Annotated in this window: 48 protein-coding genes and 1 pseudogene (2 of these 49 running past the window's edge); 18 read left to right on the forward strand and 31 right to left on the reverse strand. The window is 60.1% G+C overall.

What is annotated here, in order from left to right:
* Both cydB and cydA read right to left on the reverse strand, forming a co-directional pair.
* On the reverse strand, window positions 1-248 hold the 5' end (the start) of the coding sequence (cydB, locus tag WCL58_RS06535; protein ID WP_197780181.1) for a cytochrome d ubiquinol oxidase subunit II. 892 nt of this gene lie to the left of the window's left edge; 248 of the gene's 1,140 nt are visible here — the first part of the coding sequence; it begins with the start codon at window positions 246-248; the stop codon falls past the left edge of the window.
* A 14-nt stretch (window positions 249-262) separates the two neighbouring features.
* Window positions 263-1,831: a cytochrome ubiquinol oxidase subunit I gene (gene cydA, locus WCL58_RS06540; protein ID WP_019454034.1), complete on the reverse strand. Its 1,569-nt coding sequence runs from the start codon at window positions 1,829-1,831 to the stop codon at window positions 263-265.
* 683 nt (window positions 1,832-2,514) lie between these two features.
* On the opposite strand from cydA, the gene WCL58_RS06545 reads away from it, so the two are divergent.
* Entirely contained in the window at window positions 2,515-4,413 is a 1,899-nt protein-coding gene (locus WCL58_RS06545) for a bifunctional metallophosphatase/5'-nucleotidase (protein ID WP_336850758.1), read from the forward strand.
* Between the two features lie 72 nt (window positions 4,414-4,485).
* Here WCL58_RS06545 and sucD read toward each other — a convergent pair whose 3' ends face one another.
* The 8 genes from sucD to sdhC all read right to left on the reverse strand — a co-directional run bounded on the left by sucD (window position 4,486) and on the right by sdhC (window position 14,242).
* Window positions 4,486-5,358, reverse strand: a complete 873-nt coding sequence (gene sucD / locus WCL58_RS06550) for a succinate--CoA ligase subunit alpha (protein ID WP_004939878.1) — start codon at window positions 5,356-5,358, stop codon at window positions 4,486-4,488.
* Complete coding sequence (gene sucC / locus WCL58_RS06555) at window positions 5,358-6,524, reverse strand: ADP-forming succinate--CoA ligase subunit beta (RefSeq protein ID WP_025301883.1); 1,167 nt, start codon at window positions 6,522-6,524, stop codon at window positions 5,358-5,360. The genes sucD and sucC overlap by 1 nt, the downstream gene beginning before the upstream one ends.
* A gap of 122 nt (window positions 6,525-6,646) precedes the next feature.
* Window positions 6,647-7,864: a 2-oxoglutarate dehydrogenase complex dihydrolipoyllysine-residue succinyltransferase gene (gene odhB, locus WCL58_RS06560; RefSeq protein ID WP_033637469.1), complete on the reverse strand. Its 1,218-nt coding sequence runs from the start codon at window positions 7,862-7,864 to the stop codon at window positions 6,647-6,649.
* Between the two features lie 64 nt (window positions 7,865-7,928).
* Window positions 7,929-10,736: a 2-oxoglutarate dehydrogenase E1 component gene (gene sucA, locus WCL58_RS06565; protein WP_004939884.1), complete on the reverse strand. Its 2,808-nt coding sequence runs from the start codon at window positions 10,734-10,736 to the stop codon at window positions 7,929-7,931.
* A gap of 275 nt (window positions 10,737-11,011) precedes the next feature.
* Window positions 11,012-11,728: a succinate dehydrogenase iron-sulfur subunit gene (locus WCL58_RS06570; protein WP_004939885.1), complete on the reverse strand. Its 717-nt coding sequence runs from the start codon at window positions 11,726-11,728 to the stop codon at window positions 11,012-11,014.
* Window positions 11,729-11,744: 16 nt separating this feature from the next.
* On the reverse strand, window positions 11,745-13,511 hold the full coding sequence (gene sdhA / locus WCL58_RS06575) for a succinate dehydrogenase flavoprotein subunit (protein ID WP_060423638.1): 1,767 nt from the start codon (window positions 13,509-13,511) through the stop codon (window positions 11,745-11,747).
* On the reverse strand, window positions 13,512-13,859 hold the full coding sequence (sdhD, locus tag WCL58_RS06580) for a succinate dehydrogenase membrane anchor subunit (protein ID WP_004939891.1): 348 nt from the start codon (window positions 13,857-13,859) through the stop codon (window positions 13,512-13,514). It abuts the gene before it with no gap.
* Entirely contained in the window at window positions 13,853-14,242 is a 390-nt protein-coding gene (gene sdhC / locus WCL58_RS06585; protein WP_004939893.1) for a succinate dehydrogenase cytochrome b556 subunit, read from the reverse strand. Before sdhC ends, sdhD begins: the two co-directional genes overlap by 7 nt.
* A 730-nt stretch (window positions 14,243-14,972) precedes the next feature.
* Between sdhC and WCL58_RS06590 the strand changes: the two genes are divergently transcribed.
* Window positions 14,973-16,265: a citrate synthase gene (locus WCL58_RS06590; protein WP_016928730.1), complete on the forward strand. Its 1,293-nt coding sequence runs from the start codon at window positions 14,973-14,975 to the stop codon at window positions 16,263-16,265.
* Between the two features lie 57 nt (window positions 16,266-16,322).
* Here WCL58_RS06590 and nei read toward each other — a convergent pair whose 3' ends face one another.
* The 12 genes and pseudogenes from nei to WCL58_RS06650 all read right to left on the reverse strand — a co-directional run bounded on the left by nei (window position 16,323) and on the right by WCL58_RS06650 (window position 26,623).
* Window positions 16,323-17,114, reverse strand: coding sequence for an endonuclease VIII (gene nei / locus WCL58_RS06595; RefSeq protein WP_060440508.1), 792 nt, complete (start codon window positions 17,112-17,114; stop codon window positions 16,323-16,325).
* A gap of 53 nt (window positions 17,115-17,167) precedes the next feature.
* A pseudogene (gene pcp / locus WCL58_RS06600) lies at window positions 17,168-17,747 on the reverse strand (pyroglutamyl-peptidase I).
* A gap of 74 nt (window positions 17,748-17,821) precedes the next feature.
* The gene (locus WCL58_RS06605; protein ID WP_016928733.1) at window positions 17,822-18,841 is read right to left on the reverse strand and encodes a DUF979 domain-containing protein; all 1,020 of its coding nucleotides are present in this window, start codon (window positions 18,839-18,841) and stop codon (window positions 17,822-17,824) included.
* A complete protein-coding gene (locus tag WCL58_RS06610) occupies window positions 18,838-19,569 on the reverse strand; it encodes a DUF969 domain-containing protein (RefSeq protein ID WP_016928734.1) in 732 nt (243 codons plus the stop codon). The genes WCL58_RS06605 and WCL58_RS06610 overlap by 4 nt, the downstream gene beginning before the upstream one ends.
* Window positions 19,570-19,631: 62 nt before the next feature.
* On the reverse strand, window positions 19,632-20,372 hold the full coding sequence (pxpA, locus tag WCL58_RS06615) for a 5-oxoprolinase subunit PxpA (RefSeq protein WP_060423628.1): 741 nt from the start codon (window positions 20,370-20,372) through the stop codon (window positions 19,632-19,634).
* Window positions 20,362-21,294, reverse strand: a complete 933-nt coding sequence (pxpC, locus tag WCL58_RS06620; RefSeq protein ID WP_060440510.1) for a 5-oxoprolinase subunit PxpC — start codon at window positions 21,292-21,294, stop codon at window positions 20,362-20,364. Before pxpC ends, pxpA begins: the two co-directional genes overlap by 11 nt.
* Window positions 21,288-21,944 (reverse strand): 5-oxoprolinase subunit PxpB, encoded by a 657-nt coding sequence (gene pxpB / locus WCL58_RS06625; RefSeq protein WP_004939909.1) that lies wholly within the window; start codon window positions 21,942-21,944, stop codon window positions 21,288-21,290. Before pxpB ends, pxpC begins: the two co-directional genes overlap by 7 nt.
* A gap of 159 nt (window positions 21,945-22,103) precedes the next feature.
* On the reverse strand, window positions 22,104-22,847 hold the full coding sequence (locus WCL58_RS06630; RefSeq protein ID WP_025301873.1) for a type 2 GTP cyclohydrolase I: 744 nt from the start codon (window positions 22,845-22,847) through the stop codon (window positions 22,104-22,106).
* A gap of 18 nt (window positions 22,848-22,865) precedes the next feature.
* Window positions 22,866-23,846 carry an MBL fold metallo-hydrolase gene (locus WCL58_RS06635; RefSeq protein ID WP_048232933.1) on the reverse strand — a complete coding sequence of 327 codons (981 nt, stop codon included), beginning with the start codon at window positions 23,844-23,846 and terminating at the stop codon, window positions 22,866-22,868.
* A gap of 22 nt (window positions 23,847-23,868) precedes the next feature.
* On the reverse strand, window positions 23,869-25,299 hold the full coding sequence (phrB, locus tag WCL58_RS06640) for a deoxyribodipyrimidine photo-lyase (protein WP_336850759.1): 1,431 nt from the start codon (window positions 25,297-25,299) through the stop codon (window positions 23,869-23,871).
* 15 nt (window positions 25,300-25,314) lie between these two features.
* Complete coding sequence (locus tag WCL58_RS06645) at window positions 25,315-26,271, reverse strand: YbgA family protein (protein WP_100396174.1); 957 nt, start codon at window positions 26,269-26,271, stop codon at window positions 25,315-25,317.
* A gap of 142 nt (window positions 26,272-26,413) precedes the next feature.
* Entirely contained in the window at window positions 26,414-26,623 is a 210-nt protein-coding gene (locus WCL58_RS06650; protein WP_004939916.1) for a YbfA family protein, read from the reverse strand.
* Window positions 26,624-27,064: 441 nt separating this feature from the next.
* Between WCL58_RS06650 and WCL58_RS06655 the strand changes: the two genes are divergently transcribed.
* The 6 genes from WCL58_RS06655 to kdpE all read left to right on the forward strand — a co-directional run bounded on the left by WCL58_RS06655 (window position 27,065) and on the right by kdpE (window position 35,002).
* Window positions 27,065-27,154 (forward strand): K(+)-transporting ATPase subunit F, encoded by a 90-nt coding sequence (locus WCL58_RS06655; RefSeq protein WP_016928742.1) that lies wholly within the window; start codon window positions 27,065-27,067, stop codon window positions 27,152-27,154.
* A complete protein-coding gene (gene kdpA, locus WCL58_RS06660) occupies window positions 27,154-28,842 on the forward strand; it encodes a potassium-transporting ATPase subunit KdpA (protein ID WP_336850760.1) in 1,689 nt (562 codons plus the stop codon). Before WCL58_RS06655 ends, kdpA begins: the two co-directional genes overlap by 1 nt.
* Before the next feature lie 26 nt (window positions 28,843-28,868).
* Window positions 28,869-30,938, forward strand: a complete 2,070-nt coding sequence (gene kdpB, locus WCL58_RS06665) for a potassium-transporting ATPase subunit KdpB (RefSeq protein WP_060440513.1) — start codon at window positions 28,869-28,871, stop codon at window positions 30,936-30,938.
* A gap of 18 nt (window positions 30,939-30,956) precedes the next feature.
* The gene (kdpC, locus tag WCL58_RS06670; RefSeq protein ID WP_084827872.1) at window positions 30,957-31,526 is read left to right on the forward strand and encodes a potassium-transporting ATPase subunit KdpC; all 570 of its coding nucleotides are present in this window, start codon (window positions 30,957-30,959) and stop codon (window positions 31,524-31,526) included.
* Window positions 31,527-31,599: 73 nt separating this feature from the next.
* The gene (gene kdpD, locus WCL58_RS06675; protein WP_087763325.1) at window positions 31,600-34,296 is read left to right on the forward strand and encodes a two-component system sensor histidine kinase KdpD; all 2,697 of its coding nucleotides are present in this window, start codon (window positions 31,600-31,602) and stop codon (window positions 34,294-34,296) included.
* A gap of 16 nt (window positions 34,297-34,312) precedes the next feature.
* Window positions 34,313-35,002 (forward strand): two-component system response regulator KdpE, encoded by a 690-nt coding sequence (gene kdpE, locus WCL58_RS06680; RefSeq protein WP_038877506.1) that lies wholly within the window; start codon window positions 34,313-34,315, stop codon window positions 35,000-35,002.
* Between the two features lie 27 nt (window positions 35,003-35,029).
* On the opposite strand, the gene WCL58_RS06685 is transcribed toward kdpE, so the two are convergent.
* The 4 genes from WCL58_RS06685 to seqA form a co-directional block, all read right to left on the reverse strand.
* On the reverse strand, window positions 35,030-35,329 hold the full coding sequence (locus WCL58_RS06685; RefSeq protein ID WP_038877504.1) for a DUF3861 domain-containing protein: 300 nt from the start codon (window positions 35,327-35,329) through the stop codon (window positions 35,030-35,032).
* Window positions 35,329-35,967, reverse strand: a complete 639-nt coding sequence (locus WCL58_RS06690; RefSeq protein ID WP_060423604.1) for a PadR family transcriptional regulator — start codon at window positions 35,965-35,967, stop codon at window positions 35,329-35,331. The genes WCL58_RS06685 and WCL58_RS06690 overlap by 1 nt, the downstream gene beginning before the upstream one ends.
* A 191-nt stretch (window positions 35,968-36,158) precedes the next feature.
* A complete protein-coding gene (gene pgm, locus WCL58_RS06695) occupies window positions 36,159-37,802 on the reverse strand; it encodes a phosphoglucomutase (alpha-D-glucose-1,6-bisphosphate-dependent) (protein WP_187322101.1) in 1,644 nt (547 codons plus the stop codon).
* Between the two features lie 77 nt (window positions 37,803-37,879).
* Window positions 37,880-38,422 (reverse strand): replication initiation negative regulator SeqA, encoded by a 543-nt coding sequence (seqA, locus tag WCL58_RS06700; protein WP_049201976.1) that lies wholly within the window; start codon window positions 38,420-38,422, stop codon window positions 37,880-37,882.
* 224 nt (window positions 38,423-38,646) lie between these two features.
* Here seqA and ybfF point away from each other — a divergent pair, with 224 nt between their 5' ends.
* The 4 genes from ybfF to fur all read left to right on the forward strand — a co-directional run bounded on the left by ybfF (window position 38,647) and on the right by fur (window position 41,544).
* Entirely contained in the window at window positions 38,647-39,420 is a 774-nt protein-coding gene (gene ybfF, locus WCL58_RS06705; RefSeq protein ID WP_197808171.1) for an esterase, read from the forward strand.
* A gap of 256 nt (window positions 39,421-39,676) precedes the next feature.
* The gene (ybfE, locus tag WCL58_RS06710; RefSeq protein WP_004939936.1) at window positions 39,677-39,964 is read left to right on the forward strand and encodes a LexA regulated protein; all 288 of its coding nucleotides are present in this window, start codon (window positions 39,677-39,679) and stop codon (window positions 39,962-39,964) included.
* Window positions 39,965-40,228: 264 nt separating this feature from the next.
* On the forward strand, window positions 40,229-40,768 hold the full coding sequence (fldA, locus tag WCL58_RS06715) for a flavodoxin FldA (protein WP_004939938.1): 540 nt from the start codon (window positions 40,229-40,231) through the stop codon (window positions 40,766-40,768).
* A 329-nt stretch (window positions 40,769-41,097) separates the two neighbouring features.
* Entirely contained in the window at window positions 41,098-41,544 is a 447-nt protein-coding gene (fur, locus tag WCL58_RS06720; protein WP_019454058.1) for a ferric iron uptake transcriptional regulator, read from the forward strand.
* A gap of 245 nt (window positions 41,545-41,789) precedes the next feature.
* Here fur and WCL58_RS06725 read toward each other — a convergent pair whose 3' ends face one another.
* The 5 genes from WCL58_RS06725 to nagE all read right to left on the reverse strand — a co-directional run bounded on the left by WCL58_RS06725 (window position 41,790) and on the right by nagE (window position 50,757).
* Window positions 41,790-44,447 carry a beta-N-acetylhexosaminidase gene (locus WCL58_RS06725; RefSeq protein ID WP_060423601.1) on the reverse strand — a complete coding sequence of 886 codons (2,658 nt, stop codon included), beginning with the start codon at window positions 44,445-44,447 and terminating at the stop codon, window positions 41,790-41,792.
* 13 nt (window positions 44,448-44,460) lie between these two features.
* On the reverse strand, window positions 44,461-44,787 hold the full coding sequence (gene chiQ, locus WCL58_RS06730) for a ChiQ/YbfN family lipoprotein (protein WP_004939944.1): 327 nt from the start codon (window positions 44,785-44,787) through the stop codon (window positions 44,461-44,463).
* 46 nt (window positions 44,788-44,833) lie between these two features.
* Window positions 44,834-46,237 (reverse strand): chitoporin ChiP, encoded by a 1,404-nt coding sequence (chiP, locus tag WCL58_RS06735; protein ID WP_019454060.1) that lies wholly within the window; start codon window positions 46,235-46,237, stop codon window positions 44,834-44,836.
* A gap of 578 nt (window positions 46,238-46,815) precedes the next feature.
* The gene (glnS, locus tag WCL58_RS06740; RefSeq protein WP_060440515.1) at window positions 46,816-48,480 is read right to left on the reverse strand and encodes a glutamine--tRNA ligase; all 1,665 of its coding nucleotides are present in this window, start codon (window positions 48,478-48,480) and stop codon (window positions 46,816-46,818) included.
* A gap of 240 nt (window positions 48,481-48,720) precedes the next feature.
* A complete protein-coding gene (nagE, locus tag WCL58_RS06745; protein ID WP_060423598.1) occupies window positions 48,721-50,757 on the reverse strand; it encodes an N-acetylglucosamine-specific PTS transporter subunit IIBC in 2,037 nt (678 codons plus the stop codon).
* Between the two features lie 334 nt (window positions 50,758-51,091).
* Between nagE and nagB the strand changes: the two genes are divergently transcribed.
* From nagB to asnB, 6 genes are all read left to right on the forward strand, one after another.
* Window positions 51,092-51,892: a glucosamine-6-phosphate deaminase gene (gene nagB / locus WCL58_RS06750; RefSeq protein WP_004939952.1), complete on the forward strand. Its 801-nt coding sequence runs from the start codon at window positions 51,092-51,094 to the stop codon at window positions 51,890-51,892.
* A gap of 18 nt (window positions 51,893-51,910) precedes the next feature.
* A complete protein-coding gene (gene nagA / locus WCL58_RS06755; RefSeq protein WP_060440516.1) occupies window positions 51,911-53,050 on the forward strand; it encodes an N-acetylglucosamine-6-phosphate deacetylase in 1,140 nt (379 codons plus the stop codon).
* A 27-nt stretch (window positions 53,051-53,077) separates the two neighbouring features.
* The gene (gene nagC, locus WCL58_RS06760) at window positions 53,078-54,298 is read left to right on the forward strand and encodes a DNA-binding transcriptional regulator NagC (protein ID WP_004939956.1); all 1,221 of its coding nucleotides are present in this window, start codon (window positions 53,078-53,080) and stop codon (window positions 54,296-54,298) included.
* A gap of 67 nt (window positions 54,299-54,365) precedes the next feature.
* Window positions 54,366-55,118 (forward strand): HAD-IIA family hydrolase, encoded by a 753-nt coding sequence (locus WCL58_RS06765; RefSeq protein ID WP_004939957.1) that lies wholly within the window; start codon window positions 54,366-54,368, stop codon window positions 55,116-55,118.
* Between the two features lie 189 nt (window positions 55,119-55,307).
* A complete protein-coding gene (locus tag WCL58_RS06770) occupies window positions 55,308-56,747 on the forward strand; it encodes a carbohydrate-binding protein (protein WP_336850762.1) in 1,440 nt (479 codons plus the stop codon).
* 284 nt (window positions 56,748-57,031) lie between these two features.
* A protein-coding gene (gene asnB / locus WCL58_RS06775) for an asparagine synthase B (RefSeq protein WP_336850763.1) crosses the window boundary here: on the forward strand, window positions 57,032-57,671 show its start. 1,025 nt of this gene lie beyond the right edge of the window; 640 of the gene's 1,665 nt are visible here — the first part of the coding sequence; it begins with the start codon at window positions 57,032-57,034; its stop codon lies beyond the right edge, outside the window.

Below are 57,671 nucleotides of genomic sequence, written 5' to 3' on the forward strand. Positions count from 1 at the left end.
AAGGCCGCTGCGTAGACCATCGGCCAGGCGGCGAACAGCGCGCCGCCGGCGGTGATCAGCCACACCTGGTTACCGTCCCAGTGCGGGGCGATGGAGTTGATCATCACTCGGCGCTCGGTATCGGTTTTCCCGATGATGCGCACCAGAATGCCGACGCCCATGTCGAAACCGTCGGTGACGGCGAAGCCGATCAGCAGTACGCCAACCAGGACCCACCAAATAAATCGCAGTACTTCATAGTCAAACATACGTGGACTCCTGTTTAGCGCGCTTCCTGCACGGCGGCAGTCGGTTGTTCAAAGTGATAGCGGCCGGTTTTCAGGCTGCTTGGACCCAGACGCGCAAACTTGAACATCAGGTACAATTCAGCCACCAGGAACAGGGTGTACAAGCCGCAGATCAGCCCCATCGAGAACAGAATGTCGCCCGCGGTCAGCGAAGAGTTGGCGACCGCCGTCGGCAGCACCTCACCAATCGCCCACGGTTGACGGCCGTATTCCGCCACGAACCAGCCGGACTCGATCGCGATCCAAGGCAGCGGCAAACCGTACAGCGCCGCGCGGTGCAGCCATTTTTTCTGGCCGATGCGGCCGCGGATCACGTTCCAGAACGACAGGCCGATGATCAACAGCATGATCACGCCACAGGCCACCATGATGCGGAAGGCGAAGTACAGCGGCGCCACGCGCGGAATGGAGTCCTTGGTCGCCAGCTGGATCTGCGCTTCCGTCGCGTCGGTGACGTTCGGGGTATAGCGCTTCAGCAGCATGCCGTAGCCCAGGTCTTGCTTGGTTTTGTTGAATTCGGCGCGCACCGCAGGATCGGTGTTGCCGCCGCGCAGCTCTTCCAGCAGCTGGTAGGCTTTCATCCCGTTGCGGATACGCACTTCATGCTGCGCCATCAGATCTTTCAGGCCGGTGACCTGAGTGTCCGTGGAGCGGGTGGCGATCAGGCCAAGCGCATACGGGATCTGAATAGAGAAGGAGTTTTCCATCTTGTCCTGATCGGGAATGCCGAACAGGGTGAAGGACGCCGGCGCCGGCTGGGTGTCCCATTCCGCTTCGATAGCGGCCAGTTTGGTTTTCTGCACGTCGCCCATTTCGTAGCCGGATTCATCACCCAGAACGATAACGGACAGAATGGCAGCCATACCGAAGCTGGCAGCGATGGCGAAGGAGCGCTTGGCGAAGGCGATGTCGCGGCCTTTCAGCAGGTAGTAGGAGCTGATGCCCAGAACGAACATCGCGCCACAGGTGTAGCCGGAAGCCACGGTGTGAACGAATTTCACCTGCGCAACCGGGTTAAGCACCAGTTCGGAGAAGCTGACCATCTCCATGCGCATGGTTTCGAAGTTGAAATCCGAAGCGATCGGGTTCTGCATCCAGCCGTTGGCGACCAGGATCCACAGCGCGGACAGGTTGGAGCCGAGGGCCACGAACCAGGTTACCGCCATGTGCTGCACCTTGCTCAGACGATCCCAGCCGAAGAAGAACAGGCCGACCAGCGTCGATTCAAGGAAGAACGCCATCAGACCTTCGATAGCCAGAGGGGCCCCGAAGATATCGCCGACGTAGTGAGAGAAATACGACCAGTTAGTCCCGAACTGGAACTCCATGGTCAAACCGGTGGCCACACCCAGAGCAAAGTTAATCGCAAATAACTTTCCCCAGAATTTGGTCATGTCTTTATAGATTTGTTTGCCAGACAGGACATATACCGTTTCCATAATTGCCAGCAAGAACGCCATACCGAGCGTTAATGGGACAAATAAGAAATGGTACATCGCCGTTAAAGCAAACTGTAAGCGCGACAGTTCGACAATATCAAACATCTTGACTCCTTGCTCCTCGCAGGAAGACTCCGACACGCGGTTATCGGCACGCTTCTTTCAAAGCCGCCAGTAACGCCCCGCAGTGAATGCCCTTAAACACAACAAATTTGATCCAGCTTCTCCGCTTTCAACCGCACACTCGGCCAATAGCCCCTCGGGCCGCCGACAAGCACGCCACTGAAAACCGACAACGGGTAACAAATGCAACAAGATCAACCATCCATAATCACAACATGGATGATACTCGCCCAATCCCACACAATAAATAGGTTTTTACGTGACGTGGGTTAGACTTTTGGTTACAGGTCAAATCTTAGCCGAAAGAGGTACTTCGGGCTAATTTGATCTGAGACAATTTAAGCCTATCCGCATCTTATTTCCATATTCATCAGCACATTTCGCATAATTTTCTTAGGGTCATGTTGCGCAATGGTTTAATTGTTTTTTAATGATATTTTTGTGTTAAATAAATGTAATTTAAAAGGGCCGCCATTGTATTATTACGCGCTTATTATGCGACATAATTAACCTTTTATTTCCAATAAGCCGTGACAGTGATAGCAGTCACAAAACAACAAATCTCTCTCCAATATTAGTCTATTTCTCGCGATGGGATCGTAAAGGTTGCGATTTTGTAGCAAAATGACCACTTATGTTAAAATTGCATTGAGTGACAATAACTTATGAAAAAAATCATCTTTGCCTCTGTCTTGGGACTCTCGGGAAACGCCATGGCCGCCGAAACGGTAAATATCACCCTGCTGGGCACCTCCGATCTGCACGGCACCTTCGTGCCCTGGGACTACGCCAGCGACACGGAAAATCTGGCGGGCAGCCTGAGCCAGATAGCCACCCAGGTCAAAAAAGTGCGGGCCGAGCAGCCCAACCTGATCCTGGTGGACGCCGGCGACACCATTCAGGGCAACTTCGTCGAAACCTTCAAGCATGAGGCCGTCAGCCCGATGATGCTGGGCCTCAACGCGCTCAATTACGATGTCTGGGTGATGGGCAACCACGAGTTCGACTTCGGCCTGCCGGTGCTGGCCACCCCGCTCAAGCAGTTCAAGGGCGCGGCGCTGGCGGGCAATATCGTCTGGGACAACGGCAAGCCCTATCTGCCCGCCTACACCATCGTCGAACGCCAGGGCGTGAAGATCGGCATTATCGGCATGGACACGCCGATGACCGCGGAATTCGCCAAGGGCACCGATCGCATCAAAGGGCTGAACTTCACCGATCCGGTGCAGGCGGTGAAACAGGTCATCAGGCAAATCGACGGCCAGGTCGACGCCATCGTGCTGGTGGCGCATATGGGCATCGACAACGAAAATCAGCGTCCCGGCACCGGCGTAGCCGACATCGCCAACGCCAACCCGGAGCTGGCGGCGATCGTCGCCGGCCATATGCATGTGAAGATCGACAAAGCGGTGGTTAACGGCGTCATCATCACCGAGCCGGATAAATACGGCCGCGCGCTGTCGCGCATCGACCTGCAATTTGAACGCCGCGACGGCAAGTTCACGCTGATCGACAAAAACAGCTACACCTACTCCATCAAGGGGATGACGCCGGACAGCGCCATGCAAGCGCTCTACCAGCCGTACCATGACATTCTGCGCGCCAACGCCAACCGGGTCGTGGCGAAGCTGAGCGGCAGCGACCTGGTGCCCGCCGACGAATTCCTCGGCATTCCCCAGGTACACGTGCAGGATACCGGCATCAGCGCGCTGTTCCAGCAGGCCGCCCGCCACTATGCGCCGCTGGCGCAGGTGATCGCCCTGCAGATCGACAACGATCGCGCCAAGCTGGACGTCGGCGACATCAAGGCCAAGGACATCGCCTTTAACTACCAATACGCCGGCGGCGAGATCACCGTGTATCAGCTCAACGGCAAAGCGCTTAAACGCTACATGGAGTGGTCCGCCGACTATTTCAATCAGCTGCAGCCGGGCGATGTCACCTACAGCTTTAACCCGGCGCGGCGATCATCCAAATATTCCACCAATGATTTCTTCGACGGCGTCACTTACACCATCGACCTGCGCCAACCTGCCGGCTCGCGCATCGTCGACCTGCGCCTGGCGGACGGCACGCCGGTCACCGACGATATGCCGATCCGCCTGGGCATGAACAGTTACCGTATGGGCCACCTGACGCAAAAGGGTGGTGCGCTGGAGGGGCAATCCTTCCCGGTGCTGTTCGACAGCAAAGCGCAATACGGTGAAGAAGAAGGCACTATTCGCCACCTGACTCTGCGCTACCTGACGGAGGTGAAACACGGCCACTATCAGGGCGTGCCGCCGCAGCGCTGGAAGCTGATCGGCATGGAGGGGTACGAACCGCAGCGGGCGATCGTCAAACGGCTGCTCAATGAAGGCGTTATCCAGGTACCGACCACCGACGACGGCCGCTACACCAACGTCGCCTCGATCAACGTCAAAGACGCGCTGTTCAGCAACGCCGATGATTACCGCGCCACCCTCACCTCGCTGGAGCAACAGCGCCAAGCCGCTACGGATCCGGTGCAACAGCGCCGCCTGCAGGATCGGATCGCGCTGATCAAGGCACTCAACGATTTCTGATCTTCACCCATAAAAAAGGCCACCCAATGGGTGGCCAAACATGTCGAGATATTGTTATTTCGTACTAAATTCTTAGCGCTTCAGCACCGCTTTTACCGCGTCGCCGATGTCTGCCAGGCTGCGAACGGTTTTCACGCCCGCCGCTTCCAGCGCAGCAAACTTCTCGTCCGCCGTGCCTTTGCCGCCTGCGATGATGGCGCCCGCGTGGCCCATACGCTTGCCTTTCGGCGCAGTCACGCCGGCGATGTAGCCGACAACCGGTTTGGTGACGTGTTCTTTGATGTAAGCTGCCGCTTCTTCTTCAGCGCTACCGCCGATCTCACCGATCATCACGATCGCTTCGGTCTGCGGATCCTGCTGGAACATCTTCAGGATATCGATGAAGTTGGAGCCCGGGATCGGGTCGCCGCCGATGCCCACGCAGGTAGACTGGCCCAGACCGGCATCGGTGGTTTGTTTCACCGCTTCATAGGTCAGGGTACCGGAGCGGGAAACGATGCCCACTTTGCCCGGCAGGTGGATGTGGCCAGGCATGATGCCGATTTTGCACTCGCCTGGGGTGATCACGCCAGGGCAGTTCGGCCCGATCATGCGCACGCCGGCTTCGTCCAGCTTCACTTTCACGGTCAGCATGTCCAGGGTCGGGATGCCTTCGGTGATGGTGATGATCAGTTTGATGCCGGCATCGATCGCTTCCAGGATGGAGTCTTTGCAGAAAGGCGCTGGAACGTAGATGACCGAGGCCGTCGCACCGGTCGCTTCAACCGCTTCGCGCACGGTGTTGAACACCGGCAGGCCCAGGTGCTGAGTGCCGCCTTTGCCCGGGGTTACGCCGCCAACCATTTTGGTGCCGTAAGCGATAGCTTGTTCGGAGTGGAAAGTCCCCTGGCTACCGGTGAAGCCCTGGCAAATTACTTTGGTGTTCTTATCGATTAAAATGGACATTATTTACCCTCCACTGCTGCAACAACTTGCTGAGCCGCATCAGTCAGGCTGGTCGCAGCAATGATATTCAGGCCGCTGTCCGCCAGTTTCTTGGCGCCCAGTTCGGCGTTGTTCCCTTCCAGGCGCACTACGACCGGGACGTTAACGCCCACTTCGGCCACTGCGCCGATGATGCCGTCGGCGATCAGATCGCAACGTACGATACCACCGAAGATGTTAACCAGAACCGCTTTCACCTTGTCGTCGGACAGGATGATTTTGAACGCTTCGGTCACGCGCTCTTTGGTCGCGCCGCCGCCTACGTCCAGGAAGTTGGCCGGTTCGCCGCCGTGCAGTTTAACGATGTCCATGGTACCCATCGCCAGACCGGCGCCGTTAACCATGCAGCCGATGTTGCCGTCGAGGGCAACGTAGTTCAGTTCCCACTGAGCCGCACGGGATTCGCGCTCGTCTTCCTGGGAAGGGTCACGCATTTCACGCAGTTCAGGCTGACGGAACAGGGCGTTGCCGTCGGCGCCCAGTTTACCGTCCAGGCACACCAGATCGCCCTGCTTGGTGATCACCAGCGGGTTGATCTCAACCATCGCCAGGTCGCGCTCCAGGAACAACGTCGCCAGACCCATGAAGATCTTGGCGAACTGGCTGACTTGCTTACCGGTCAGGCCCAGTTTGAAGGCCAGCTCACGGCCCTGATAAGGCTGTGGACCCGCCAGCGGATCGATGGTCATTTTGTGGATCAGTTCAGGGGTTTCTTCCGCCACCTTCTCGATTTCCACGCCGCCTTCGGTAGACGCCATGAACACCACGCGACGGGTAGAACGATCCACTACCGCGCCCAGGTACAGCTCTTTATCGATGTCGGTCGCCGCTTCTACCAGGATCTGGTGAACCGGCTGGCCCAGCGCGTCAGTCTGGTAAGTCACCAGACGCTTGCCCAACCAGGCTTCCGCGAAAGCACGGATATCTTCTTTGCTGTTGACGACTTTAACGCCGCCCGCTTTACCGCGGCCGCCAGCATGAACCTGACATTTCACCACCCACGGGCCGGAGCCGATTTTGGATGCGGCTTCTTCTGCTTCACGCGGAGTGGTACAGGCGTAACCGGTTGGTGCCGGCATGCCATACCGAGCAAACAGCTGTTTTGCCTGATATTCGTGTAAATTCATGATGTTCTATCCATTCAGTTCTGAAGGTTTTTAGCCGGACCATTATTACGCGGTAAACCGCATGGTTTTCCGGCCACATAGCACAGAGTGCGGGCGCGGCATGCCGCGCCCGGCAAGGGTTACTAGACGTCCAGCAGCAGACGAGCCGGATCTTCCAGCATCTCTTTGACCGTCACCAGATAACCGACGGATTCTTTACCGTCGATCAGGCGGTGGTCATAAGACAGCGCCAGATACATCATCGGCTGGATCACCACCTGACCATTGACCGCCATTGGGCGATCTTTGATGGCGTGCATGCCCAGGATGGCGCTCTGCGGCGGGTTAATGATCGGGGTGGACATCAGGGAGCCGAATACGCCGCCGTTGGTAATGGTGAAGTTACCGCCGGTCAGCTCTTCCACGGTCAGTTTGCCGTCGCGGCCCTTAACGGCCAGCTCTTTGATTTTCTTCTCGATGTCAGCCATGCTCATGGCGTCTACATCGCGCAGTACCGGCGTCACCAGGCCGCGCGGGGTCGAAACCGCGATGCTGATGTCGAAGTAGTTGTGGTAAACCACGTCGGAACCGTCGATCGACGCGTTCACTTCCGGGAAACGCTTCAGCGCTTCAACCACCGCCTTGATGTAGAAGGACATGAAGCCCAGACGCACGCCGTGGCGCTTCTCGAAGGCTTCGCCGTACTGCTTGCGCAGGTCCATGATCGGCTGCATGTTGATTTCGTTGAAGGTGGTCAGCATCGCGGTGCTGTTCTTCGCTTCCAGCAGACGCTCGGCGACGCGTTTGCGCAGGCGGGTCATCGGCACGCGTTTTTCGCTGCGGCCGGCCAGAGCAGGCTGCGGTGCGGCTTCAGCGGCGGCGGCCGGTTTGGCAGCGGCGCCGCCTTTGGCCAGGTGCGCTTCCACGTCTTCACGCGTGATGCGGCCACCCACGCCGGTGCCCTTGATGGCGCCGGCATCGAGATCGTGTTCGGCGATCAGGCGACGAATCGCCGGGCTGAGCGCGTCATTGCTTTCTTCTTCCAGGCTCGCGGTAGCGCGCTGGGCAGGCGTGGCTTCTTTCTCTTGGCTCTTCTCAGCGGTCGGCTTGCCGGAGCTGTCGCCCGGACGGATGCGGCCGAGCAGCTGGCGAGACAGCACGGTCGCGCCCTCTTCTTCCACGATAGCATCGAGAATGCCCGCTTCACTGGCCGGCACTTCCAACACGACTTTGTCGGTTTCGATTTCAACCAGGACTTCATCACGCTGCACGCTGTCGCCCGGTTTTTTGTGCCAGGTGGCTACGGTCGCATCGGCAACCGATTCAGGAAGGTCAGGAACCAGAATATCTACGCTACTCATTTAGCTTTCCCTTAAGTTTTTTATCATCTGCTTGCCGGCCCCTCGGCCGGCAAGCGAGCGAACATTAGTCAATATTCAGCGCGTCGTTCACCAGAGCCTGCTGCTGCTTCTGGTGTACGGACATATAGCCCACCGCCGGAGAAGCGGAGGCCGGACGTCCTGCGTAACGTAAAGAAGCCCCGAACGGTACCACTTCACGGAAGTTGTGTTGGCTGCAGTACCAGGCGCCCTGGTTCAGCGGCTCTTCCTGACACCAGACGAAATCATGCACGTGCGAGTATTGTTCCAGCACGGCCTGCACGGCCTGATGCGGGAACGGATACAGCTGCTCGATACGCACGATGGCCACGTCTTTCTGCTCGTTCTTGCGACGCTGTTCCAGCAGGTCGTAGTAGACCTTACCGGAGCACAGCACGACGCGCTTGACCGCTTTCGGATCCAAGTCGTCGATCTCGCCGATCGCCGGCAGGAAGGTGCCGTTGGCCAGTTCGTCCAGCGAAGAAATCGCCAGCGGGTGACGCAGCAGCGACTTCGGCGACATCACCACCAGCGGACGGCGCATACCGCGCAGCGCCTGACGACGCAGCATATGGTAAACCTGCGCCGGCGTGGACGGGACGCACACCTGCATGTTCTGCTCTGCGCACAGCTGCAGATAGCGTTCCAGACGCGCGGAAGAGTGCTCTGGGCCCTGGCCTTCATAGCCGTGCGGCAGCAGCATCACCAGGCCGCACATACGGCCCCATTTTTGCTCGCCGGAGCTGATGAACTGGTCGATAACGACCTGCGCGCCGTTGGCGAAGTCGCCGAACTGCGCTTCCCAGATGGTCAGCGTGCGCGGTTCCGCCGTCGCGTAGCCGTATTCGAACGCCAGCACCGCTTCTTCGGACAGCACGGAGTCCCAGACCTTGAATTCGCCCTGGCCGCTGTGGATGTTCGCCAGCGGAACGTAGACGGAACCGTTTTTCTGGTTGTGCACCACCGCGTGGCGGTGGAAGAAGGTACCGCGGCCGGCGTCTTCGCCGGAGATGCGGATTGGAATGCCTTCATCCGCCATGGTGGCGTAGGCCAGCGTTTCGGCGGCGCCCCAGTCGAACGGCTTGTTGCCCGCCGCCATCTCGGCGCGGTCCGCGTAGATTTTCGCCACGCGCGACTGCATTTCGATCGCTTCCGGCACGGTGCTGATGCGGCGGCCCAGCTCCTGCAGGCGCTTCATCTCAACCTTGCTCGGGTACTCTTCGTCCCACTCGTGGTTCAGGTACGGAGACCAGGTGAAAGAGTGCAGGTTCATCGGACGCCACTCTTCAACCACGCAATCGCCGCGGTCGAGCGCGTCGCGGTACAGGTTGACCATTTCCGTGGCATCTTCCAGGCTGGCCACTTTCTGCTCGGTCAGAACGTCAGCGTAGATTTTGCGCGGCGTAGGGTGTTTCTTGATCTTCTGATACATCACCGGCTGGGTGGCGCTCGGCTCGTCGGCCTCGTTGTGCCCATGGCGACGGTAGCAGACCAGATCGATCATCACGTCACGCTTAAAGGTGTTACGGAAATCCAACGCCAGGCGGGTGACAAAGGCCACGGCCTCCGGATCGTCCGCGTTAACGTGGAAGATCGGCGACTGAACCATTTTGGCGATGTCGGTGCAGTATTCGGTAGAGCGCGCATCCAGCGGGTTGGAGGTGGTGAAACCAACCTGGTTGTTGATGACGATACGCACGGTGCCGCCCACTTCGTAGCCGCGAGCCTGAGACATGTTCAGGGTTTCCTGAACCACGCCCTGGCCGGTGATGGCGGCATCGCCGTGGATGGTGATCGGCAGCACCATGTTGCTGCGCGCTTCATCCAGACGATCGCGACGGGCGCGAACCGAGCCCATGACCACCGGGCTGACGATCTCCAGGTGCGACGGGTTGAACGCCAGCGCCAGGTGAACCATGCCGCCTTCGGTTTCCACGTCGGAGGAGAAGCCCTGGTGATATTTCACGTCACCGGTACCGAGGTGTTCTTTATGCTTGCCGGCGAATTCGTCGAACAGATCGGCCGGCTTTTTGCCCAGCACGTTGATCAGCACGTTCAGACGGCCGCGGTGGGCCATGCCCAACACCACTTCGCGCGTGCCGTTCTTACCGGCGTGGCGCACCATCTCTTTCAGCATCGGCACCAGCGCGTCGCCGCCTTCCAGCGAGAAGCGTTTAGCGCCCGGGAATTTGGCGCCCAGGTAACGTTCCAGGCCTTCCGCCGCGGTCAGCTCGTTCAGGAAACGGCGTTTTTCGTCGGCGGTAAAGCTGGCGCGCCCCACCACCGACTCGATGCGCTGTTGGATCCAGCGTTTCTCTTCGGTGTTGGTGATGTGCATGTACTCAGCGCCGATCGACCCGCAATAGGTCTGCTTCAGCGCGGCGTACAGATCGCCCAGCTTCATGGTTTCTTTGCCGATGGCGAAAGAGCCCACGTTGAAGGTTTCCTGGAAATCGGCTTCGGTCAGGTTGTGGTAAGCGGGATCAAGGTCAGGAACTTGCTCGCGCTGCCACAGGCCGAGCGGATCGAGGTTGGCATGCTGATGCCCGCGGAAGCGGAAGGCGTTGATCAGCTGCAGTACCTTGACCTGTTTGGCGTCGGTTTCCGGATCGGTGATGGTGGTGTTATAGCGCGCGGAGTCTTTCGCCAGGCGGCGGAAGTAATCGCGCGTTTGAGAGTGAAGCTGATCGGGTTTGACACCCGCGGTTGGTAGCTGTTGAAAAATGGAACGCCAGCTATCTTCAACGGAACCCGGATCGGTTAAGAAGTCTTCATAGAGCTGCTCTATGTAAGACTGGTTCGCGCCCGCCAGATAGGAGGAATCCAGCCAGGCCTTCATTGCGCCGTTCTGCATCATGATCCCTTAAGCTTTGAAGCTTTAGTTTTCGCCGTGGTTAACATAATTACCGTGATGAATACGGTTTGCCGTAAAACGGTTCACTCGACGTACTTGCGGCCATGACGGCCCGATACGTTCTGTTATGGACCTTGCGGTCCCTTACAAGGAACCTCTAAAAACCGGCGGAAGAACCAGGCCGCATAGCGCCGCAGCCGCGGGTCAGTTTTTAGAGGTTCCCTCCCCTATGGGATGTGCGCCGGAAAAGAGCCCGGCGCAGCATCTCATTCCGTTTATGCGCCGCGTTGCAGCAGCATGGACTTGATATGCCCGATAGCACGCGTCGGGTTCAAGCCTTTAGGACATACACTGACACAATTCATAATGCTATGGCAGCGGAAAACACTAAAAGCGTCGTCCAGATCATCTAAACGTTCTTGCGTTTCCGTGTCACGGCTGTCGATCAGGAAGCGATACGCCGCCAACAGACCGGCAGGCCCGATGAACTTGTCCGGGTTCCACCAGAACGATGGGCAAGAGGTCGAGCAGCAGGCGCACAGAATGCACTCGTACAGACCGTCCAGCTTGGCGCGCTGCTCCGGCGACTGCAGGTGCTCGCGCGCCGGCGGGTTCTTGCCGTCGTTCAGCAGGTATGGCTTGATCTTTTCATACTGGGTGTAGAACTGGCCCATATCCACCACCAGATCGCGCACCACCGGCAGGCCCGGCAGCGGACGGATCACGATCTTGCCGTTGCCTTTGCGCAGCGACGAAATCGGGGTGATGCACGCCAGGCCGTTTTTACCGTTCATGTTCAGGCCATCGGAACCGCACACGCCTTCGCGGCATGAGCGACGGAACGACAGGGTCGGGTCTTTTTCTTTCAGCTGGATCAACGCATCCAGCAGCATCATGTCGCGACCTTCTTCCGCTTCCAGGGTGTAGTCCTGCATGTGCGGCGCGTCATCGACATCCGGGTTGTAGCGATAAATGGAAAATTCGAGTTTCATCTGTCGATCTCCGCAATTAGTAAGAACGCACTTTCGGCGGGAATGCCGGGCGCAGCTTCGGTTGCATGTTCACTTCACGACGCGTCATGCTTTCCGATTGCGGCAGATACAGCGAATGGCACAGCCAGTTGGCGTCATCGCGTTCCGGGTAGTCGAAGCGGCTGTGTGCGCCACGGCTCTCGGTACGGAAGTTGGCCGACACGGCGGTGGAATACGCGGTCTCCATCAGGTTATCCAACTCCAGGCACTCGATGCGCTGGGTGTTGAACTCGCTGGAGGTATCGTCCAGGCGTGCGTTCTTCAGACGTTCACGGATCACTTTCAGTTCTTCCAGACCCTTGGCCATCGCATCGCCTTCGCGGAATACCGAGAAGTTGTGCTGCATACAAGACTGCAGCGCTTTGCGAATTTCGACCGGGTCTTCGCCGGAGCGGGTGTTGTTCCAACGGTTCAGACGATCCAGCGAGGCTTCCACGTCGGAGTCGCTGGCGTCACGGCTCACGCCCTGCTCTTCCAGCGATTCCTGCAGGTGCATGCCGGCGGAACGGCCGAACACCACCAGGTCGAGCAGCGAATTGCCGCCCAAGCGGTTGGCGCCGTGCACCGATACGCAGGCGATTTCGCCCACGGCGAACAGCCCCGGGATCACCACGTCTTCACCTTTCTCGTTCACGGTCAATGCCTGGCCGGTCACTTTGGTCGGAATGCCGCCCATCATATAGTGGCAGGTTGGGATAACCGGGATCGGCTCTTTCACCGGATCGACGTGCGCAAAGGTGCGGGACAGTTCCAGAATGCCCGGCAGACGGGATTCCAGCACGTCTTTACCCAGATGATCCAGCTTCAGCTTGGCGTGCGGGCCCCAAGGGCCGTCGCAGCCGCGGCCTTCGCGGATTTCGATCATGATCGAACGGGCAACCACGTCGCGGCCCGCCAGATCTTTGGCGTTCGGCGCATAACGCTCCATGAAGCGCTCGCCGTGTTTGTTCAGCAGGTAACCGCCTTCGCCGCGGCAGCCTTCGGTCACCAGCACGCCCGCGCCGGCGATGCCGGTCGGGTGGAACTGCCACATTTCCATGTCCTGCACCGGCACGCCGGCGCGCAGCGCCATGCCGACACCGTCGCCGGTGTTGATGTGGGCGTTGGTGGTGGACTGATAAATACGGCCTGCGCCGCCGGTCGCCAGCACGGTGGCCTTGGCTTTGAAGTAAACCACTTCACCGGTTTCGATGCAGATAGCCGTGGTGCCGACCACCGCGCCGTCCTGGTTTTTCACCAGATCAAGCGCATACCACTCGGAGAAGATGGTGGTGTGGTTTTTCAGGTTCTGTTGGTACAGGGTGTGCAGCAGCGCGTGGCCGGTACGGTCGGCTGCGGCTGCGGTACGCGCCGCCTGCTCGCCGCCGAAGTTCAGCGACTGGCCGCCGAACGGGCGCTGGTAGATGCGGCCGTCGTCCAGACGAGAGAACGGCAGGCCCATGTGTTCCAGTTCCAGAATCGCTTCCGGGCCGGTTTTACACATATATTCGATGGCGTCCTGGTCACCGATATAGTCGGAACCTTTCACCGTGTCGTACATATGCCATTCCCAGTTGTCCTCGTGGCTGTTGCCCAGCGCGACGGTGATGCCGCCCTGTGCGGACACGGTATGGGAACGGGTCGGGAAAACTTTGGACAGCAGGGCACAGGTCGAGCCCGCTTGGGAAATTTGCAGCGCGGCACGCATGCCCGCACCGCCGGCGCCGATTACGACGGCATCAAACTCTCTGACTGGCAGTTTCATTTAAGCACCCCACACTACGATTGTTCCGTACAGTAAATAGACCAGCAACGCGACCACGACAGCCAGCTGCAACACCAGGCGAACCGCCAGCGGCTTGACGTAGTCCGTCAGCACCTGCCACAGCCCGATCCAGGCGTGCACCAGAATCGACAGCAAGGTCAGCAGAGTGAACACTTTCGTAATGGAAGTGGCGAAGAAACCGCGCCAGATGTCATAAGTCAGTTCCGGAGCCGTGACGAAGAAGCCCAGGATATACAGGACGTACAGGGTGATGATGATAGCGGAAGCGCGCAGCAGCAGCCAATCGTGCACGCCGTTGCGCCCTAATGCAGAAACGTTGTTTACCATACGAGGACTCCAGCCAGAACTGACAGCACGACGGTCAGACCGATCGCCACCTGGGCGGAACGGGTACCGGCGGCCAAACTCTCTTCGATGTAGCCAAAATCCATTAACAAGTGACGGATGCCACCGCAAATGTGATAGGCCAGCGCCGTGAGGATGCCCCAGAATATGAATTTGACGATGAAGCTATTCATGATGGCGGCCGCCTGCAGGAACCCCTCTTGGGAAGAGAGTGACAGGCCCAGCAGCCAGAGGAGGATACCCACGGCAACGAAGGTAATTACGCCAGAGACTCGGTGTAAGATAGACGCTATCGCAGTTACGGGGAACCGGATCGTTTGCAGATCCAAGTTGACAGGTCGTTGTTTTTTCACGTATTTGCCCACACAGCTCTTATTATTTTCCTTCCTCCGGGCCTGGGCGGGGATCAGACAGCGTTAAGAGCCTAAAACCCTTACACGTCACGCGCTCAAACATCAACATCCTCTGTGCTCAAACGGCGCGCATTTATAACGCTGGGTGCTCCTACTTCAGGGTAATCCGGAGACCTGGCGGCAGTATAGGAGGATCACATTCTGATTACAATTCTCATACAACCGCTTTGATAACATTTCCCCCGAACAGTGATTCAGATCACGGATTTCACAATTAGTGCAAAATTAATTATCTGATTTGACAAGAGATCAACATTTCCATTACATATAGGGGCACAAACGGTCCTATGATGCGCTATGGGTCAGCAGATACACTTCCCCCCGGGTTCGAGTTATGCAACAGTGTATTTGACGAACCTATCCCAATAGCCGTTGTTTCCCGCTCGATTTTGCCGGCGTCAAAAAGCAAATAAAGCAAATAAAAACAGATTATTGGGATAGGTTCACATCTCTTCGAACAGCTCATAGGTAAGATTAACAGACTATAACGAATTACTATGAATCGTTAACAACTGGTCACCCGTCTCGTTCGCCTGGTCAGCACTCTGTACCCTACCCGCGCACAGTTGCGCAGTCGCTCACAGAGTTAGCGTCCGCACCATTTTTTTGCGGGCAACCTGCAGAGATTTAAGGTATTTCAGTTGTTAGTGGTTTTTAAAATAAGGCGCTAAGGAGACAGTAAATGACTGATAAGAAAGCGACGCTAACCATTAACGACAGCGAAGCTCCGATCGAACTGGGCGTATTGACACCGACACTGGGCCCTGATGTCCTCGATGTCCGCGCTCTGGGTTCCAAAGGTTATTTCACATTTGATCCCGGCTTTACCTCCACCGCTTCTTGCGAATCCAAGATTACCTTCATCGACGGCGACAAAGGCGTGCTGCTGCACCGCGGCTTCCCTATCGAGCAGCTGGCGAAAGAATCTTCCTACCTGGAAGTGTGCTACATCCTGCTGTACGGCGAGACCCCAACGCCGGAAGAGTTCGAGACCTTCAAGACCACCGTCACCCGCCACACCATGATCCACGACCAGATCACCCATCTGTTCCGTGGTTTCCGTCGCGACTCGCACCCGATGGCGGTGCTGTGCGGCGTGACCGGCGCGCTGGCGGCGTTCTACCACGATGCGCTGGACGTCAACAACGAGCGTCACCGTGAAATCACCGCGTTCCGCCTGCTGTCTAAAATGCCGACCGTGGCCGCGATGTGCTACAAATATTCCCTGGGCCAGCCGTTCGTTTACCCGCGCAACGATCTGTCCTATGCCGGCAACTTCCTGCACATGATGTTCGCCACCCCGTGCGAAGAGTACGTGGTGAACCCGGTGCTGGAACGCGCCATGGACCGCATTCTGATCCTGCACGCCGACCATGAGCAGAACGCCTCTACCTCTACCGTGCGCACCGCCGGCTCTTCCGGCGCCAACCCGTTCGCCTGCATCGCGGCCGGTATCGCCTCCCTGTGGGGACCGGCGCACGGCGGCGCCAACGAAGCGGCGCTGAAAATGCTGGAAGAGATCAAGACTGTCGAGCACATTCCAGAATTCATCAAGCGCGCCAAGGACAAGAACGACTCCTTCCGCCTGATGGGCTTCGGCCACCGCGTGTACAAGAACTACGATCCGCGCGCTACCGTGATGCGCGAAACCTGTCACGAAGTGCTGAAAGAGCTGAACAAGAAAGACGACAACCTGCTGCAGGTCGCGATGGAGCTGGAACACATCGCGCTGAACGACCCGTACTTCATCGAGAAGAAACTGTACCCGAACGTCGACTTCTACTCCGGCATCATCCTGAAGGCGATGGGTATTCCTTCTTCCATGTTCACCGTGATCTTCGCCATCGCGCGCACCATCGGCTGGATCGCCCACTGGAACGAAATGCACGACGAAGGCATCAAAATTGCCCGTCCGCGTCAGCTGTACACCGGCTATGCCGAACGCGATTTCAAATCCCAGCTGAAAAACAAGTAAGCCGCTTTCCTGGCTGAAACCGCACAGCGCCGCCCCTTCGGGCGGCGTTTTTTTTGGTTATTTCTGGCAGCCCGGGCACCAATAAAACGGCCGCGACGACAGTTCGGTACGCACGATCATCCCACCGCAGCGTTCGCAGGGCTCGCCGCTGCGATGAAACACCTTGAAGCGAAACAGCGCGCCGTGATGCCGGTTGTCATCCGCCTGCCCTCGCGTCTGGTAGGAAAGGCGCGGCACTGCCAGCAATGCCTCCGCCAGGTGGCGCAGCGCCTCTGGCGTCAGATCCTGCGGTTTATGCTGCGGCGCCAGTTCGGCCTGCCACAGGATTTCGGCGCGCAGATAATTGCCCAATCCGGCGAGAAACGCCTGGTCGAGCAGCATGCCCCCCAGCTGCCTGCGGCGAAAACGCGGCGTCAGCAACCGCTCCGCCACATCGTCTACCGTCAGCGACATGTCCAACACGTCGGGGCCGATGCGTTGCAAAAACGGGTGTTGCTCTATTTCCTCGCGCGGCCCGACGGTAATGTCGGAGGCGCTGTAAAGCAATATCGCGCTGTGGGCGGTTTCCAGCCGCACCCGCAGATCGCGCTTGGTCTCCGGCGTCTCCCCTGCCGCCGCCACTTTCCACACGCCATACAGCTGGTTGTGGCTGTACATCGTCAGCCCATTGGAGAAATGGGTCAGCAGCGCCTTGCCGCGCGGCTCAATGGCGACGATGCGCTCGCCGAGCAGACGCTGGCGATAGTGTTTCAGCTGGGGAAAAGCGAAATCGACGGCGGTCAGCGGCTGATCGATCACCGCCGCCGCCAGTTTGTCCGCCGCCCGGCGAATCTCCGGTCCTTCCGGCATAGACCACTCCTTGCGTAGACCCGGCGCAGCCCGATGCGCCGGGGATGACATGATTAATGCGTCGCGCCGCCCACCACTTTCAGATCGTGCTCCACCTGCAAAGCGATGGAAACGGCCAGCTCCAATGCAAACAGCACCGTCGAGGCCGCCATGCTCGGCGCACCGGGGTGCGCCGCCGCCTGTTCCGGCAGGTACGGGATATGGATAAACCCGCCCTTGACCTCGCGCTGGCCGCTCAAACGGTGCAGCAGCCCATACATGACATGGTTGCACACGTAGGTGCCGGCAGTCTGCGAAACGGCGGCCGGAATGCCGGCCTCGCGCATCGAACTGACCATCGCTTTAATCGGCAAGGTGCTGAAATAGGCCGCCGGACCGCCGGCGACGATCGGCTCGTCCACTGGCTGTTGCCCCTGATTGTCGGGAAATGCGCGCATCGTCGACGTTGATCGCCACCCGCTCAATCGTGATATCGGTGCGGCCGCCGGCCTGGCCGATAGCCAACACCATCACCGGCTGCACCTCGTCGATCGCCGCATTGAGCGCCTCCAGCGCCGCGCCGAACACGCACGGCAGCTGGCGCGCCACGATGCGTGTGCCGACCAGCTCCATATCATTGAGCTGCTTCACCACTTCCCAGGAGGGGTTGAGGCGCTCGCCGCCAAACGGCTCAAAGCCGGTAATCAATACTTTTTGCATCCTTACTCCTACAGGAACATCAGGAAATACAGCAGGAACACGTTAACCAACAGCAGCAGCACACCGGTCGGCACCTGCGCCTTGATCACCGCATTCTTGTCCGGCAGCTCCAGCAGCGCCGCCGGCACGATGTTGAAGTTCGCCGCCATCGGCGTCATCAGGGTGCCGCAATAGCCGGAGAACATGCCGATCGCCGCCATCACCGCCGGGTTGCCGCCGTGCTGCAACACCAGGATCGGAATGCCGATGCCGGCGGTAACGATCGGGAAAGCGGCGAAGGCGTTGCCCATCACCATGGTCAGCACCGCCATACCGATAGCGTAGACTGCCACGGCGATAAAGCGGTTATCGACCGCCAGATACTCCTGGGTCAAATGCGAGATCGCGGTGCCGACGCCGGCGACGGTAAACAGCAGCCCCAGCGTGGCGAGGATCTGCGGCAAAATGAACGCCCAGCCGATCGAATCCAGCAGGCGCCGCGCTTCCTGTATCGGCTGCAGGGCCTTCTCATGGGTCATTTTCACCGCGATCGCCAGGCCAATCAGGCAGCCGACGGTCATCGAGAACAGGGTGATCAGCGTCGCGTGGTTACCGCTGCCGAACACCGCGCTTTGCAACGCCGGCACGTTGTTGAACAGCAGCACGCCGATCACCGTCACCACCGGGATCGCCAGAGCGGGGATAAACAGCTTGTTGCCCAGGCGCTTGGCGCTGGCCTCGCGCTCCTGCGGCGTCCGCTGATGATAGCTGCCGAGGCGCACACCGCCAAAGCCGGCAATCAGGGCCATCACCACCACCACCCCGCCAACGATGATATGCAGCATGCGTTTCTCGTTGCTGCCTTCGCCCAGCACGTCGCCCAGCAGGCGGTAAGTCCAGTCGCCGACCAGGAACACCAGGCCGTACAGCCCCCAAAACAGCCCGGTGGTGATGCGGCGCGGGTTGGCGCGATCGCGGAAGGACATCACCGCCACAATCAGCAGCACCGCGCCGGCCAGCCAGTAGAGATATTGTTGCTGGAAGTTCATCGTGCCTCCCCCTTCGCCTGCAGCGCCGCCTGATTCAGCTGCGCCAGCTCGGCGCTCAGCTGCTTATCCATCCGATACAGCCGGAACGCGTGGATCAGGAAAGCGAAAATCGCGGTCGGAATGCCCCACAGCGCGATATGCAACGGCTCGGTCTGAATGCCGCCGGACTCCAGCATAAAGTTGTGCATGAAGATGATCGCGCCGAAGGCGACGAAGATATCTTCGCCGAAGAACAGCCCGACGTTGTCGGTCGCGGCCGACATGGCGCGCAGACGGTGGCGGGTGCGCTCCGGCAGCTCGCCGTAGCGGTTTTCCGTTGCCCCTTCCGCCATCGGCGCCAGCAGCGGCCGCACCATTTGCGGATGCCCGCCCAGGCTGGTCAGCCCCATCGCCGCGGTAATCTCGCGCACGAACAGGTATACGATCAGCAAACGGCCGGCGGTGGCGCTTTTGATCTTGGCGATCCACGCCTGCGCACGCTCTTTCAGCCCGTGGCGCTCCAGCAGGCCGATCACCGCCAGCGGCAGCAGCAGGATCAGCGGCAGGTTACGGGTGTTGAGAAAGCCCTCGCCGAGCTTTTCCAGAATGACGTCCAGCGGCATCAGCGCCGCCAAACCGGTGATGATGCCGGCGGCGATCACCACCAGCACCGGGTTGAAACGCAATACAAATCCGACCACGATGGCGGCGATGCCGATCAGTGGCCAGAGATTCACGGCCTGTTCCATAGTCTTCCCTCGATATTTTCTAATAGTTTTTTGCTTGTGATGTTGTGTCTTGCTTTATTGCTTTATTGCTCCGCGCTGACGCGGATGCCCTGCTGAACAAAACTGTCCCGCAGCTTGCGCGCATACGCCAGCGCATGCTCGCCGTCCCCATGCAGGCAGACGGTTTCCGCCTGAACGGCGGTCCAGACGCCATCCACGCTGCGCACCCGGTGATGGCGCACCATCTCCAGCGTTTGCGCCAGTGCCTGTTCGTCATCGTCGATCAGCGCCCCCGGCAAACCGCGCGGCACCAGCGTGCCGTCGGCCTGATAGCCGCGATCGGCGAATACCTCCTGCCGGGTGGTCAGACCGAGTTGTTCCCCAGCGCGGATCAGCTCGCTGCCGGCCAGCCCCACCAGCCGCAGCGCCGGATCGACCGCCTGCACCGCCCGGGCGATCGCTTCCGCCAGCGCCGGCTCAACCGCCGCCTGGTTGTACAGCATGCCGTGCGGCTTAACGTGCACCATCACCCCGCCCTCGGCACGGGCGATGGCCGCCAGCGCCCCGAGCTGATACACCACCTGCGCGTAGACCGTTTCCGGCGGCAGCTGCATGCGGGTGCGGCCGAAGTTCTCCCGATCGGGAAAACTCGGGTGAGCGCCGATCGCCACGCCGTACTGCAATGCCCAGCGCACCGACTGACGCATGGTCTGCGCATCGCCGGCGTGAAAGCCGCAGGCGATGTTGGCCGAACTCACCAATTGCAACAGCGCCTGGTCGTTGGCGCAGCCTTCGCCGAGATCGGCGTTCAAATCAACGATCATGTAACCCCCAGGCAATCTGTCGAAGGAAGAGATCCTGCTCGGCTTTGGCGCGCTGCGCCTCCGTCAGTGAGCAGAGAACGAAGTGGATCGGTTCGCCGAGACGGATCTGCGCCAAGTGGTAGAGATCGGCCTCGATCACGCAGGCGATACGCGGGTAACCGCCGGTGGTTTGCGCATCGGCCATCAGCACGATCGGCTGGCCGTTGTGCGGCACCTGCACCACACCGGGCAGCAGGCCGTGCGACAGCATCTCGCGGTCGGTGGTGCGCTCCAGCGGCGTGCCGCCGTGCAGGCGGTAGCCCATGCGGTTGCTCTGCGGGCTGAGCTGCCAGGCGGTGCGCCAGAACGTGTCCTGCGCCTCTTCGCTGAATTCGGCGTACTCCGGCCCCGGCAGCGCGCGGATGCGGTTGGTGAACAGCAGCTGTTTCACGCCGCAGCGGTGTTGCGGCAGCGCGGTGGATTTGCCCAGCGGCAGCCGATCGCCGTCCTTCAGGTTACGGCCTTCGTGGCCGCCAAAGGCGGCTTTCATGTCGGTGCTGCACGAGCCCAGCATTTCCGGCACGGCGATGCCGCCCGAGATCGCCAGGTAGCTGCGCATGCCGCGTTTCGGCGTGCCCAGCGCCAGCCGCTGCCCCTTTTTCACCGGGTAGCGCCAGCCGGTCCACAGCGGCTTGCCGTCCAGCTGCGCGTCGCAGCCGGCGCCGGTCAGGGCGATCCAGCCAGGGCGGGTAAACTCGGCGCTGAACTGGCCGAGGGTGATCTCCAGCCCGGCGGCCTCAGGCGCATTGCCCACCAACAGGTTGGCGATCTTCAACGCCGGTTGATCCAGCGCCCCGCCGGTGCTGATGCCCAGGCGGCGGAATCCCTCGCGGCCCAAATCCTGCACCGTGGTATAGATGCCGGCACGCAGAATAATCAGCATACGCCCTCCTTCTGCGGCACGAAGCGCACGTTATCGCCCGGGCGCAGCAGCGTCGGCGGCATTTCATGCGGATTGAACAGCGCCAGCGGCGTGCGGCCAATCAGCTGCCAGCCGCCGGGCGTCACCAGCGGATAGATGCCGGTCTGGCCGCCGCCGATGCCGACGGAGCCGGCCGCCACCGCCAGACGCGGCTCAGCGCGGCGCGGCGTCGCCAGTTGTTCCGGCATACCGCCCAAATAGGAGAAACCCGGCTGAAAGCCGAGGAAATAGACCACGTAGGCCGCCGCCGCGTGGCATTCCACCACCTGCCGCGGCGTCATGCCGGTATGGCGCGCCACTTCATCCAGATCGGGGCCTTGCTCCCCGCCGTAGACCACCGGAATATCCACCTGGCGCGATTCCGGCGTCAGGCTCTCTTTGCTTTCCCAACCTTGCTGCAGCAGCGCGAGCATCGCTTCAGCGTCGGCCTGCGGCGTATGCAGCAACAGCGTCAGGTTATTCATCCCCGGCACCACTTCCCGCACGTCGGGGTGGTGATTCAGCTTTTCCGCCAGCGCCCAGATGCGCTGCTGGCTCGGTAAGGTCACCGGCGGCGACAGTTCAAGCACTACCGCTCTTTCACCCAACAGGTAATAACGTGCTTGTTGCACCCTTATTCTCCTTATTATTATCGCGATGAAAAACACACCAGTTATGCGTGACGCGGCCCCGGCTGTCAATAGAACGCAACCATAAGGAAAATAAGGAAATAGCGCGGTAAAAGGATTCAGCCGGCGCACAGGCCGGGCTGGATCCGGGGAAGAAAAAAATCAGGCGGGATTCGGGATATCGATAAAGGTCACATCAAAGCCGTGGTGCTGCGCCAGCCAGTCGCCCAACGCCTTCACGCCGCCGCGCTCGGTGGCGTGGTGGCCGGCGGCGAAGAAATGCACGCCCATTTCGCGCGCGCTGTGAATGGTCTGCTCAGACACTTCACCGCTGATGAACGCATCGACGCCGAAGCGCGCCGCGCTGTCGATAAAGCCCTGGCCGCCACCGGTGCACCAGGCCACCCGGCGAATGTGCTCAGGCGCGTTATCGCCGCAGTGCAGCACCGCACGCCCCAGCCGGCTTTCGATACGCTGCTGCAGCGCTTCGCCGGTCAGCGGCTGTTCAAATTCGCCGTGCGGCACCAGCGGCTCGACGTCGCCAATCACCCGAATGCCCAGCGCCTGCGCCAGCTGCGCGTTGTTGCCCAGCACCGGATGCGCGTCCAGCGGCAGATGGTAGCCGTACAGGTTGATGTCGTGGGTCAGCAGCGTTTTCAGGCGGTTGCGCTTCATGCCGCGCACCGCCGGCGCCTCGTTTTTCCAGAAATAGCCGTGGTGCACGATAATCGCGTCGGCCTGATGCGCCACCGCAGCGTCCAGCAGCGCCTGACAGGCGGTGACGCCGGTCACGATGCGCTGCACGTGCGGGCGGCCTTCTACCTGCAATCCGTTGGGGGCGTAGTCCTGAAACGCCGCGGCGTTCAGTTCCGTGTTGATCAGTTGTTCCAGATCGAGGTTACGCATTCTCTTCTCTCTTCATAGTCAAAATGTCTGCCGGTCGCCCTGCGCCATCAGGATAAATTTCACGCCCAGATCGTTGCCCTGCGCCAGCTGTTGCGCAATGGCGGCGCGCGTGTCTTCGCCCTGCTTCAGGCTGGGCTTGATGTGGCTGATCACCACCGGCAAACCGTTCAGCGAGCCATCGCCGCCGCTGTACTGTGTCAGGTTCTTCAGCTCCTTCAGCAGCCAGGCCGGCGTCAAATGGCCGTACAGATGTTTATCCTCCACCCCGTTAGGGTAAGAGGTTTCGATAATCATGCCCTTGAGCTTCTTCTGCTCGACAAGCGGCCCCAGCGCGCGCCAGACGGTATCGAGATCGCGCGACTGCTCGACCTTATCCGGCCCGGTATCGCCGAAGTAGGCGAAGAACTCGCTGCCGTTGGAAATCAGCAGCATCGACGACGGATAGCGATCGTGGCTGAGCGGGTACATCACGCCGGTCAATCCGGTCAGGCCGAGGGTAAACCGCTGCTGCGGCCGCACCGTTTGCAGCCGGTAGGTGCCCAGCCGCGAGCCGTTGCCGGCGTCGGTAAAGTTCGGCCACGCCTTCCAGTTGAAGTAGTGATTACGCAGGGTCAGTACGGTGTCCGCCTGGGCGTAAACGGTTTTTTTATTGTCCTCGGGTGAGCCGACGATCAGCCCCGCCACGTGGTCCAGGTGGCCGTGGCTGATAAAGTAGCTGCCGATCAACTGCCGGAACACATAGCCCTGCGGCGTGTAAGGCGCGGCCAGCTCGGGCGTCACCTGCGGGAAGCTGCCCTTCTCCAACCCTTTGGCGATGCCCGGCAGCAGCGAACCGGCGTCCAGCGCCACATACCGCGGCTGATTGTCGCTGCGGATCAGGTAGGAGGTCAGATTGCCGTCGCTGACGCCGCCGTCGACGCCGAGCGCCACCACGTCAAAGCCGGCGATCGCCAGCGCCGAATAGCCGCTCAGGCACAGGGCCAGCACCTTTTTCATCATTGCGTCGCTCCTTGCAGTTGCCTCAAGACTCTCCCCGTTTTGCCGCCTCGAACGCCGCCAGCGTCTCCAGCCGGGCTTGCTTATGGTCGACGATCGGCAGCGGGTAGTTCAGCGTGCATCGCTGCTTTTCCGCCCAGCGATGGGGGTGATGGATGTCATTGTCGGGCACATCCGCCAGTTCCGGCAACCATTTACGGATAAAAGTGCCTTGTGGATCAAAACGTTCACCCTGAGTCGTCGGGTTGAAGATGCGGAAATACGGAGCGGCGTCGGTGCCGGTGGAGGCCGCCCACTGCCAGCCGCCGTTGTTGGCCGCCAGATCCCCATCCAGCAGTTGCGACATGAAATAGCGCTCCCCGGCGCGCCAGTCGATCAGCAGATCCTTCACCAGAAAACTGGCGCTGATCATGCGCAGCCGGTTGTGCATCCAGCCGGTGGCGTTCAACTGGCGCATGGCGGCATCGACGATCGGGTAGCCGGTCTCGCCCCGCTGCCAAGCCTGCAGCTTCGCCTTGTCATCGCACCAGCGCACCTTGTCCGTCCAGGCGATAAACGGCCGATGGCGGCACAGATCGGGATAGGCCACCAGCAGATGGCGATAGAACTCGCGCCAAATCAGCTCGTTGAGCCAGGCGAAGGCACCGCTTTCGCGATCTTCCAGCAGCTGCGGGCATTCGGCGCGCAGGCGATTGAAGCACTGGCGCGGCGACAGCACGCCGATCGCCAGATAGGGCGACAGGCTACTGGTGCCGGCGAGGGCCGGCAGATCGCGCTGCCGGAGGTAATCCTGCACCTGCTCGCGGCAAAAAGCGCGCAGCCGCTGCAACGCGGCCTCCTCACCAACGGGATAGCCATCCCCGATGTCTGCCGTGGGATAATCGAACGCCGCCGGCGCCTCAGGCATGGGTAACGCACCGCCGGCGCGGATCTTCGGCGCCGGCAGGCAACTCACGTCGGACTCGGTCAGGCGTTGAAGAAAGGCGTTGCGAAACGGCGTATAGACCTTGTACATCTCTCCGCCGCCGGTGAGCACGCTGCCCGGCGGCAACAGCAGGCTGTCATCGAAACCGTGGCACCTCACCCGGCCACTCAACCGCTGTTCCAGCCGCGCATCGCGCCGCCGTTCGTTCAGTTCGTACTGGCGATTGTAAAACAGCGCATCCACCTGCTCCCGCTCGCAATAGTCCGCCAGCCAGTCGATCGACGCGGCAAAGTCCGCACAGGAATGGCAATGCAGCGCAATGCCCTTGTGCGCCAGCGCCTGCTGCACCGCCTGCAGGCTGGCGTGGATCAGCGCCGCCTGCCGCGGCGCCATCTCATGTTGCCGCCACTGCTGCGGCGTGGCGATAAACACCGCCAGCACCCGGGCTTCGGGATCGCTGCAGGCGGCGTGCAGCGCGTTGTTGTCGGTGATACGCAGATCGTTACGCAACCAGACCAGATGCGTGGTCATAAAACTCCTTGTCAATCAATGGCCGTAACGCAAACGCAGCGCCTCCGGATAAGGTTCGAAATAGCGTTGTTCCGCCAGATAGCGATCGGGGTATTCCGCCATGTAATGCTTGAGCAGCGCAATCGGCGCCAACAGCGGCTGCATGCCCTGCCGGTAGCGGTCGATCAGGTGCGCCAGCTCCTGGCGCTGCGCCGTACTGAGCTGACGGCGGAAATAGCCCTGCACGTGCATCAACACATTGGTGTGGTTGCGGCGCGTTGCCTTGTGCGCCAACAGCGCCATCAGGCGGCTGCGGTATTCCACGGCGAAGGCCTCCAGCGAGTCCCAGCGGTGAATATCGGCGACGAAGCGCCCCAGCTCCCGATACGCCGGCTGCGAATGCGCCAGCAGCGACAGCTTATAGCGGCTGTGAAACGCGATCAGCCCGCCGCGGGTCAGCCCCTGACGCCACAGCATGTTCAGCTCGTACAGCGCATACACCCGTTCAATGAAGTTTTCCCGCAGTGCCGCGTCCTGCAATCGTCCATCCTCTTCCACCGGCAGCCACGGCATCTGGCGCAGCAGTTCGGCGGTAAACAGACCGACGCCGTTTTTACGCGAGTCCTTGCCGTTTTCGCTGTAGACCCGCACCCGCTCCAGGCCGCAGCTCGGTGACTTGGCGCAGACGATGTACCCGCACAGATGTTGCAAGGCCGCCACGCGCTGCGCGGAGAAGCCGCGCATCTCCTCAGTCAGATCCACGCCGGCGTCGTTGCTGTAGCGCATCGCCGGCCACGGCTGCGCCTGTTTCACCAGGCGCAGCGCCGGGCGCGGCGTAGGCAGCCCGATCGCCATTTCCGGGCAAACGGGCTCAAAGCGCACATAGGGCGCCAATTGTTCCACCGCAAAGGCCAGCCGCTTGTGGCCGCCGTCGAAACGCACCGTCTCGCCCAGTAAACAGGCGCTGATGCCGATAGGGATCTTGTCACTCATACCGCTCTCCCGTGTTGTTGGCCGATGAGGAAAGTGTAGAAGAATGGCTTGCCGAATACGACCTTGCGCTTGATAGGGGCGGCCAGAGGCATAAAAAAACCCCCGCCGCAGGGCGAGGGTTTTTTCGTGAATCGACAGTGGCTCAGTAGAAATCGCAGGACGCCAGTTCCGCCTGCTGCAGCCAGACCGGCTTATCGCTGGTTTTTGACCAGACGCGGTGCAGGTAGCTGTAAAAACGCCCGCGATCGCTGCGGAACAGCATCACCGGCAGGGCCAAAATGCCCGCGATAACCACTGCGCTGCGGCGCAGGAGAATCCGATGCAATGAATAAGCGTGATAGGTAGTAGACATGCGAACCTCCTTAAAAACGCCTGCCGTTGATTTGTCAGGGAAAACGGCGTCGGCGTATCAAATGAACAATCGGTAATTTGGTAACTGAGCAAAATTTTAGCGCACTTGATGAAAGTTTACTACTCATCCGACCACTAAATCGCACAAAAAATCGCTAATCGCCGCAGCGATCCGTAATTTTGTTACAGCCAAGTTAATTTTTAACTTACCATGGGTTACATTGTGGTTATTATCCGGGTGGTTATTTCCCGCTTACGCCCGTTCGCCCTGCCCCATCAGGGGCAATCTCGCCACCGGCCTGATGGTTGAAGCGCTGAATTTCCGCTGAAATTTCAGCCATTTTTATACTTTTTTTACACCCGCCCGCGCGATTTTTTCATCTTCTTTCTACCCCTCTCCCTACACTGCCTCTATCAAAAACAACACCTCTGGAGGTGTCCCGTGAGTTTCAGCGTTATTGGTGGTGCGCTGTTGGTTCTGCTGCTGTTGGCCTATTTGGTCTACGCCCTGTTTAACGCGGAGGATTTCTGATGGCGGCTTCAGCCTTTTTACTGATCGCCAGCTTCCTGCTGGTGCTTCTGCTGCTAGCCCGGCCGCTGGGCGGCTTTATGGCGCGCCTGATCGAAGGTGAGCCGTTGCCTGCGCTGCGCGGGGTAGAAGCCGGCGTCTGGCGCGCCTGCGGCATCCGCGCCACCGAGATGAACTGGTGGCAGTACGCGCTGGCGATCCTGGCGTTCAACCTGCTCGGCCTGGCGCTGTTGTTCGCCCTGCTGATGACGCAGGGCTCGCTGCCGCTCAACCCGCAAGGCTTCCCGGGCCTCTCCTGGGATCTGGCGCTCAACACCGCCGTCAGCTTCGTCACCAACACCAACTGGCAGGCCTACAGCGGCGAAAGCGCCCTCAGCTATTTCAGCCAGATGGCCGGGCTGGCGGTGCAGAACTTCGTCTCCGCCTCCACCGGCATCGCCGTGGCCTTTGCGCTGATCCGCGCCTTTACCCGCCGCGCCGGCAACACCGTCGGCAACGCCTGGGCCGATCTGTTCCGCATCACGCTGTATGTGCTGCTGCCGATCGCGCTGCTGATCGCCCTGTTCTTCGTCAGCCAGGGCACGCTGCAAAACTTCCTGCCTTACCTGCACGTCACCACGCTCGAAGGCGCGCAGCAGACGCTGCCGATGGGGCCGGTGGCCTCGCAGGAAGCGATCAAAATGCTCGGCACCAACGGCGGCGGCTTCTTCGGCGCCAACTCGGCGCACCCGTTCGAGAACCCAACCGTGCTGACCAACTTCGTGCAGATGCTGGCCATCTTCCTGATCCCCTGCGCACTGTGCTTCTCCTTCGGCCAGTTGGCCGGTGAAAACCGCCAGGGCCATGCGCTGATCTGGGCGATGGCGCTGATCTTCGTGGTGGCGGTGGTCGTGGTGATGTACGCCGAACAGGCGGGCAACCCGCACCTGAGCGCGCTGGGCGCCGACAGCAATATCAATATGGAAGGCAAAGAGTCGCGCTTCGGCATTCTTGCCACCAGCCTGTTCTCGGTGGTGACCACCGCCGCGTCCTGCGGGGCGGTTAACGCCATGCACGACTCCTTCACCGCGCTGGGTGGCATGGTGCCGATGTGGCTGATGCAGATCGGTGAGGTGGTGTTCGGCGGCGTCGGCTCCGGCCTGTACGGCATGCTGCTGTTCGTGCTGCTGACGGTGTTTATCGCCGGTCTGATGATCGGCCGCACCCCGGAATATCTGGGCAAGAAAATCGACGTTTACGACATGAAGATGACCGCGCTGGCGATCCTGGTCACGCCGACGCTGGTGTTGCTGGGCAGCGCGCTGGCCATCGGCACCGACGCGGGCCGCGCCGGCATCCTCAACCCGGGCGCCCACGGCTTCAGCGAAGTGCTGTACGCCCTGTCCTCCGCCGCCAACAACAACGGCAGCGCCTTCGCCGGGTTGAGCGTCAATACGCCGTTCTACAACCTGCTGTTGGCCTTCGCCATGTTTGTCGGCCGCTTCGGGGTGATCCTGCCGGTGCTGGCGATCGCCGGTTCGCTGAGCGCCAAACAACGCCAGCCGGCGGGCAACGGCACCCTGCCGACCTATGGGCCGCTGTTTATCGGCCTGCTGATCGGCACCGTGCTGCTGGTGGGCGCGCTGACCTTCGTGCCGGCGCTGGCGCTGGGCCCGGTGGCCGAGCATTTGCAGCTTTGGTTGGCAAACTAACAGACGTCACAGAGAGAGAATAAGAGATGACTCGCAAACAACGCGCGCTGTTTGAACCGGCCCTGGTGCGCACCGCGCTGATCGATGCGGTGAAAAAACTGGACCCTCGCGTTCAATGGCGCAACCCGGTGATGTTCGTGGTGTATATCGGCAGCATTCTGACCACCGCCATCTGGCTGGCGATCCTCACCGGCCAAACCGACGGCGCCGCCGCCTTTACCGGCAGCGTCTCCCTGTGGCTGTGGTTCACCGTGCTGTTCGCCAACTTCGCGGAAGCGCTGGCCGAAGGGCGTAGCAAGGCCCAGGCGGAAAGCCTGAAGGGCACCAAGAAAACCAGCTGGGCGAAAAAACTGGCCGGCCCGCGCCGCGACGGCGCCACGGAGAAAGTGGCCGCCGACAGCCTGCGCAAGGGCGATATCGTGCTAGTGGAAGCCGGCGACACCATCCCGTGCGACGGCGAAGTACTGGAAGGCGGCGCCTCGGTAGATGAAAGCGCCATCACCGGTGAATCCGCGCCGGTGATCCGCGAGTCCGGCGGCGACTTCTCCTCGGTCACCGGCGGCACCCGCGTGCTGTCCGACTGGCTGGTGGTGCAGTGCAGCGTCAACCCGGGGGAAACCTTCCTCGATCGCATGATCGCCATGGTGGAAGGCGCCAAACGCCGCAAAACGCCGAACGAGATCGCACTGACTATCCTGCTGGTGGCGCTGACCATCGTGTTCGTCCTGGCCACCGCCACCCTGTTCCCGTTCTCGCAATACAGCGTGGAAGCGGCCGGCAGCGGCAGCGTGGTCACCATCACCGTGCTGGTCGCGCTGCTGGTCTGTCTGATCCCCACCACCATCGGTGGCCTGCTGTCCGCCATCGGCGTGGCCGGGATGAGCCGCATGCTCGGCGCCAACGTGATCGCCACCAGCGGCCGCGCGGTGGAAGCCGCCGGCGACGTGGACGTGCTGCTGCTGGATAAAACCGGCACCATCACGCTCGGCAACCGCCAGGCTTCGGAGTTCCTGCCGGCACCGGGCGTGAAAGAGCAAGAGCTGGCGGATGCCGCGCAGCTGGCCTCGCTGGCGGACGAAACGCCGGAAGGCCGCAGCATCGTGGTGTTGGCCAAACAGCGATTCAACCTGCGCGAACGCGATCTGCAGGCGCTGAACGCCACCTTCGTGCCCTTCTCCGCCCAGACCCGCATGAGCGGCGTCAACGTGCAGGAGCGCATGATCCGCAAAGGCGCAGTGGATGCCATTCGCCGTCACGTCGAATCCAATCAGGGGCACTTCCCGCGGGCGGTGGACGATCTGGTGGAAAGCGTGGCGCGCACCGGCGGTACACCGCTGGTGGTGGCGGAAGGCGCCCGAGTGCTGGGCGTGGTGGCGCTGAAGGACATCGTCAAGGGCGGCATCAAGGAACGCTTCAATGAGCTGCGCAAGATGGGCATCAAAACGGTGATGATCACCGGCGATAACCCGCTGACCGCGGCGGCGATCGCCGCCGAAGCCGGGGTGGACGACTTCCTGTCGGAAGCCACGCCGGAAGCCAAGCTGGCGCTGATCCGCCAGTACCAGGCGGAAGGCCGCCTGGTGGCGATGACCGGCGACGGCACCAACGACGCCCCGGCGCTGGCGCAGGCCGATGTGGCGGTGGCGATGAACTCCGGCACCCAGGCCGCCAAAGAGGCGGGCAACATGGTCGATCTGGATTCCAACCCGACCAAGCTGATCGAAGTGGTGCACATCGGCAAACAGATGCTGATGACGCGCGGCTCGCTGACCACCTTCAGCATCGCCAACGACGTGGCCAAATACTTCGCCATCATTCCGGCGGCATTCGCGGCCACCTATCCACAGCTGAACGCACTGAACGTGATGCATCTGCATTCCCCGGCCTCCGCCATCATGTCGGCGGTGATCTTCAACGCCCTGGTGATCGTGTTCCTGATCCCGCTGGCGCTGAAAGGGGTGAGCTACAAACCGATGAGCGCCGCGGCCCTGCTGCGCCGCAACCTGTGGCTGTACGGGGTCGGCGGCCTGCTGGTGCCGTTCGTCGGCATCAAACTGATCGACCTGATCCTGGTCGCGCTGCACGTCGCCGGTTAACCATTGAGGGAAATGAACATGACTTATTTACGACCTGCGCTGGTGATGCTGATCCTGCTGACGCTGATCACCGGCATCGCCTATCCGCTGCTGACCACCGGGCTGGCGCAGCTGCTGTTTCCGGGTGCGGCCAACGGTTCGATGCTGTACCGGGGCGACAAGGCGGTCGGCTCCGCGCTGATCGGCCAGAACTTCACGCGCGCCGACTATTTCTGGGGCCGCCCATCGGCCACCGGCGATTCGGCCTATAATCCACTGGCCTCTGCCGGCAGCAACCTGGCGGCCACCAACCCGGCACTGGATAAGGCTATCGCCGAGCGCGCAGCGCAGCTGCGCCAGGCCAACCCTGCGATGAGCGGCCCGATCCCGGTCGATCTGCTGACCGCCTCCGGCAGCGGGTTGGATCCGCAGATCTCGATCGCCGCCGCACAGTATCAGCTGGCACGAGTCGCGGCGGCACGGCATCTGCCGCCGGAACAGATCGCCAAACTGATCGAAGACAACACCGATCGGGCCACGCCCAACTTCATGGGGGAATCGGTGGTGAACGTACTGAAGCTGAACCTGGCGCTGGATGCGTTGAAGTAACGCGCCGTATTCAGCATAGTGATAGGGTTCGGCATGCCGAACCCCTTTTTGCTTGGTAACACAAGGAATTGTCATGGTCGAAGAAGAGCAGCAGCGCCCCGATCCCGATAGCCTGCTGGCGATGGCCAATGAAAAACCGCGCGGCCGGTTGAAGGTATTCTTCGGCGCCTGCGCCGGCGTCGGCAAAACCTACGCCATGCTGCAGGAAGCCCAGCGTTTGCGCGCTCAGGGGCTGGACGTGCTGGTCGGCGTGGTGGAAACCCACGGCCGCAGCGAGACCGCCGCCCTGCTCGACGGCCTGACGCTGCTGCCGCAAAAACGCATCCAGCATCGCGGCCGGCTGGTGCATGAATTCGATCTCGACGCCGCGCTGGCGCGCCACCCGGCGCTGGTGCTGATGGATGAACTGGCGCACAGCAACGCTCACGGTTCGCGCCACCCCAAACGCTGGCAGGATGTGGAAGAGCTGCTGGATGCCGGCATCGACGTGCTGACAACCGTCAACGTACAGCATCTGGAAAGCCTGAACGACGTAGTGGGCGGCGTGACCGGCGTGCGGGTGCGTGAAACGGTGCCCGACCACGTGTTTGACGAGGCCAGCGAAGTGGTGCTGGTCGATCTGCCACCGGACGATCTGCGCCGGCGGCTGCACGAAGGCAAAGTGTATATTCCCGGCCAGGCCGAGCGCGCCATCGAGCACTTCTTCCGCAAAGGCAACCTGATCGCCCTGCGTGAGCTGGCGCTGCGCCGCACCGCCGATCGGGTCGATGACCAGATGCGCGAGTTTCGCGACACCCAGGGGCGCGAGAAAGTGTGGCACACCCGCGACAGCATTCTGCTGTGCGTCGGCCACAACAGCGGCAACGAAAAGCTGGTGCGCATCGCCGCCCGGCTGGCGGCGCGGCTCGGCTGCCACTGGCATGCGGTCTATGTGGAAACCCCCAAGCTGCACCGGCTGCCGGAAAACCAGCGCCGCGCCATTCTGCGCGCGCTGCGGCTGGCGCAGGAACTGGGGGCAGAAACCGCCACGCTGGCCGATCCGTCCGAAGAGCGCGCGGTGCTGCGCTATGCCCGCGAGCATAACCTCGGCAAAATCATCATCGGCCGCCGCAGCGAGCAGCGCTGGAAGCTGCGCGGCAGCTTCGCCGATCGCCTCGGCCGGCTGGGCCCGGATCTCGATCTGGTGATCGTGGCGCTGGAGAGCGACACCGCACAACCGCCGCCGGGCAAGGAGCACGACGGCCGCAGCTTCAATGATAAATGGCGCATGCAGCTGCGCGGTTGCGTGGTCGCGGTGGCGCTGTGCGCGCTGATTACCCTGCTCTCGCAGTGGCTGCTGCCGGGCTTCGATCAGGCCAACCTGGTGATGGTTTATCTGCTCGGCGTGGCGATCGTCGCGCTGTTCTTCGGCCGCTGGCCGTCGGTGCTGGCGGCGGTGATCAACGTCGCCAGTTTCGATCTGTTCTTCGTCCAGCCCGAATGGTCGTTCGCCGTCAGCGACATGCAGTATCTGCTGACCTTCGGCGTGATGCTCGCCGTCGGCATCATCATCGGCAACCTGACCGCCGGGGTGCGTTATCAGGCCCGGGTGGCGCGCTACCGCGAGCAGCGGGCGCGCCACCTGTACGAAATGTCGCGCGGGCTGAGCCGCGCGCTGACCGTGGCCGACATCGCCAACACCAGCCGCCACTTCCTCTCCAGCAGTTTCCAGGCGAAAACCGTGCTGCTGCTGCCGCAGGAAGACGGTCGCCTGCAACAGATGGTCGGCGAGGAAGGCGGGCTGCTGTCGGTAGACGAGGCCATCGCGCGCTGGAGCTTCGACAAAGGCCTGCCGGCCGGCGCCGGCACCGACACCCTGCCCGGCGTGCCTTACCAGCTGCTGCCGCTCAATACCCCCAAGCAGACCTTCGGCCTGCTGGCGATCGAACCCAACAACCTGCGCCAGCTGATGGTGCCGGAACAGCAGCGGCTGCTGCAGACCTTCGCGGTGCTGATCGCCAGCGCGCTGGAGCGGCTGCACCTGGCGCGCAGCGCCGAAGAAGCCAAGCTGGACGCCGAGCGCGAACAGCTGCGCAACTCGTTGCTGGCGGCGCTGTCGCACGATCTGCGCACGCCGCTGACCGTGCTGTTCGGCCAGGCGGAAATTCTCACGCTGGATCTGGCGGCCGAAGGCTCCAATCACGCCACCCAGGCCAGCCAGATCCGCCAGCAGGTGCTGAGCACCACCCGGCTGGTGAACAACCTGCTGGATATGGCGCGCATCCAGTCCGGCGGTTTCAGCCTGCGCAAAGAGTGGCAGTCGCTGGAAGAGATCGTCGGCGCCTCGCTGCACATGCTGGAGCCGCTGCTCAGCCAGCATCCTATCGTGGTCGAACTGCCGCCGGAACAGATCCTGGTCAACTGCGACGGCAGCCTGCTGGAGCGGGTGTTCACCAACCTGTTGGAAAACGCCAATAAATACGCCGGCGCCGAGGCCACCATCGGCATTCGCGCCCGCACGCTGCCCGAGTGGCTGGAAGTCGAGGTCTGGGATAACGGCCCCGGCATCCCCGCCGATCAGCTGCAGCTGATTTTCGACAAGTTTTCACGCGGCAATAAAGAGTCGGCAATCCCCGGCGTCGGCTTGGGGTTAGCGATTTGCCGTGCCATTATTGAAGTGCATGATGGCCGCATCTGGGCGGAAAACGGCGCCAACGGCGGCGCCAGCTTCCGCTTCGTGCTGCCGCTGGAAAAACCGCCCGAGATCGACGGCGACGCCTTCGATCTGTAATCAACGCAGGGGAAACGTGAGCATAACGCCAACCAACATTCTGATTGTTGAAGATGAAAAAGAGATCCGCCGCTTCGTGCGCACCGCACTGGAGAGCGAAGGCCTGCGGGTATTTGAAAGTGAAACGCTGCAGCGTGGGTTGATTGAAGCCGGCACGCGCAAACCGGATCTGATCATTCTTGATTTGGGCTTGCCGGACGGCGACGGGCTGAGCTACATCCGCGATCTGCGGCAGTGGAGCGCCATTCCGGTGATCGTGCTGTCGGCGCGCAACGCCGAAGAGGACAAAATCGCCGCGCTGGACGCCGGCGCCGACGACTACCTCAGCAAACCGTTCGGCATCGGCGAGCTGCTGGCGCGGGTACGGGTCGCACTGCGTCGCCACTCCGCCAGCCAACAGGAAAGCCCGCTGATAAGCTTTTCAGAAATCACCGTCGATCTGGTGAATCGCCGGGTACTGCGCAACGACGAAGATCTGCATCTGACGCCGATCGAGTTTCGCCTGTTGGCGGAGCTGCTGGCCAACGCCGGCAAAGTGATCACCCAACGCCAACTGTTGAGCCACGTCTGGGGGCCGAACTACGTGGAGCACAGCCACTATCTGCGCATCTACATGGGCCACCTGCGGCAGAAGCTCGAAGCCGATCCGGCCCGGCCCAAACACCTGCTGACCGAAACCGGCGTCGGCTATCGCTTCATGCCTTAACCCCGGCGGGCGCGGTTTGCCGCGCCTTTACGCCGCCGGCCCCTTCTTCAATCCGACCATAAATTCTTTAAACGCATCGCGCAGCGGAGCGAACACCGGGTGTTTGCGGTTTTCGATCATCACTTCGGAGAACAGCTTCAAGCCTACGGCGAAGGCCGCGCTCTGCTCGGGGCCGAAGTTCAGATCGTCACGCGCCCGGATGCGTTCGACGATATCGAGAATATCGTCGTGGTTGGTCACTTCAAAACTCAGCGGCGCTTTCTCGACGGGATTGCCCTGGCGATCGCTCAGGGCTTCAACGGTAATAGTAAAACGGTGGCCGGGCATCAGTTCTTCTCCTGCTGCGTGGGTTGAATATGCATTTCGCTTTCGATCGCCGCCACGGCGGTCAGCAACGCGGCGTTGATGCGCTCCACCTGCTGCGGCGTGAGATCGGCGCGCATCACGTTGCCGCGCAGCAGGCTGCGCAGGCGGTTCATGGCGTCGTAGATGCCTTCCGCCAGATTGCCGTGCCGATGATGCTCGCGGCCGGCGCCCGCCAGACGCGCCAGAATGACGTCAACCACCTGTTGATGCTTTTGCAGCTCGCCCTCGCCCGCGGCGGTGATGCGGTAGCTTTTGCGGCCGTTGCCGGTGGTGAGCGGCTCAAGGAAATCCTGCTCTTCCAGCAGCGTCAGCGTGGGGTAAATCACCCCCGGGCTCGGCACGTACAGGCCGGATGACGCCTCCTCAATCGCCTTGATCAGCTCATAGCCGTGGCTGGGCTTGCGCGCCACCAGCGCCAGCAGTACCAGACGCAGATCGCCGTGCTCGAACAGACGGTGACGCCCGCCCCGGCCGCCGCGCCCACCCCGGCCGTGCTCTTCGCCTTCGCCGCCGAAGTGATGGCGCCCACCGCGATGACGGCGGCCCTCTTCGCATTCATGATGGTGGTGATGCCGGTGTAAACCTAATCGATGAAACATAGGGTGATACCTCGCTTTAACAGTGAACATCAATACGAGGTTGTTTAGATATATCTAAACAGCGTCGATGACGCTAATCTAGATCGATATATCTAAATGCGCAAGCGTGCGCCGGTAAAAAGATATATCTAAATTGCAGGCATAAAAAAAGCGCTGTAAAAACAGCGCTTTTTATCAATCAAGAAAAGCGATTACTTGGCGGAGGCCAGCACTTCGCTGACGATCTCGACCGCTTCGTGCTCGATCTTCTCGCGGTGTTCCGCCCCGAGGAAGCTCTCGCAGTAGATCTTGTATGCGTCTTCGGTACCGGAAGGACGGGCCGCGAACCAGCCGTTGTCGGTCATCACTTTCAGGCCGCCAATCGACGCGCCGTTGCCCGGTGCCGCAGTCAGACGGGCGGTGATCGGGTCGCCCGCCAGGGTATTGGCCTTGACCATCTCCGGCGACAGCTTGGACAGCGCCGTTTTTTGCGCCGCAGTCGCTGGCGCCTGGATGCGGTTGTAGCTTGGCGCACCGAAGCGTTTGGCCAGATCGTCATAGTGATGCTGCGGGTTTTCACCGGTTACCGCGGTGATTTCAGCCGCCAGCAGACACATGATGATACCGTCTTTGTCCGTCGACCACGGTTTGCCGTTGAAGCGCAGGAACGAGGCCCCGGCGCTCTCTTCGCCGCCGAAGCCCAGGCTGCCGTCGAACAGGCCGTCCACGAACCACTTGAAGCCGACCGGCACTTCCACCAGCTTGCGGCCCAGGTCGGCCACCACGCGGTCGATCATCGCGCTGGACACCAGCGTTTTACCGACTGCGACATCAGCGCCCCACTGCGGGCGATGCTGGAACAGGTAGTTGATGGCTACCGCCAGATAATGGTTCGGGTTCATCAGGCCCTTCGGCGTGACGATGCCGTGGCGGTCGTAATCCGGATCGTTGGCGAACGCCAGATCGAATTTGTCGCGCAGCGCCAGCAGGCCGGCCATCGCCGACTCGGACGAACAGTCCATGCGGATGATGCCGTCGTGGTCCAGGTGCATAAAGCGGAAGGTCTGATCGATGGAATCGTTCACCAGCGTCAGATCCAGCTTGTAGTGCTCCGCCACGCGCTGCCAATAGGCGATGCCGGAACCGCCAAGCGGATCCACGCCCAGTTTCAGGCCGGCGCGTTGGATGGCCGGCATGTCGACCACCTCAACCAGGCCTTCGACATAAGGCTGCACCAGGTCTTTGGCATGCAGGTGGCCGCTGTTCCAGGCCTTGTCCAGCGACTGGCGCTGAACGCCTTTCAACTGTTGCGCCAGCAGTTCGTTGGCGCGCTTTTCAATCACCGACGTCAGGTTGGTGTCGGCCGGGCCGCCGTTCGGCGGGTTGTACTTGATGCCGCCGTCTTCCGGTGGGTTATGGGACGGCGTAATGACGATGCCGTCGGCCTGCGCGCCGCCGCGGCGGTTGTGGCACAGAATGGCGTGCGATACCGCCGGCGTTGGCGTGAAACCGTTATTTTCCTGCACGATCACATCGACGCCGTTGGCGGTCAGCACTTCCAGCACGGAAATGAAGGCCGGCTCGGACAGCGCATGGGTGTCTTTGCCCACGTAGCACGGGCCGGTGGTGCCCTGCTGATGACGAACTTCGGCGATCGCCTGAGCGATGGCGAGGATGTGCGCTTCGTTGAAGCTGTGACGCTGCGCGCTGCCGCGGTGGCCGGAGGTGCCAAACTTCACCGCATGTGCGGGATTGCCGGCTTCCGGTTGCAGCACATAGTACTGCGACGTCAGCTGGGCTACGTTGATCAGATCGCTTTGGCGGGCGGGCTGCCCGGCACGTGGATTATTCGCCATCGACATATCTCCCTCATCCCTGTCGGTGACCGGGCAAATACGTCGCGCACGGCCATCATGACGGGCTGTTCGCTAAATTAGACGGTACCGCAAACTTTCTCGATCAGTTCCGCCGGGAACTGCATGGCCTGCATGATATGTTCAATCATGCTGCGTTTGCGGCCGGTATTGGTATTGGTGATCACCCAGTAAGGGGTGCCCGGTACATGCTTCGGCTTGGTATGCGTGCCGTTGGCCAGCAAGGTCTGCTGATCGCCGGCGAAATAGGTGCGGGTACGGCCGGTCAACGCCTCGGTGGCGGCGGCGAAACCGGCGGCATCGAGGGTATACAGCGTGGACAGCACCAGCATGAAACGGTTGACCGCTTTGTTCTGCTCGGCATATTCATCCGACAACAGCAGCTCGCGCATGGCGCGCACGCGATCGCGCGGACGCTGCGCCGGCGCCGTTTTTTCCAGCTCGACGGACTGCGGCGCACTGGCGGCAGGCAACGCGCGCACCGGTTGCCCGGCGGTGAATTTCAACATGCGGCGTAAAATATCGGACGCGCTTTCACCGATGTGTTGCGTGTGGCTGGCAATATAACGGTAAAGCTCTTCGTCGACTTCAATAGTTTTCATCTTTATCCAATACTGTTTTTTCTACTTAGAACCTGAAGCCAGATCCTGCATTCAAGCCATGGGATTATAAGGTTAAAAGCGCTGGGGCGAACACAACAATGTGCCTCCGGACGGAAAATGCAGACTAATACCTATAGCCGGCACTGCCAAGCCCGCGCCGCGAAAATTCCGCATGATTCATCGTGCGATTCAATCATGATACCCTAATCTGAATCTCTCTCAGTATGAACTTCGCCATGAAATTACATTATCAACTGCTGGCCGCCGAGTCAGACGCGCTGCCGGTGCTGCTGATCCACGGGCTGTTCGGCAATCTGGACAACCTGGGCGTGCTGGCGCGCGATCTGCATAAACAGCACACGGTGATCAAGGTCGATCTGCGCAACCACGGCCTCTCCCCGCGCGCCGACGACATGAACTACGCCGCCATGGCGCAGGATCTGCTGGCGCTGCTCGACGAACTGCAGCTGGAGAAAGCGATCGTCATCGGCCATTCGATGGGCGGCAAAGCGGCGATGGCGCTGACCGCCATCGCGCCCGAGCGCGTCGCCAGGCTGATCGTCATCGACGTCGCGCCGGTGGATTACCAGACCCGCCGCCACGACGAGATCTTCGCCGCGCTGAAGGCCGTCAGCGCCGCCGGCATCACCCAGCGCCAGGCGGCCGCCCAGCTGATGCGCGACTACCTGCAGGAAGAAGGCGTGATCCAGTTCCTGCTGAAGTCCTTCCACAACGGCGAATGGCGCTTCAACCTGCCGGTGCTGATCGAACGCTACGAAGACATCACCGGCTGGCAGGATGTGCCGGCCTGGCCGCACCCGACCCTGTTCATTCGCGGCGGCCTGTCGCCGTACGTGCAGGACAGCTACCGTGCGGCCATCGCCCGCCAGTTCCCGCAGGCCCGCGCGCACGTCGTCGCCGGCACCGGCCATTGGGTGCACGCCGAAAAACCGGAAGCGGTGCTGCGCGCCATCCACCGTTTCCTCGACGAAGCCTGAAAAACGCGCTCGCCTGGCGAAAAAACGCGCTAAAGATAACGGCTTAGCGCGTTTAGCCCGCAGTTAGGCATTGTCGTCGCTCCATCTGCTGGGGTAATATGGCGCGCTATAATTTTGCCGCCGCGCCAGCGCGTTCGCGAACGCCGGTTCGGGGGTGAATTTGGGTTAGGGTTTATTGGCCCGAAGTGTGTTAACCGATGCCTCCGGAAGCGTGCGAGCGCTTTTTGATGCAAACTCCCTTGCAGTACCGCTACCTATGGCAAAAGAACAAACGGATCGCACGACGCTGGATCTGTTCGCAGATGAACGCCGTCCGGGGCGCCCGAAAACCAACCCGCTTTCCCGCGATGAACAGCTTAGAATCAATAAGCGCAATCAGCTACGGCGCGATAAAGTGCGTGGATTGCGGCGCGTAGAGCTGAAAATCAACGCGGATGCGGTGGACGCCCTGAACAAACTGGCGGAACAGCGCAACATCAGCCGCAGCGAACTCATCGAGCAGATGCTGTTGGCACAACTGGCGGAAGAACAGCCGGAACATTGATCTCTTCGGCCGCACGCGCGGCGCGGCGTTAAGGACAACGCCGGATCGACCACGCTTTTCTTCATTCTCCGGCATCGCATAAATGCGATAAAACCCCGGCGCCACTTTCTGGCATGATACGCATTTACCGGTAAGAGACTGCGCCTGTCGGCGCCCGCCCCGGAGGCGAAAGGCTCTTGCCATGGCATCATTTTAATCGGCGTCAGCGGCGGCAGTGCCGGCGTCGAGTAATGCAATTACTTGAATTTAAAGGTTATACGCGATATGGCTACTGTAGGCATTTTCTTTGGCAGCGACACTGGCAATACCGAAAACATTGCCAAAATGATCCAGAAAATTCTCCAGAAACAGTTTGGCGACGACGTCTCTGAAGTGCATGACATCGCTAAAAGCAGCAAAGAAGACCTGGAAGGGTTCGATATCCTGCTGCTGGGTATCCCGACCTGGTACTACGGTGAAGCGCAGTGTGACTGGGATGATTTCTTCCCGACGCTGGAAGAAGTCGACTTCAACGGCAAACTGGTGGCGCTGTTCGGCTGCGGCGACCAGGAAGACTACGCGGAATACTTCTGTGACGCGATGGGCACCATCCGCGACATCATCGAACCGCGTGGCGCGGCCATCGTGGGCCACTGGCCGACCAAAGGCTACCACTTCGAGGCCTCCAAAGGCCTGGCGGACGACAACCACTTCATCGGTCTGGCGATCGACGAAGACCGTCAGCCTGAGCTGACCAACGAGCGCGTGGACGCCTGGGTCAAACAAATCGTCGAAGAGCTGAGCCTGGCCGATATCGTCGGCTAAGCCCCGGCACTGGCGAAAGGTTGAACAAAGGCCCTGTAAAGTGCATAGTGTGCCCACAGGGCCGTCATCGGCAGCAGGGATTGCTGCGATAGAAGCTACAGATTTGTAACTTCCCACCCCGTCACGGTAGACTGAGATATCGGTTTATCCCATCCATCAAGGCGTTGCATGCAAAACATGCAATAGTGCAATTATATCTTTGTTAACAACCGGCGGTTTCCATTTAGTACAACCGGTTCTATAATGAGACGCATTAACTCTTTGTGCCGACCGATGCCACAGGCGAGTACGCCTCAACTTGATTAGCATAGTAACAGGACTGAATTCGCATGACCGACAACAACATCGCATTGAAGAAGGCCGGCTTAAAAGTCACGCTTCCGCGACTCAAAATCCTGGAAGTACTGCAAAATCCGGAATGCCATCACGTCAGTGCGGAAGATTTGTACAAAAAACTGATTGATATGGGCGAAGAGATCGGGCTGGCAACGGTTTATCGCGTACTGAACCAGTTTGACGATGCGGGCATTGTGACACGTCACAATTTCGAAGGCGGCAAGTCCGTGTTCGAGCTGACCCAACAGCATCACCACGATCACCTGATTTGCCTGGACTGCGGCAAAGTGATCGAATTCAGCGACGAATCCATCGAAGTGCGGCAGCGTGACATCGCCAAGCAGCACGGCATCAAACTCACCAACCACAGCCTGTACCTGTACGGCCACTGTGAAACCGGTGACTGTCGCGAAGACGAAACGCTGCACGACAAGAAATAAGCCTGACCGGCTATGAAAAACCGCCTCACACCGAGGCGGTTTTTTTATGCCTGCCGTGCAAAGGGCAAAAAAATCCCCGGACCAGCCGGGGGAAAATCATGTCATGAAATATCACAATTGCAGCGGCACTGCTACTCCACGTACTACTCTCACTACAACGTCCGCCCTACGCCGACACGCGCGGGCGAACGCATTCCCCCTTCGTTATACGGCCGCCGCCAGGGCAGCAGGCCGTTGCACCGGGCTTAGACCTTCTCGGCGCGGCTGTAGCGCTTGCCGTCCGGGCTAACCGAACGCACCTGCACCTCACCGGACACCGCAGGCTTGGCCTTGGCATCATAGCGCTGCCACTGCTTGCCGCCGTCGGTGGAGTACTCGATGCCCAATCCCGGCAGCGCGATATTCGCCTCCAGCTTGCCGCCCGCTACGCGTGCGCCCGGCACCGGCAGACGGTAAGCGACGCCACCTTTGTCCAGCTTGGCCAGTTCACGCTGCCCCAGGATATTGGCGAAGCGCAGCCAGTCTTTCTCCAGCGTCTTGGTATCGACAAAGTGGGTTTCCCCGCCTTTGTATTCGCGGCCGGCGCGGTAGTCCTGCTCCCAACCGGCGCGGTGCCAGGCGCGTTCAGCCACCGACAGCGCGCGTGGGAAAATCATGTATTCCATCTGCGGATCGGTGCGCTGGGTTTCGCTCCACAGCTGAGCGGACAGCCCGTAGGCGCCCGGCCACGGCTTGTCGCTCTTGGCGTTGAAGTGGTTGCCGTCGCGGTCGACCGAAGTTTCCGCGTTCTGCGGCATGTTGTCCGGCGCGAAGCTGAACACCTTGCGCTCGTCGCTGAAGCGGGTACCCCAGTAGTAACCGCGCTCGTCCGGGTTCACCTCGTAAGGGAAGTCCATGTAGACGTAGTCCGGGTTGGAAACCACCACTTCATACCCTTTGTTGGCCCAGTCGTTGACGCTATCGAAACCGCCCCAGTACAGGGTATCCCAGAAGTTGACGCCCACGCGCGAGGTGGCGAACGCCTTCGCGTTCTCGGCGTCTTTCAGGCCATCCTGCCAGGCCTGCATTCTGTCGATGCCGTGCGCCTTCACCAGCTTGCTGACCTCTTGGCCGAAGTAGCTCGGCAGATGCTCCATGTCGGCCACCTTGCCTTCTTTGATCATCGTCTGGCACACCTGCGACTTGGCCCACGGCTTGTCTTCGTTGCTCTGATCGATGATGCCTTTGCCCGGCTCCGGTTTCGCCTTGTCGGTGTAGCCGGCGCCCAGGCGAATGTTTTTCGCTTCGTCGCCGCCGAAGTGCCAGGTCTTAATCGGCTGGCCGGCCTCTTTATGCATCTGGGCGATCTCGCCGATCACCTTGTCGACAAAGCGCTGGGAAGAATCCAGGCACGGGTTCAGGTAGCTCTGGCGGTTAAAGAACTGCACGGAGGTGGTGTTGGAGGTATCGGTCGGATCCACCAGGCGGAATTCGTTGGCCTCCTGCTCTTTCCCGGCGGCATGCAGCTTTTTATAGCGCGCTTCCATCGAGACCACCGCGGCGCGGGCGTGTGCCGGCATGTCGATCTCCGGGATCACTTCAATCTGGCGCGCCTGGGCGTATTTGATGATGTCGATATAGTCCTGACGGCTGAAGAAGCCGCCGTAGACGTCCGGCCCCTGGCCGTACTGCGGCAGCAGGCAGGTGGTTTCGCTCAGATCGTGGCAGCGCTGGCCGCCGACCTCCGTCAGCTCAGGCAAACCGGGGATCTCGATGCGCCAGCCTTCGTCATCGCTCAGGTGGAAGTGGAATTTGTTGAGCTTGTAGGCCGCCATCTGATCCAACAGGCGCAGCACCGCGTCCTTCTTATGGAAGTTGCGCGCTACGTCGAGGAAAATGCCGCGATACTGGAAGCGCGGCGCATCGCTGGCGTCCAGCGTGGCGATCTTGCCGCTGCCGTCGCTCGGCACTAACGACAAGATCGACTGCAGCCCGTAGAACACCCCGGCCTGATCGAAGCCGATCACCCGCGCCTCTTTCTTGCCGATTTTCAGCTCATAGGCGCCAGGCACCGCCATCGCGCCTTTAAACTTGCCCGGCTGGATGTCGGTCTTGATCGGATAGCCGTTGGCCTGAACCGGCACACCCAGCAGCGCGAAGCGCTGATTGACGACGTCCGCCGCCGGCTTGACCAGCGTGCTCAGATCCGGCGATACCCCTTTGCGCAAATCGACGTCCTGCGCGTGAACCTTCACCTGCATCGGCGTCGGCACGATCTGGCCGCGCAGCGCGCCGGCAGGCAGCGTCTGCAGATCGGCATTGCTGACAAAGCGCGAAGCCGGCGTCATCAGAATGTTTTTGTCGTCCTTGGTGCGCTTCCACTGGTCGCCGGTGAACGGCGCCACAAACTGGTCCAGGTTTTCGGTGTCGGTATTCGCCAGCATTTTCGGCTTGGCGTCGCCGGACGTGGCATACCAGCGCGGCAGGAAGTCGTTTCTGAACAGCTGCCAATATTCGGCGACCACCGGGATTTCCACCGCCTTACCGGCCGGGAAGCCGCTGAATTTGGCGGTCGGCTCCAGCTTGTACAGATCGCCGGTGAGGTGAGCAATCTTGAACTGGTCGTTGTCTACCCGCAGGGTCTGGCGCGGGCTGTGGAAATAGATGACCCAGTCTTTACCGTCGATCGCCTGGCCGTCGTTGCTGAGGGTGAACAACACCCGGTTGCATGAGGCCCAGTCGGCGCCCAGCGCCGCGCAATCCACGCCGTTTTCGCCGGCGCGGTTATCCAGCATTTTTACGTTCAGCTTCAGCTGGCTCAGCTGATCCACCAGCTGTTGATCGGCCATGGCGTTTCCCATGCCGCCCAGAAATCCCATCGTTGCCGTCAACGCGGCTAATGCGCTCAGTTTGAATGCGTTCATGTTCTTGTCCTTCTTAATTATTGTTATCGCGAATTTCTTGCCACAGCTTGCCGCACTTGGCGTCGTAAGCCTGACCGTTACCGCTGTGCACCGCCATAATGCAGTTCTGATAATCCATCACCCGCACCGTTTCCTGCGCGGCGAACTGCTGGTGCTGCTTCTCTTGTTTCAGCACGTTCAGCACCGCCTTACAGGGTTGCAGACGCTCCGGCGAACCTTCGGCGGTGTTGATGCAGGCGCTGTAAGCCTGCTTCAATTTGGCGTCTTCCGGCGGTGCGGCGGGTTGCGCACAGGCGCTCAAGGCCGCGGCGGCCGCCAACATCAGCATGATTTTTTTCATCGTTGAATTCCCTTAACTGCCCCCGGCGGCGAGGCCGGGGAACGCATCAGAAGATGGTGAATGGCGCGATGACCATGAACTTGACGTCTTTCTCGTCCTGGAAGATGTTGCCGTAACCGCCGCCCCAGCTCGGGATGTTGGTGTGGTTGTCATACTGGGTGTAGTGCAGCTTGATCAGGGTGCCCTTGGCGCGCCCTTCCTGGATGGTGTACATCGCGTCCAGGCTCCAGGCGCTCTCCTTCAGGCGCTGGCTCTGATCGTAGATCGGGTTGGTGCTCGGCTTGGCATCCCAGGCGTAAACGTAGGAGCCGCCGACCGCCATGCCCGGCAGATTCCAGTTGCTGAGGTCATACATCACGCCGGCGTACACCGCTTTCTCGCCGTTGGCGTTAAAGTCGGAGCGGTTATCCCACCACACGTCCAGACGACCGTTGGACGAGGCGTAGGTCGGGGTCATGCGCTGCAGGAAGAAGCCCTGGTTGCCTTCCGCCTTGACCATGGTGCCTTCCAGACGCCAGTTGAACTGCCCGGTGGTGTAACCGAAGGTCAGCGCCTGCAGCCAGGCCAGGCCGTCGTAGATGCTGTTCGGATCGTTCTTGTTACTGATGCGGTCTTCCGCACCGTAGAACTGGTAACTGGTGGTCAGCGGGTTGCCGAGCACATCGAATTTGTAAGACGCCTTGGTGAAGTATTGATTCACATAACCCTGCGCCTGGCCGAAGGCGGCTTCCAGCACCAGATCGTTTTTGAAATCGTACTTGGCGCCCAGCGAGTGCAGGTAGGAGACGCGCGTTTTCTTATCGTTCTGGCGGAAGTCGTCCATCTCGATATGCCACGGCGCCTTGTATTTGTCGGTCCACATGTAGGAGAAGCTCAACGCACCGGCGTCGCCGTAGTCGAACTTGGCGCCGGCTTCGGCCCCCTGATAGGTGCCCGGCATAAAGCTCCAGTGCGGCGCCAGCAGGGTTTGGCCGCTCGGCTGAATATAGCCGGCGCGCGCCCAAACCGGGCCGTATTTGAATTTGGCGGCGGCTTTGTACAGGCTGACGCCGCCTTTGTCACCGGAATAGTCTTCGTCGTAGGTACGGTTTTTCGAGGAGAACGCGATCTCGTTCGGGTGGCCGCTGGCGCTGGATTCCGCCAGCTCGATGGCGGTAAAGGCACCGACGTCCAGACCAAACATGTCCCAGGCGTAGCCCGAAGCGAAATCCAGGCTCAGGTTGGCGGTGGAGTGCGACAGGTTGGTGGTGTATTGGTTGTAATCCTTGCTGTCCGGATTGAGATCTTTACGGTCGCGCTCACGTTGCCAGTAATAAATGCCGCCGGTCAGCGTGGAATCATCGATAAACCCTGCGGCTTTCGCCTCAGGCGCCATGGCAAACCCTGTTCCCAACAGCGCGCCCGCGACTGCGAGCGCCAGCGTTTTACGCTGAGCACCGTGCGTACCCATATTGAAATTCCTCTTTGACTTAACTTAAAAGTTGCAGCCGCCTGTGTTCACCACTGCCCTGCACGACTGCCAATAAAAAACCCGAACGGGTAAAAAATATTGCCGACGAGATGTTATTCCCACAGCACTAATTGCTACAGACAGACTATTTTTCGCGACGCGAATTATCAAATGAAAAATGAGGGAGATTTGTCAAAGTATGACAAGGAGCACATATCAGTGAGAATTTGTTACGCTGGTGATCATAGAGAGTGTCGAATAAAAAATTCAATTAAATCAGAATAAATTGAGATACAAGGTCAACCAGAGACGATTAATGGTTTCAGCCTGACTAAATTCGTCAGTCAGACGATAAAAATTGAGAGCGCTCTCCAAATGAAATTAATTCGCATCACGAATATATAAGAAAAAATGAAGACTAATAGGACCAATATAAGAGAACTAATGGGTTAATGCGTCGCCATTAATTAAACGCACCCCGGATAAAATGAGAGAGGAATAGATCGCGAGCTGAGCGCAGGCATAAAAAAGCGCGGCTTAAAGCCGCGCTGATTCATTAATTTTCGAGGCGAATAAGATTAGCCTTCGATTTTCGCCCAGGTGTCACGCAGGCCGACGGTGCGGTTAAACACCAGATGCTCGGCCGACGAGTGACGGTTGTCGGCGCAGAAGTAACCTTCACGCTCGAACTGATAGGCTTTCTCCGGCTGTGCAGCTGCCAGGCTCGGCTCGACGAAGCCGTGCTTGATGACCAGCGATTCCGGGTTGATGGTGGAGAGGAAATCCTCCGCCGCGCCCGGATTAGGCACGCTGAACAGGCGATCGTACAGGCGAATTTCCGCCGGCAGCGCGTGCGCCGCTGACACCCAGTGGATCACGCCCTTCACCTTGCGGCCGTCGGCAGGATCTTTGCTCAGCGTTTCCGCATCGTAGCTGCAGAAGATGGTGGTGATCTCGCCCGCTTCGTCCTTCTCGACGCGCTCGGCCTTGATCACGTACGCATTGCGCAGACGCACTTCCTTGCCCAGCACCAGACGCTTGTACTGCTTGTTGGCTTCTTCGCGGAAGTCGGCGCGATCGATATAGATCTCGCGGCTGAACGGCACATCTCGGCTGCCCATTTCCGGTTTGTTCGGGTGGTTAGGCATGGTGACCATTTCCACCGCATCGCCCATGTTCTCGATGACGATTTTCACCGGATCCAGCACCGCCATGGCGCGCGGCGCGTTCTCGTTCAGATCGTCGCGGATGCAGGATTCCAGCGCCACCATCTCGACGTTGTTGTCTTGCTTGGTCACGCCGATGCGCAGGCAGAACTCACGAATCGAGGCGGCGGTATAACCGCGACGGCGCAGACCGGAGACGGTCGGCATACGCGGATCGTCCCAGCCTTCGACGATCTTCTCGGCCACCAGCTGGTGCAGCTTGCGCTTCGACATGATGGCGTATTCGAGGTTGAGACGCGAAAACTCGTACTGACGCGGGTGGCAAGGAATGGTGATGTTATCCAGCACCCAGTCATACAGACGGCGGTTATCCTGGAATTCCAGGGTGCACAGCGAATGGGTGATCCCTTCCAGCGCATCGGAAATGCAGTGGGTGAAATCGTACATCGGATAGATGCACCATTTATTGCCGGTCTGGTGGTGTTCGGCGAACTTGATGCGGTACAGCACCGGATCGCGCATCACGATAAACGGCGAAGCCATATCGATCTTGGCGCGCAGGCAGGCCGCGCCTTCGGCGAACTCGCCGTTGCGCATCTTCTCGAACAGCGCCAGGTTCTCTTCCACGCTGCGGCCGCGGTACGGGCTGTCTTTGCCCGGCGCGGTCAGGGTGCCGCGATATTCACGGATCTGCTCCGGCGACAGCTCATCGACGTAGGCCAGGCCCTTGGTGATCAGCTCAACCGCATACTGGTGCAGCTGATCGAAATAGTCTGAGGAGTAACGAACGTTGCCGCTCCACTCAAAGCCCAGCCACTCCACGTCGTGCTTGATTGACTCCACGAACTCGATGTCTTCTTTCACCGGGTTGGTGTCATCGAAACGCAGGTTGCACTGGCCCTGATAGTCCTTGGCGATGCCGAAGTTCAGGCAGATGGACTTGGCGTGGCCGATATGCAGATAGCCGTTAGGCTCCGGCGGGAAGCGGGTATGTACCGACGTGTGTTTCCCCGACGCCAGATCTTCATCGACGATCTGACGGATAAAATTGGTTGGGCGGGCTTCAGCCTCACTCATTTCACTGTTCCTCAATGCAAAGCGCTACACATAACCGCCTATGATCCAACAAGCCACGTCTGGAAACAACCGTTTGTTTCACGAAAAATGCGGCGCGTTGCACCGTCGGCGCGCAGCGCACCGCCGTGGGGCGAAACGGAATAAAAAAAGCGGGAAGAGATCGCTCTCTTCCCGCCAAGTCGGGGCAAACTCCGCCATGATGCGTGGCCGGCCCCCGGTACTACTCAGGTAAAAACGGCCTTACTTTTGGATCTCGTACAGCTTGGTCTGACCGGCGACGACAGAGCCGCTGGCCAGCGCCGCCAGGCCGGCGTAGTCGTCAGAGTTGCTGACCACCACCGGGCTTATCATCGAACGCGCGTTGGCGTTCAGATAATCCAGATCCAGTTCCAGAATCGGTTGACCGGCTTTCACTTCCGCGCCCTCTTCCACCAGGCGTTTGAAGCCCTGGCCTTCCAGCGCGACGGTGTCGATCCCCATGTGCACCACGATCTCGGCGCCCTTGTCGGTTTCCAGGCAGAACGCGTGGTTGGTATTGAAGATTTTCACCACGGTGCCGTCCGCCGGCGCCACGACGATGTTGTCAGTCGGGCGAATCGCCAGGCCGTCACCCACCGCCTTGCTGGCGAAAGCTTCGTCCGGCACCTGATCGAGCGCCACGACTTCACCGGTCACCGGCGCCACCAGCGTTTCAAACGCGACTTTCGGTGCGTTCGGTACCGCCTGCGGTTTGGCTTCCGCAGCAGGAGCCGCCGCCGGGGCCGCCGCTGCCGCTACCGGGCCGGCGGCAATCACGTTGCGCATTGCGCTGGCGATAAGTTCAGCACGGGTGCCAACGATCACTTGCACGCTCTGCTTGTTCAGACGGATAACGCCGGATGCGCCGAGGCGTTTCGCCAATGCGTCGTTCACCAGCGCGGAGTCTTTCACGTTCAAACGCAGGCGAGTGATGCAGGCATCGATGCCGGTCAGGTTGTCGGAACCGCCGATCGCGCCGACGTAGCGACGGGCCAGCGTGGTAGTTTCGTTCTCGTCTTTACCGGCGTTGCTGTTGACGTTGACGTCATAACCGTCGGTTTCGTCACCGGCAACCGCCAGCTCGCGGCCCGGGGTCATCAGGTTGAACTTGTTGATGGTGAAGCGGAACACCACATAGTAGATAACGAAGAACACCAGACCTTGCGGGATCAGCATGTACCAGTGGGTCGCCAACGGGTTGCGCGACGACAGCACCATATCCACCAAACCGGCGCTGAAGCCGAAACCGGCAATCCAGTGCATGCTGGCGGCGATGAAGACGGAAATCCCGGTCAAGATCGCGTGAAGCACATACAGCACCGGCGCCACAAACATGAAGGAGAATTCCAGCGGTTCGGTGATGCCGGTAAAGAAGGCAGCGAATGCCCCCGCCATCATGATCCCCAGCACTTTCGCCTTATTCTCAGGGCGCGCGCAGTGATAGATAGCCAGCGCTGCGCCCGGCAGACCAAACATCATGATCGGGAAGAAGCCCGCCTGATAACGGCCGGTGATGCCGACGACCGCTTTACCGGCTTCGATCGACTGCTGGCCGCCAAGGAAGTTAGGGATATCGTTGATGCCGGCCACGTCGAACCAGAACACCGAGTTCAGCGCGTGGTGCAGGCCGACCGGGATCAGCAGACGGTTGAAGAAGGCATAGATGCCCGCGCCGACGGAGCCCAATTTCTGGATGTGTTCGCCGAAGCTCACCAGAGCGCCGAACACCACTGGCCAGACATACATCAGGATGTAAGCGACCAGGATCATCAGGAAGGAAATGAGGATCGGCACCAGACGGCGACCGCTGAAGAACGACAGCGCCTTAGGCAGCTCGACGCCGCTGAAGCGGTTGTACACTTCGGCGGAGATGATACCCACCAGAATACCGACGAACTGGTTTTCAATTTTGCCGAACGCGGCAGGCACCTGGTCGAGGGGGATCTTCTGAATCATCGACACGGCGGCCGGTGAACAGAGGGTGGTCAGCACCAGGAAACCGACGAAGCCGGTCAGTGCGGCAGAGCCGTCCTTGTCTTTGGACATGCCGTAGGCCACACCGATGGCGAACAGCACGGCCATATGATCGATAATGGCTGAACCGGATTTGATAAATAATGCGGCAAGCGCGTTGTCGCCGCCCCAACCAACAGGGTCAATCCAGTACCCGACGCCCATCAAGATGGCGGCGGCAGGCAGCGTGGCGACCGGCACCATCAGCGCCCGTCCCACCTTTTGCAAATAACTAAGAATGTTCACCTTTTCCCCCTATGTTGTCCGCGGACGGACCCTATTAGTAGTTTATTTGGATCTCTCACTACCTTTTTAGAAACAATGCTTGTCACGTATCACTCATGCCGAGTGTAAAAAATTTATTTTGTATCGCAAATTAAAACCTCCCTTTTTGTGATAAATATCACCAAAAAGTAGTCTTTCCCTCCCAGATTGCTGGCCATCACACAAAACTTATTTTATCATTCAAAAAATCAACCGAACGGACGATTCACGCGAGAATCATAAAGCTGGGTTACGCTTAGGACTCCCGCAGGCCCGTACAGTATAGCTTTAGTTTACTTATCCCAAGAGGTGTTAGATGAGACTTATCCCACTGAAAGATACCGCACAAGTCGGCAAATGGGCCGCGCGTCATATCGTTCAACGCATCAACGCATTCAAGCCAACCGCAGAGCGCCCGTTTGTCCTCGGCCTGCCCACCGGCGGCACGCCGCTGGAAGCCTACAAACATCTGATTGCGATGCACAAAGCAGGTGAAGTAAGCTTTAAGCATGTTGTGACTTTCAACATGGACGAGTACGTTGGCCTGCCGCAGGAACACCCGGAAAGCTACCACACCTTCATGTACCGCAACTTCTTTGACCACGTTGATATCCCTCGTGAAAATATCAACCTGCTGAACGGCAACGCCGCGGATGTCGACGCCGAGTGCCGCCAGTACGAAGAGAAGATCAAGTCTTACGGCAAAATTAACCTGTTCATGGGCGGCGTGGGCATCGACGGCCATATCGCGTTCAACGAGCCGGCTTCGTCCCTGGCTTCGCGCACCCGCATCAAAACGCTGACCGAAGACACCCGCATCGCCAACTCGCGCTTCTTCGGCGGCGACGTCAGCCTGGTGCCGAAATATGCGTTGACCGTTGGCGTGGGCACGCTGCTGGACGCGGAAGAAGTGATGATCCTGGTGACCGGCCACGCCAAGGCGCAGGCGTTGGAAGCCGCGGTGGAAGGCAACATTAACCACATGTGGACCATCAGCTGCCTGCAGCTGCACGCCAAAGCGGTCGTGGTGTGCGACGAGCCGGCTACCATGGAGCTGAAAGTCAAAACCGTCAAATATTTCCGCGAGTTAGAAGCGGAAAGCGTGAAAAGTCTTTAATCTTTGCAGGGGGCTACGATGTTCGCTTTAACCCACGGCCGAATCTATACCGGCCACGACGTACTTGATGACCATGCAGTCATTATCGCTGATGGGCTGATCGAGAGAGTCTGCCCGGCGGCTGAATTGCCCGCCGGCATCGAAACGCGCGACCTGGGTGGCGCCATCCTGGCCCCTGGGCTGATCGACGTGCAGCTGAACGGCTGCGGCGGCGTCCAGTTCAACGATTCGCTGGAAGCGATTTCGGAAGAAACGCTGGAGATCATGCAGCGCGCCAACGAGAAATCCGGCTGCACCAGCTATCTGCCGACGCTGATCACCAGCAGCGACGAATTCATGAAGCACAGCGTCGACGTGATGCGCGCTTATCTGAAAAAACACCAAAACCAGGCGCTGGGCCTGCACCTGGAAGGGCCGTACCTCAGCCCGGTGAAAAAAGGCACCCATAACCCGGCGTTCATTCGCAAGCCAACTCAGGACATGATCGATTACCTGTGCGCCAACGCCGACGTGATCACCAAGGTGACGCTGGCGCCGGAAATGGTTGAGCCGCACGTTATCGAGCAGCTGACCAAGGCCGGCATCGTGGTCTCCGCCGGCCACTCGAACGCCACCTACGATCAGGCGCGCACCGGCTTCGCCGCCGGCATCAGCTTCGCCACCCACCTGTACAACGCCATGCCGTATATCACCGGCCGCGAACCGGGGCTGATGGGGGCGATCTTCGATACGCCGGAGGTCTATACCGGCATCATCGCCGACGGCCATCACGTGGCCTGGGCGAGTATCCGTAACGCCAAACGCCTGAAAGGTGATAAATTGGTATTGGTCACCGACGCGACCGCACCGGCAGGTGCAGATATTGACCAATTTATTTTCGCCGGTAAAACAATATACTATCGGGATGGGCTGTGCGTGGATGAGAACGGTACCCTGAGCGGTTCCGCACTGACCATGATCGAAGCGGTGCAAAACAGCGTCGAGCATATCGGCATCGCGCTGGACGAAGCGCTGCGTATGGCGACGCTGTATCCGGCGCGCGCCATCGGCGTCGAGCAGCGTCTGGGCACCATCGAAGCCGGCAAGGTGGCTAACCTGACCGCCTTCACCCGTGATTTCAAGATCACCAAAACGCTCGTTAACGGTAACGAGGTTTAATTCAATGAACAGCGAGTAACATTATTGATGAGCACTGGCGGACAAGCACAAATAGGGAACGTTGACTTAGTCAAACAGCTTAACGGCGCGGCAGTTTACCGCCTGATCGACCAGCAGGGCCCGATCTCGCGCATTCAAATTGCCGAACTCAGCCAGCTTGCCCCCGCCAGCGTCACCAAAATTACTCGCCAGCTGCTGGAGCGCGGGCTGATCAAAGAAGTCGATCAGCAAGCCTCCACCGGCGGCCGCCGCGCGATCTCCATCGTGTCGGAAACCCGTCATTTCCATACCGTCGCGGTACGTCTCGGCCGCCACGACGCCACCATCACCCTGTATGACATGAGCGGTAAATCGCTCAGCGAAGAACACTATCCGCTGCCGGAACGCACCCAGGAAACGCTGGAAAATGCACTGTTCGCCGCCATCGCCCAATTCATCGAAGCAAACCAGCGCCGCCTGCGCGAGCTGATCGCCATCGCGGTGATCCTGCCCGGCCTGGTGGATCCGGCGCTGGGCGTGGTGCGCTACATGCCGCACATCAGCGTCAGCAACTGGGCGCTGGTCGACAACCTGCAGCAGCGCTTCAACGTCACCAGCTTCGTCGGCCACGACATCCGCAGCCTGGCGCTGGCGGAGCACTACTTCGGCGCTACCCGCGACTGCGAAGACTCTATTCTGGTGCGCCTGCACCGCGGCACCGGCGCCGGCATCATCGTCAACGGGCAGATTTTTCTCGGCAATAACGGCAACGTCGGCGAAATCGGCCATATCCAAATCGATCCGCTGGGTGAACGCTGCCACTGCGGCAACTTCGGCTGCCTGGAAACTGTAGCCGCCAACGCGGCGATCGAACAGCGCGTGCGCCAGCTGCTGAGCCAGGGCTACCCGAGCAAACTGACGCTGGAAGACTGCGGCATCAACGCCATCTGCAAGGCCGCCAACCGCGGCGATCTGCTGGCCAGCGAAGTGATCGAACACGTCGGCCGCTATCTGGGCAAGGCGGTGGCCATCGCCATCAACCTGTTCAATCCGCAGAAGGTGGTGATCGCCGGTGAGATCACCGAAGCGGACAAGGTGCTGCTGCCGGCGATCCAGAGCTGCATCAATACCCAGGTGCTGAAGGACTTCCGCAAAAATCTGCCGGTGGTGACCTCCGAACTCAATCATCGCTCGGCGATCGGCGCTTTCGCCCTGGCCAAACGCGCGATGCTCAACGGCGTGCTCTTGCAGCGATTGCTGGAAAGCTGATCCGCCGCTTCTGGCAGGTGTGTTATCGTCACCCCTTGCCTGCCGTAATCATGAGAAACAGCGACAAATGAAAATCAAAAACGTTATATGCGATATCGACGGCGTGCTGCTGCATGACAATACGCCGGTGCCCGGCGCCGATCTGTTCCTGGCGCGCATCCAGGAACAAGGCATGCCGCTGGTGGTGCTGACCAACTACCCGTCACAGACCGCGCAGGATCTGGCGAACCGTTTCGCCGCCGCCGGGCTGGAAGTGCCGGAGAGCGCGTTCTATACCTCGGCGATGGCCACCGCCGATTTCCTGCGCCGCCAGGAAGGCAAAAAAGCCTACGTGGTCGGCGAAGGCGCCCTGATCCATGAGCTGTACAAAGCCGGTTTCACCATCACCGACATCAACCCGGATTTCGTGATCGTCGGTGAAACCCGCTCTTACAACTGGGACATGATGCACAAGGCCGCCTACTTCGTCAGTAACGGCGCACGCTTTATCGCCACCAACCCGGATAGCCACGGCCACGGCTTCTCGCCGGCCTGCGGCGCGCTGTGCGCCCCCATCGAGAAGATCACCGGCCGCAAGCCGTTTTACGTCGGCAAGCCCAGCCCGTGGATCATTCGCGCCGCATTGAACAAAATGCAGGCGCACTCGGAAGAGACGGTGATCGTCGGCGACAACCTGCGCACCGACATTCTGGCGGGCTTCCAGGCCGGTCTGGAAACCGTGCTGGTGCTGTCCGGCGTCTCCACGCTGAGCGACATTGAAACCATGCCGTTCCGCCCGAGCTACGTCTACCCTTCCGTTGCCGATATCACCATCTTCTGATGCATTTATGGCGGCTGCCCGGCCGCCATTATTTCTCTCTTCCTGACCGCAGTTTGAATTTAATTCGTTCATGGCCGCAAAAGGTTTCAGCCTGCCTGCGCTAAAAATCCTCATTATAACCTTACGCCCCGCCAATAGCTGATATTGCCGGCCAGCGGAAAACCTTTACCCCTAATTAATGAGGCTACCATGAGCACAAATAACATGATTAATGCCGCCGCCGATGACGCAGCCATTATGCCGACTATCGCCAATAAAAAAATCCTGATGGGTTTTTGGCACAACTGGGCCGCCGGTGCCAGTGACGGCTATCGGCAAGGCCAGTTCGCCAATATGAACCTGACCGATATTCCCGCCGAATACAACGTGGTGGCCGTCGCCTTTATGAAAGGCCAGGGCATCCCAACCTTCAAACCGTACAACCTGTCCGACGCCGAGTTCCGCCGCCAGGTGGGCGTGCTGAACAGCCAGGGCCGCGCGGTGCTGATCTCCCTCGGCGGCGCAGACGCGCATATCGAGCTGAAAACCGGCGACGAAGATAAGCTGAAAGACGAGATTATTCGCCTGGTGGAAGTCTATGGCTTCGACGGTCTGGATATCGATTTGGAACAGGCGGCGATCGGCGCCACCAATAATAAAACCGTCTTGCCTGCGGCGTTGAAAAAAGTAAAAGACTATTACGCCGCGCAGGGGAAAAACTTTATTATCAGCATGGCGCCAGAATTCCCATATTTACGTGAGAATGGCACCTACCTGGATTATATCAACGCCCTCGAAGGCTACTACGACTTTATCGCACCACAATATTACAACCAGGGTGGCGATGGCCTTTGGGTTGAAGAAATTAAAACCTGGCTGACCCAAAACGACGACACCAAGAAGGAAGACTTCCTCTACTACCTGACGGAAAGCCTGGTCACCGGCACCCGCGGCTATGCGAAGATCCCGGCGGCGAAATTCGTCATCGGCCTGCCGAGCAACAACGACGCCGCCGCCACCGGCTACGTGATCGATAAACAGGCGGTATATAACGCTTTCTCGCGTCTCGACGCCAAGAACCTGTCGATCAAGGGCCTGATGACCTGGTCAATCAACTGGGACAACGGTAAGAGCAAAGCCGGCGTGGCCTACAACTGGGAATTCAAAACCCGCTACGCGCCGCTGATTCAGGGCGGCGTTACCCCACCGCCGGGAAAACCTAATGCACCGACTGCGCTGACGGTCGCCGAGCTGGGCGCCACCTCGCTGAAGCTGAGCTGGGCCGCCGCCACCGGCGCCTTACCGATCGCCAGCTACACCGTCTACCGCAACGGCACCCCGATCGGCCAGACCGCCGGCCTGTCGCTGGCCGACAGCGGCCTGACCCCGGCCACCCAGTACAGCTACTTCGTTACCGCCACCGACAGCCAGGGCAATACCTCGCTGCCGAGCAGCGCGCTGGCGGTTAAAACCGCCAACGACGGCACGCCACCCGATCCGGGGGCGCCCGAGTGGCAGAACAACCACAGCTACAAAGCCGGCGACGTGGTGAGTTATAAAGGCAAGAAATACACCTGTATCCAGGCGCACACCTCCAACGCCGGCTGGACGCCGGACGCCGCCTTCACCCTGTGGCAGCTCATCGCCTAATCGCTAATCGATTGCCGGCCAAACCGGCCGGCAATCCCGTCATCACGCTAAAAATTGCATAATCGTTAAATTTTCCCGCCAATAACTGAAAATCCGTTAAAAATCGCAGCCACGCAAACAACTATTTCTCAGCGTATGGCTAAAACGCTTGCATCACCTGCAGCTTTAGGCGCATTTTCATAACCACAGCGCAGCAAAACCGCGTTATCGCTGATGAATCGGCAATGCTGCCCATAACAGTAAAAAACAACATCACAGTCATGAAAGCCCGTTAGGAGAGTTGTATGTGTTCTATTTTCGGTGTGCTCGATCTGAAGTCCGATCCCGTTGAACTGCGTAAGAAAGCGCTGGGGCTATCGCGCCTGATGCGCCACCGCGGCCCGGATTGGTCCGGCGTTTATGCTAGCGACAAAGCCATTTTGGCCCACGAACGCCTGTCGATCGTCGACGTCAACAACGGCGCTCAACCGCTGTACAACGCCGCGCACACCCACGTTCTGGCGGTCAACGGCGAAATTTACAACCACCAGGCGCTGCGCCAACAGCTGAGCGACCGCTACGCGTTCCAGACCGGGTCCGACTGTGAAGTGATCCTGGCGCTGTACCAGGAGAAAGGCCCGGATTTCCTCGACGATCTGCAAGGCATGTTCGCCTTCGCCCTGTATGACACCGAAAAAGACGCTTACCTGATCGGCCGCGATCACCTGGGCATCATCCCGCTGTACATGGGCCACGACGAGCACGGCAACCTGTACGTCGCCTCCGAAATGAAAGCGCTGGTGCCGGTGTGCCGCACCATCAAGGAATTCCCGGCCGGCAGCTACCTGTGGAGCCAGGACGGTGAGATCCGCGAATACTATCGCCGCGACTGGTTCGATTACGACAGCGTCAAAGACAACGTGACCGACGCCGCCGCCTTGCGCA

The sequence above is a fragment of the Serratia sp. TMDUHS_CL genome, assembly GCF_037137105.1.
Classification (GTDB): domain Bacteria; phylum Pseudomonadota; class Gammaproteobacteria; order Enterobacterales; family Enterobacteriaceae; genus Serratia; species Serratia nevei.

What these genes read in the sequence shown, in the direction of transcription:
- nagB (WP_004939952.1), top strand. Translation starts at nt 51,092, where the DNA reads ATGAGACTTATCCCACTGAAAGATACCGCACAAGTCGGCAAATGGGCC.
- sucD (WP_004939878.1), bottom strand. Translation starts at nt 5,358, where the DNA reads ATGTCCATTTTAATCGATAAGAACACCAAAGTAATTTGCCAGGGCTTC.
- WCL58_RS06765 (WP_004939957.1), top strand. Translation starts at nt 54,366, where the DNA reads ATGAAAATCAAAAACGTTATATGCGATATCGACGGCGTGCTGCTGCAT.
- WCL58_RS06685 (WP_038877504.1), bottom strand. Translation starts at nt 35,329, where the DNA reads ATGCCCGGCCACCGTTTTACTATTACCGTTGAAGCCCTGAGCGATCGC.
- kdpC (WP_084827872.1), top strand. Translation starts at nt 30,957, where the DNA reads ATGACTTATTTACGACCTGCGCTGGTGATGCTGATCCTGCTGACGCTG.
- WCL58_RS06605 (WP_016928733.1), bottom strand. Translation starts at nt 18,841, where the DNA reads ATGAACTTCCAGCAACAATATCTCTACTGGCTGGCCGGCGCGGTGCTG.
- pxpA (WP_060423628.1), bottom strand. Translation starts at nt 20,372, where the DNA reads ATGATCGTTGATTTGAACGCCGATCTCGGCGAAGGCTGCGCCAACGAC.
- WCL58_RS06590 (WP_016928730.1), top strand. Translation starts at nt 14,973, where the DNA reads ATGACTGATAAGAAAGCGACGCTAACCATTAACGACAGCGAAGCTCCG.
- WCL58_RS06635 (WP_048232933.1), bottom strand. Translation starts at nt 23,846, where the DNA reads ATGATGAAAAAGGTGCTGGCCCTGTGCCTGAGCGGCTATTCGGCGCTG.
- kdpB (WP_060440513.1), top strand. Translation starts at nt 28,869, where the DNA reads ATGACTCGCAAACAACGCGCGCTGTTTGAACCGGCCCTGGTGCGCACC.
- fldA (WP_004939938.1), top strand. Translation starts at nt 40,229, where the DNA reads ATGGCTACTGTAGGCATTTTCTTTGGCAGCGACACTGGCAATACCGAA.
- kdpA (WP_336850760.1), top strand. Translation starts at nt 27,154, where the DNA reads ATGGCGGCTTCAGCCTTTTTACTGATCGCCAGCTTCCTGCTGGTGCTT.
- glnS (WP_060440515.1), bottom strand. Translation starts at nt 48,480, where the DNA reads ATGAGTGAGGCTGAAGCCCGCCCAACCAATTTTATCCGTCAGATCGTC.
- WCL58_RS06545 (WP_336850758.1), top strand. Translation starts at nt 2,515, where the DNA reads ATGAAAAAAATCATCTTTGCCTCTGTCTTGGGACTCTCGGGAAACGCC.
- fur (WP_019454058.1), top strand. Translation starts at nt 41,098, where the DNA reads ATGACCGACAACAACATCGCATTGAAGAAGGCCGGCTTAAAAGTCACG.
- chiP (WP_019454060.1), bottom strand. Translation starts at nt 46,237, where the DNA reads ATGGGTACGCACGGTGCTCAGCGTAAAACGCTGGCGCTCGCAGTCGCG.
- WCL58_RS06725 (WP_060423601.1), bottom strand. Translation starts at nt 44,447, where the DNA reads ATGAACGCATTCAAACTGAGCGCATTAGCCGCGTTGACGGCAACGATG.
- sdhA (WP_060423638.1), bottom strand. Translation starts at nt 13,511, where the DNA reads ATGAAACTGCCAGTCAGAGAGTTTGATGCCGTCGTAATCGGCGCCGGC.
- odhB (WP_033637469.1), bottom strand. Translation starts at nt 7,864, where the DNA reads ATGAGTAGCGTAGATATTCTGGTTCCTGACCTTCCTGAATCGGTTGCC.
- cydA (WP_019454034.1), bottom strand. Translation starts at nt 1,831, where the DNA reads ATGTTTGATATTGTCGAACTGTCGCGCTTACAGTTTGCTTTAACGGCG.
- ybfF (WP_197808171.1), top strand. Translation starts at nt 38,647, where the DNA reads ATGAACTTCGCCATGAAATTACATTATCAACTGCTGGCCGCCGAGTCA.
- WCL58_RS06570 (WP_004939885.1), bottom strand. Translation starts at nt 11,728, where the DNA reads ATGAAACTCGAATTTTCCATTTATCGCTACAACCCGGATGTCGATGAC.
- seqA (WP_049201976.1), bottom strand. Translation starts at nt 38,422, where the DNA reads ATGAAAACTATTGAAGTCGACGAAGAGCTTTACCGTTATATTGCCAGC.
- nagC (WP_004939956.1), top strand. Translation starts at nt 53,078, where the DNA reads ATGAGCACTGGCGGACAAGCACAAATAGGGAACGTTGACTTAGTCAAA.
- sucA (WP_004939884.1), bottom strand. Translation starts at nt 10,736, where the DNA reads ATGCAGAACGGCGCAATGAAGGCCTGGCTGGATTCCTCCTATCTGGCG.
- WCL58_RS06630 (WP_025301873.1), bottom strand. Translation starts at nt 22,847, where the DNA reads ATGCGTAACCTCGATCTGGAACAACTGATCAACACGGAACTGAACGCC.
- sdhD (WP_004939891.1), bottom strand. Translation starts at nt 13,859, where the DNA reads ATGGTAAACAACGTTTCTGCATTAGGGCGCAACGGCGTGCACGATTGG.
- WCL58_RS06770 (WP_336850762.1), top strand. Translation starts at nt 55,308, where the DNA reads ATGAGCACAAATAACATGATTAATGCCGCCGCCGATGACGCAGCCATT.
- WCL58_RS06645 (WP_100396174.1), bottom strand. Translation starts at nt 26,271, where the DNA reads ATGAGTGACAAGATCCCTATCGGCATCAGCGCCTGTTTACTGGGCGAG.
- pgm (WP_187322101.1), bottom strand. Translation starts at nt 37,802, where the DNA reads ATGGCGAATAATCCACGTGCCGGGCAGCCCGCCCGCCAAAGCGATCTG.
- WCL58_RS06690 (WP_060423604.1), bottom strand. Translation starts at nt 35,967, where the DNA reads ATGTTTCATCGATTAGGTTTACACCGGCATCACCACCATCATGAATGC.
- WCL58_RS06610 (WP_016928734.1), bottom strand. Translation starts at nt 19,569, where the DNA reads ATGGAACAGGCCGTGAATCTCTGGCCACTGATCGGCATCGCCGCCATC.
- WCL58_RS06650 (WP_004939916.1), bottom strand. Translation starts at nt 26,623, where the DNA reads ATGTCTACTACCTATCACGCTTATTCATTGCATCGGATTCTCCTGCGC.
- chiQ (WP_004939944.1), bottom strand. Translation starts at nt 44,787, where the DNA reads ATGAAAAAAATCATGCTGATGTTGGCGGCCGCCGCGGCCTTGAGCGCC.
- sucC (WP_025301883.1), bottom strand. Translation starts at nt 6,524, where the DNA reads ATGAATTTACACGAATATCAGGCAAAACAGCTGTTTGCTCGGTATGGC.
- nei (WP_060440508.1), bottom strand. Translation starts at nt 17,114, where the DNA reads ATGCCGGAAGGACCGGAGATTCGCCGGGCGGCGGACAAACTGGCGGCG.
- ybfE (WP_004939936.1), top strand. Translation starts at nt 39,677, where the DNA reads ATGGCAAAAGAACAAACGGATCGCACGACGCTGGATCTGTTCGCAGAT.
- phrB (WP_336850759.1), bottom strand. Translation starts at nt 25,299, where the DNA reads ATGACCACGCATCTGGTCTGGTTGCGTAACGATCTGCGTATCACCGAC.
- kdpD (WP_087763325.1), top strand. Translation starts at nt 31,600, where the DNA reads ATGGTCGAAGAAGAGCAGCAGCGCCCCGATCCCGATAGCCTGCTGGCG.
- pxpC (WP_060440510.1), bottom strand. Translation starts at nt 21,294, where the DNA reads ATGCTGATTATTCTGCGTGCCGGCATCTATACCACGGTGCAGGATTTG.
- nagA (WP_060440516.1), top strand. Translation starts at nt 51,911, where the DNA reads ATGTTCGCTTTAACCCACGGCCGAATCTATACCGGCCACGACGTACTT.